The following is a 57,671-nucleotide window of genomic DNA, read 5'->3' on the forward strand; positions in this document are numbered from 1 at the left end:
GTTCCGGCGCCTCGAAGCCCTCGGCCTGACCATGTACGGGCAGATGACGGCCGGCTCCTGGATCTACATCGGCACCCAGGGCATCCTCCAGGGCACCTACGAGACCTTCGCCGCCGTCGCCGCCAAGCTGCATTCGATCGGTAAAGGAGGGGTCAACGGCACCCTCGCCGGGACGATCACCCTGACCGCCGGTCTCGGCGGCATGGGCGGCGCCCAGCCGCTCGCCGTCACCATGAACGACGGCGTCGCCATCTGCGTGGACGTGGACCCGCGCGCCATCGACCGCCGCATCGAGCACCGCTACCTCGACGTGCGCGCCGACGACCTCGACCACGCGCTGCGCCTGGCCGTCGAGGCCCGCGACGCCCGTCGTCCGCTCTCCATCGGCGTGCTCGGCAACGCCGCCGAGGTCGTTCCGCGGCTCCTCGCGATGGGCGCGCCCATCGACATCGTCACCGACCAGACCTCCGCCCACGACCCGCTGGCCTACCTGCCCGTCGGCGTGGCCTTCGAGGACATGGCCGACGCCGCCGCCAAGGACCCGGCCGGTTTCACGACCCGCGCCCGCGAGTCCATGGCCCGGCACGTGGAGGCCATGGTCGGGTTCATGGACGCCGGCGCCGAGGTCTTCGACTACGGCAACTCCATCCGCGGCGAGGCCAAGCTGGCCGGCTACGACCGCGCGTTCGCGTTCCCCGGGTTCGTGCCGGCCTACATCCGTCCCCTGTTCAGCGAGGGCAAGGGCCCGTTCCGCTGGGCCGCGCTGTCCGGCGAGGCATCCGACATCGCCAAGACCGACAAGGCGATCCTCGACCTCTTCCCCGAGAACGAGTCCCTGCACCGCTGGATCAAGCTGGCCGGGGAACGCGTCCACTTCCAGGGCCTGCCCGCCCGCATCTGCTGGCTCGGCTACGGCGAACGCGACCGGGCCGGCGAGCGCTTCAACGACATGGTGGCCTCCGGCGAACTCGCCGCGCCGCTCGCGATCGGCCGCGACCACCTGGACTGCGGCTCCGTCGCCTCCCCGTACCGCGAGACCGAGGCCATGCTCGACGGTTCGGACGCCATCGCGGACTGGCCGCTGCTGAACGCGATGGTCAACGTGGCCTCCGGCGCGTCCTGGGTGTCGCTGCACCACGGCGGCGGGGTCGGCATGGGCCGTTCCATCCACGCCGGTCAGGTCACGGTCGCCGACGGCACGAAGCTCGCCGGGGAGAAGATCCGCCGCGTGCTCACCAACGACCCGGGCATGGGCGTGATCCGGCACGTGGACGCCGGGTACGAGATCGCCGAGACCGTCGCCGCCGAGCGCGGGGTGCGCATCCCGATGCGCGAGGGCGACGACGCCGGCACGGGCACCGCGGCCGTTGGCACGGGCGGCACGGGCGGTACGGGCGTTGAGGGCGGGGCCGAGGCGTGAGCGACGGCGCCCCCCGCGCGAACCCCGCCACACCCGCACCCGCGCGCACCGCGACCGTGCACACCGCACCCGCGCACACCGCGACCGCGAGTCCGCCGTCCTTCCACAGCATGTGGAAGGAGCTGGCCCCGATCGGCCGGCACGCCGACTCCGGCGGGTACCGCCGGTTCGCGTGGGGCGGCGCCGACACCGACTGCCGGGCCTGGTTCGCCGACCAGGCCCGCACCCGGGGCCTGACCCTCGACGTGGACCGCAACGGCAACCAGTGGGCCTGGTACGGGGACCCGACCGCCGGCGACGCCGTCGTCACCGGCTCCCACCTCGACTCCGTGCCCGACGGCGGCGCCTTCGACGGGCCGCTGGGCGTGGTCTCCGCGTTCGCCGCCCTCGACGAACTGCTGCGCCGGGGCGCCCGCCCCACCCGTCCGATCGGCATCGTCAACTTCGGCGACGAGGAGGGCGCCCGCTTCGGCCTGGCCTGCGTCGGCTCCCGCCTCACCGCCGGGCGCCTCACCCGCGACCAGGCCCACGCCCTCGTGGACGGCGACGGAGTCACCCTCGCCAAGGCCATGGCCGCCGCCGGCCACGACCCCGACGCGATCGGCGCCGACCCCGAGCGGCTGTCCCGGATCGGCGCGTTCGTCGAGTTGCACGTGGAACAGGGCCGCGCCCTGGCCCTGCCCGGGACCGACGCGGCCGTCGGCATCGCCTCCGCGATCTGGCCGCACGGCCGCTGGCGCTACGACTTCCGAGGCGAGGCCAACCACGCCGGCACCACCCGGCTCGTGGACCGCCGCGACCCCATGGTCGGCTACGCCCGCACCGTGCTCGCCGCCCGCGCCGAGGCCGCCCGCACCGGCACCGTCGCCACCTTCGGCAAGATCTCGGTGGAGCCCAACGGCGTCAACGCCGTGCCCTCCCTCGTGCGCGGCTGGCTCGACGCCCGCGCCGCCGACCAGGCCGGACTGGACGCCGTCGTCGCCGGTGTGGAGGCCGCCGCCCGCGAGCACGCCACGGTGGACGGGCTGGACCTCGCGATCACCCGCGAGTCCTTCACCCCGATCGTCGAGTTCGCCCACGGCCTGCGCGACGAGATCGCCGCCATCCTCGGCGGCGGCGCGGACGCGGGCGTGGGCGCGGGGGCCGGGGCCGGGGTGCCCTCCCTCAGCGTGCCGGTGCTGGGCACCGGCGCCGGACACGACGCCGGGATCCTCTCCGACGCGATCCCGACCGCCATGCTGTTCGTGCGCAACCCCACCGGGGTCTCGCACTCCCCGGCGGAGTTCGCCGAGGAGGACGACTGTGTCGCCGGGGTCCTCGCCCTGACCGACGTCCTGGAAGGACTGGCCTGCCGGTGACCACCTCCCCCACACCTCTTGTCGGGTCGGCGCCGGAGGCGCGCGTGTGGTGGCTGGAGCACGCCTGGCTCGGCGACCACGTCGAACCCGGCGTCACCCTCACCACCGCCGGCGGCCGGATCACCGCCGTCACCACCGGCCCGGCCGGCCCCGCGGCGCCGTCCGGGCCCCCGCCCGGCGCGACCGTGCTGCGCGGCCTCACCCTGCCCGGCCTGGCCAACGCGCACAGCCATGCCTTCCACCGGGCCCTGCGCTCCACCGTGCAGATCGGCTCCGGCACGTTCTGGACCTGGCGCGACCTGATGTACCGCACCGCCCAGCACCTCACCCCCGACAACTACTTCGCCCTCGCGCGCGCCGTCTACGCCGAGATGGCGCTGGCCGGGATCACGGCCGTCGGCGAGTTCCACTACGTGCACCACCAGCGCGACGGCGTCCCCTACGCCGATCCCAACGCCATGGGCGAGGCTCTGATCGCCGCCGCCCGCGAGGCCGGCGTCCGCATCACCCTCCTCGACACCGCCTACCTCTCCGCCGGCTTCGGCGCCCCGCCCGAACCCCACCAACGGCGCTTCTCCGACGGCACCGCCGAAGCATGGGCCGAACGCGTCGACGCCCTCAAGGTCCCCGTCGGCGCCGACCCGGACGCGGTGCTGATCGGCGCGGCCGTGCACTCCGTGCGCGCCGTCCCCGCCGACCAGCTCGGCACCGTCGCCGACTGGGCCCGGGACCGGGGCGCGCCGCTGCACGTGCACCTGTCGGAGCAGACCGCCGAGAACGACGCCTGCCAGGCCGCCCACGGCCGCACCCCCACCCGGCTCCTCGCCGACCACGGGGTGCTCGGCCCGCACACCACCGGCGTCCACAACACGCACCTCACCGACGAGGACATCGCCCTCATCGGCTCCACCGGCACCGGCACCTGCATGTGCCCCACCACCGAACGCGACCTCGCCGACGGCATCGGCCCGGCCCGTGCCCTGCAACGCGCCGGCAGCCCGCTGTCCTTGGGCAGCGACAGCCACGCCGTCGTGGACCTCTTCGAGGAGGCCCGCGCGATGGAGCTGAACGAACGGCTGCGCTCGCGCACCCGGGGCCACTGGACGGCCGCCGCCCTCCTCGCCGCCGCCTCCCGCGACGGACACGCCGCGCTCGGCCGGCCGGACGCGGGCACCCTGGAGGTGGGCCGGCTCGCCGACTTCACCACCCTCGCCCTCGACACGGTCCGCACCGCCGGAGCGCTGCCGCGACTGGGCGCCGAGACGGCCGTGTTCGCGGGCAGCGCGGCGGACGTGCGGCACACGGTGGTGGGCGGCCGACACCTCGTGCGCGACGGGCTGCACACGAGCGTGCCCGACGTGGCCGCCGCCCTGACGGAGGCCATCGCGGCCCTGCGGTGAGCCGCTGAGCCGGCGGGACGGTCGGGGCGGGGTCGTGTTTCACGTGAAACGGGCTGTTTCACGTGAAACACGACCGGCCGGCGCGCGGACGGGGGCACGGGGCGGGGCAGGGGGCGGTCCGAGCGGTGTTCGAGTGGGGCCCTCCGCGCGCCGCGTACCGTCCCGGGCGTACGGCCCGCAGCACCCCGTAGCGTCCGTCCAGACGAACACACGCACGCACCGGAGCACGCACACGCGCACCACCCGTACCAGCCGCACCGCCGGCACCACCGGCACCGCGCCGCGCCCGGCCCGTGCCCCGGTCCCGCCCCCGCACCACCACCCTCACCGCCACCCTCACCACCGTCCGGCCCCGCCACGCCCGCCCTCGCCCGTACCCCCGCGACCCTCGTCACCGCGCGCCGAAGGAGACCCCGACCCCGTGCACACCCTCCACGCCCCCGTCCCGCCCCACCACGCGGGCGACCCGGGTGCCACCACCCTCATCCGTGACATCGGGCTGCTCGTCACCAACGACCCCGCCCACCCCGCCGGCGACGGCTCCCCGCTCGGGCTGATCCCCGACGCCGCCCTCGTCCTCGACGGCGAGACGGTGGCCTGGGTCGGCCGCACCGCCGACGCCCCCGACTGCGACGTGGCCGTCTCCGTCGAAGGCCGCGCCGTGATCCCCGGCTTCGTCGACTCCCACTCCCACCTCGTGTTCGCGGGCGACCGCACCGCCGAGTTCAACGCCCGCATGTCCGGGCGCGCCTACTCCGCCGGCGGCATCCGCACCACCGTGGCCGCGACCCGCGCCGCGAGCGACGAGGAACTGGAGGCCAACCTCGTCCGCCTCCTCGCCGAGGCCCGCCGCCAGGGCACCACCACGATGGAGACCAAGTCCGGCTACGGCCTCACCGTGGACGACGAGGTCCGCGCCCTGCGGATCGCCGCCGCCCACACCGAGGAGGTCACCTACCTCGGCGCGCACGTGGTCTCCCCCGACTACGCCGAGGACCCCGCCGGCTACGTCAAGCTCGTCACCGGCGAGATGCTGGAGCTGTGCGCCCCGCACGCCCGCTGGGTCGACGTGTTCTGCGAACGCGGGGCCTTCGACGGGGACCAGGCCCGCGAGATCCTCACCGCCGGCGCCGCCGCCGGCCTGATCCCGCGCGTGCACGCCAACCAGCTCGGCCCCGGGCCCGGCGTGCTGCTCGCCGTCGAACTCGGCGCGGCCTCCGCCGACCACTGCACCCACCTCACCGACGCCGACGTGGACGCCCTCGCCCAGGCCGCCGACACCACCGTGGCCACACTGCTGCCCGGCGCCGAGTTCTCGACGCGCGCCGTGTGGCCCGACGCGCGGCGGCTGCTCGACGCGGGCGCGACCGTGGCCCTGTCCAGCGACTGCAACCCCGGCTCCTCCTTCACCAGCTCCATGTCCTTCTGCGTGGCCCTGGCCGTCCGCGACATGCGGATGACCCCGGACGAGGCCCTGTGGTCGGCGACGGCGGGCGGCGCGCGGGCGCTGCGGCGGGAGGACGTGGGCGGGCTGCGGGTCGGGGGCCGGGCCGACCTGGCCGTGCTGGACGCGCCCAGCCACGTGCACCTCGCCTACCGCCCGGGCGTCCCGCTGGTCACGGCGGTCTGGCAGCGGGGCGTGCGCGTGGCCTGACGCCCGTCGCCCCACCCGCCCCGCCGTCCCGCCGTCGTGTGCCGGGGCGGTGGGGCGGTGGTGCGTCCGGGGCTCGGTCAGGGGCGGGTGTAGGTGCGGGTGATGATCTCCAGGTTGTGGCCGTCCGGGGCGTCGAAGTAGACGCCCCGGCCGCCGAAGAGACGGTTGACCGCGTCGGGTTCGGTGTGCGCCGGGTCGGCGTAGTGGGTGACGCCGAGGGCGCGGATCCGGGCCAAGGCCGCGTCGAAGGCCGCGTCCGGGATCAGGAACGCGTAGTGCTGCGGCTGGATCGGCTCGCCGCGCAGCTCGTACACGTCGAGCGTGACCCCGTCGGCCAGGCGCACGGGCAGGAAGGGGCCGAAGGGGGCCTCGACGGTCAGGCCGAGGACGTGGGCGAGGAACTCGGCGGTGACGGCGCGGTCGGAGGCGTGCACGACCGTGTGGTCCAGCCGCACCGCCGGCCCGGCCGGCTCGGGCCACGCGGGCACGGGACGGGAGACCGGCGCGGGCCGGGCGGGTCCGGGCGCGGGCTTCGGGGCGGCGGTGGACGGGCGCGGGGACGCGGGAGCCGGCTTCGGAGCGTCGGCGTCGGGGGTCGCGGGGGTGGTGGGGGTGGTGGGCTCGGGCATGGTGGGGCCGTCTTTCGCGGGGCGCGCGGGGTCCGGCGGGCGGGGGTCCGGCGCGCGGGCGGGCGTGGTCGTCCCTCGGCGGGCGAGGGGAGGCGCGGCGGCGACGGGAGGTCGCGGGCGCGGGGGAGGAACGACGGGGACGGCGGGGCGCGGGGGCGGCCGGCCCCGTCCCGCCCGGGGCTCACGCCGAGGCCGGGCGTCCGTCTCGTGCACGGCCCAAGGCCGACCCGGCAGTCATGCGCCCGAGCGTAACGAGGGGGCCGGTGATCGACAACGGAGATCGTCATCTCGCGGCGTCCGTGGGGGTCTTGGGGAGGCCCGGGGGAGGGGGCGAGCGGGCGGTGTCGGGTCTCTTCCCTCCGGTGGGTCCCGGGCGTACCTTGAGCCACCGATCTGACAAACCGTCAGTAAACATGGCGGTGCCCGCGTCCCGAGGGGAAGTCCAGACGTGTCCATCCGCAAGCACACCACCGCGCTCGCCCTGGCCGGCGCCGCGACGCTGGCGGGGCCGGCGACGCTGCTGCTCCTGGCCACTCCGGCCCACGCCCAGGTCGTCGACGTCAAGTACGACTGCAAGACCCCGATCGGCGACAAGTCCGCCGTCTCGCCCATCGACATCAAGGCGGAGAAGGACGGCGCGGGCTACAAGCTCACCATGTCCTTCCAGAAGGGCGTCTCCTCCAGCCCCATCGACCTCGGCCCCGGCGCGATGAGCCCCAGCGCCGTCATCAAGGCGGGCGGCGCGGACGACGCGAGCGTGCCCGTCGCCGGCCCCGCCAACAGCGCCGTCGTCCCGGCCAACGCGCCGATCAAGATCAGCGACCTGTCGGGCACGTACACCCCCAAGGCCAGTGGCAAGGTCACCTTCACGGCGGGCGTGCTGACCATCAAGGCCATGGGCACGACCACCACGTGCACCCCCGGCAACAGCCCGGGCCCCTCGCTCGAACTCGACGTGACCGCGGCGGGCGGCGGCGGGACGGACGGCGGGGCGACGGCCGGGGCGACCGCCGGGGCGACCGCCGGGGCCGGACAGCAGAACCTGCCGCAGACCGGACCCGCCGACTCCGCCCTCGCGCTCGGCACCCTCGGCGCGACCGTGGTCCTCGTCGGCGCGGGCGGTGTCCTCTGGCTGACCCGACGCGGCCGCACCACGCGGATCTGACCCATGACCCCGCCCCCACCGCACCCGACCCCCACCGGCCCCCCCGGCCCCGCCCCGAACCCCCGTCCGACCCCCGCCACCGCCGAACCCACCTGCACCCGGGACGACGTGCCGGTCACCGCCCCGAACCCCCGTCCGGCCCACGCCACCGCCGAGCCCACTCCCAGGCGGGGCGACGCGCCGGTCGCGTCCCCGAATCCCCGTCCGGCCCCGGCCACTGCCGAACCCACTTCCACGCGGGGCGACGTGCCGGTCGCCGCCCCGAACCCCCGTCCGGCCCCCGCCACCGCCGAACCCACTCCCACGTGGGGCGACGTGCCGGTCGCCGCCCCCGCTCCCGCTCCCGTTCCCGTTCCCGCGTCCGGGGCCGGGCCGACGGCCGGCGGTGCGCTTTTGCCGCGCGCCGGGGCGGGTCCGGACGGCGGCGCGCCCGCCGGTGCCGACGCGTCTCGCCTCGGCTTCGGGGGCGGGCACGGGGGTGCGGCCCCCGGTGGTTCGTTGGCGCGTCGGCGTCGGCGGCGGGCCGTGCGCGGTCGGGGTGGGCGGGTCGCCGGGGTGGTGGTCGGGCTCGGGACCGTGCTCGGCGCCCTCGGGCTGCTCGCCGGCCCGACCGCCCAGGCCGCGCCCACACCCTCCGCGCCCACACCGTCCGCGCCCACACCGTCCGCGCCCACACCCTCCGCACCCGCCCCGCCCGCGCCGTCCGGCGCCGCGCCGAACGGCGCCACGGGTGCGGACGGACAGGGCGCGGGCGCCGGCGCGGGCTGGACCGCCGAACCCGAGGGTGGCGCCGTCCGGCGCCCCGTCGTCCGCCTGAACGGGCCCGCCGGCACCGTCCTCGCCGACCGGCTCACCCTCACCAACCCCGCCGCCGAACCCCGCACCCTCACCCTCCGCCCGGCCGCCGCCGGCACCGCCGAGGACCCGGCCGGCTCGGCCGACGCGGTGGCCTGGGTCAGCCTGGGCGAGGCCCGCACCGTCACCGTGCCCGGCGCGACCCGCGCGGTGGTCCCGTTCACGGTCACCGTGCCCGCCGACGCCCGCCCCGGGGACCGCGCCCTGGAACTCGTCGTCACCGACGGGGTCCGGGACACCGTCGTGCCCCTCGCCCTCACCGTCACCGGGCCCGCACTCGCCGCGCTCACCGTCGAGGACGTGCGCGTCACCGGCCAGGGCGCCGGCACCCGCGTCACCTACACCCTCGCCAACCGGGGCACGGTGCCGCTGGCCCCCGAGGTCACCGTCACCGCCGACGGGCTCTTCGGCGACCCCGAGGCCGGCCCCCGCGCCCCCCGCGAACCCGCGCTCGCCCCCGGCCGCCGCGTCACCCGCACCCTCGCCTGGCCCGACGCGACCGGCCCCGACCGCGTCACCCTCACCCTCACCGCGACCGCCCCCGGCGCCCGTGCCGAGGCCCACACCCGCACCTGGCTGCTGCCGGGCACGGCGGGTTGGGGCGTGCTGCTCCTCGCCCTCGGCGTGGCGGGCGTCCCCGTCGGCATCGTCACGGCGCGCCGTCGCCGAGCCCGCGCGACCGCGTGGGACGCCGAACTCGACGCGGCCCTCGCCCCGCCCCATCCACCCGCACCCGTCCCCCGCCGCACCCCGACCGGACCGCACCGGCGCCCCGCCCCGGCCGCCGCGCCGGTACGGAACACCCCGGCCGTCACCACCGCCACGGGCGCGCCCACGCCGAACCCGACCACGCCTCGACGCCCCAACGGGAACCCCGTGCCCGTCGCGCACCCCGAACCCCAGGCCACACCGGCCCCCGCCCGCCCCCGGGCCACACAGGCCGCCACCCGGCCCCAGGCCATACCGGCCGCTGCCGCTGTCACTGTGGGGGCCGCGGACGGCGGTCCGGGGACGACGACTCGCGCGGCCGCCGACGCGTCGGCCGCTGCCGGTTCGACAGCGAGAGGCGTCGTGGCCGGTCCGCGCACAGGCGGCACGCAGGCGCCGGCTCCCGCCTGTCCGGCAGGGGCCGCCTTGGACGGCGCTCCGGGAACGGACGTCGCGAGGAGGCCGGTTCACCCGGCCGTCGACGCTTCGGCCTCCGCGCGTCCGACGGCGGGGCCCACGGCGGTGGGTCCGCGCACGGGCGGCGCGGCGATGCCGTCCCGCGCGGCGGTGGCAGGCGCGGCGCCCGCCGCTTCGACGGCTCCCGCCGCCTCGACGGCTCCCGCCGGTTCGGCCGGGGCGGTCTTGGCCGGTGGTCCGGGAACGGACGCCGCAGGGACACCGGTTCACCCGGCCGTCGACGCTTCGGCCTCCGCGCGTCCGGCGGCGGGGCTCACGGTGGCCGGTCCGCACATGGGCGGCGCGGCGATGCCGGCTCCCGCCGGTTCGGCCGGGGCGGCCTTGGCCGGTGGTCCGGGAACGGACGCCGTGAGGAGGCCGGTTCACTCGGCCGTCGACGCGGCCCTCGCTCGTCCGGCGGCGGGGCTCACGGTGGCCGGTCCGCACATGGGCGGCGCGGCGATGCCGGCTCCCGCCGGTTCGGCCGGGGCGGCCTTGGCCGGTGGTCCGGGAACGGACGCCGTGAGGACGCCGGTTCACTCGGCCGTCGACGCGGCCCTCGCTCGTCCGGCGGCGGGGCTCATGGCGGCCGGTCCGCACACGGGCGGCGCGGCGATGCCGTCCCGCGCGGCGGTGGCAGACCCGGTGGCCGCCGGGGACGGCGGCCCGGGGCCGGTACTCGCCGGGGCGGCGGCCGGGGCGGTGGCCGGGGTCGGGGATGGTGACGCGGCGACGGTGGTGTTGTTCGACGTGATCCTCACCGTCGGTGACGGGCCCGTCTTCGGCGGTCGGATCGCCCCCGCCGCCCCGCGCCTGACCACGCCCAGGGCCCTGCCCGCCGCGCCGGTCGCCGCCGACCCGCGTGCCCTCCCCGCGCTCCGCACCGCGTCCGACGCGGTCACGGCATCCGAAATGCCCGCCGCACCCACCCCGTCCGCCGAAGCCACCGCACCCGCCCCGCCCACCGCAGGGGCCGGTCCCGGTGGCAAGGAGGGGCGGGGGCGGCGGCGGTTTGGGCGGCATGCGGCGGGGCGGCATCGGCCCGGTCGGGTCGAGGCCCGCGCGGCCGATCGGTCCGGCCCACCGGCGGTCTCGGCGGGGCCGGCGTCCGGCGTCCCGGGGGTGCCGGGACGCGAGTCGGGCCCCGAGGGCCCGGCGCACCCCGACCACGAGCTGACGGGAGCCACCAGGTGAGCCGCACAGACCCGATCCGCCGGGCGTCGCGACGGGAGCGGGCCCCGCGCGGCCGGAACGGGGTCCGGGCCCCGCGGACCGGGCCCGTGCCCCCGCCCCGCGCGTCCCGGCGCACGCTCCGGGCCGGGCTGCTCGCCGTGCCGGCCGTGCTCGTCCTGCTCGTCCTGTTCGGGCCCGGCGTCCTCGCCGGGTCCGCCGCGCCCCGGGCCGCCGAGCCGCCGCCCAAGGCGGCCCTCTCGCTGCCCGAGGTCGCCAAGGGCACCGACGTGACGGTCAGCGGCAGCGGCTGGAAGGCCGGCAGCCTCGTGATGCTGCTGCTGTGCGGGCAGAACATGATCGGCGGCACCAACGCGTGCGCGAACGCCGAGGGCAACGCCGTCGTCGTCGGCGGTGACGGCACCTTCCGGGCCCCGCTGCCCGTGGGCGCCCCGCCCAAGCCCTGCCCGTGCGTGGTGAACGTGTCCTCCGTCAACGGCGGCCAGGAGGGCCTGTCGCTGCCGCTGCGGATCACCAACCACCCCACCGCCCCCCTGCCCGCCGAGGGCGGCACCCCCCGGCTCGCCGTGCTCACCGGGCTCCGGCTGGAGGGCGAGGACGGGGTGCTCACCTGGTTCGGCGCCCCGCCCGAACGCCGGGTGGTGATCACGGTCGGCAACCTCGGCACGGGCGCCGTCCGCGACCCCGTGTTCCAGGTCGGCGTCGGCGACGGGGTGCTCGCCCCCACGTGGGAGGAGCAGGAGTGGAAGGGCGAGATCAAGCCTGGCGGTAAGGCCGAGGTGGTGCTGAAGGTCGAACTGGGCGCGGGGGCGCACGGTGATCACGAGGTGTCCGTGAAGTACGGGGACACGGTGCTCGCGGGTCAGCCCTGGCGGGTGGACCGCCCGTACGGGGTGCTGTTGTTCTGGGTGCTGCTGTTCCTCGTGGTGCCCACCGCCCTGTTCCGGATCGGGATGGCCGTCGTGGACCGGGTGTCGCCGCGCGGCGGCGGGCCGGCCCGTGCGGCCGGGGTGCGGGTGGTCGGCGGCTCGCGGCGGCTGCGGCCCGCGACCCTCCCGCCCGCGACCCTCCCGCCCGCGCCCGTGCCCCCCGCGGCCCCCGGGCCCGCCTCGCCGCCGCCCGGCGGCCGGCACCGGGGCGCGGAACGCGGCGGCAGGCCCCCCGCGCCCGCGTCCGGGCACCCGGCCACGCCCGTGTCCGCCGCTCCGCCCCCGGGCTCCGAGGCCGTCACGACGCGGCTGCCCCGGATCCCGCGCGGCCGGCCCGGCCGCCGCCCGTCGGCCCCGCCGACCCCCGAGACCACCACGGCTGTCCTGCCGTGGTTCACCCCGGACAGCGACCCGAGTGCGTCATCCGAGGCTCCGGCGAGCTCCGCACCGTCCGAAGACCGTCCGACGACGAAGGGACACCAGTGAAGAACCGACGGAGGATGAGCGCGGCCGGTGCCGCGCTGATGCTCGGCGGGGCGGGAATCCTGCTTTCGGCAAGTCCCGCCATGGCCGCCGAGGTGACCTTCAAGACCGAGTGCATCCCGCCTTCGATCTCCGGTCTGCCCCCGATCCAGGGGGAGACCACCGTGTCGATCACGGCCCCGGCCACGGCCAAGGTCGGCGACACCGTCGACGTGACGTGGAAGACGACGAAGGCCGCGTCGAAGAACCCCGACGTGCTGGACCTGAACGCGAACGTGGTCCAGCCGAGCGGCACGCTGAAGGTGGGCGGGGCGCAGAGCGGCGAGGTCGCCGTGCAGGGGCCCCGGCAGAACCCGCCGATCCCCAAGGGGCAGCCGATGCAGCTGTCCGAGATGAAGGGGAAGCTGAAGATCGAGAAGGCGGGGGACATCACCCTCACGCCCGACAAGTACACGATCAACGTCAACCAGATCATGACCACCGAGACGAAGTGCGCCCCGAAGGAGGCCCCGGGGGTCGGCGCGACGATCAAGGTGGAGGGCGGGTCCGGTTCCACGGCCGGGACGACCTCCGGGACGACCTCGGGCACCACCTCCGGGACCACGTCGGGCACCACGTCCGGCACCACCTCGGGGACGACGTCCGGCACGACCAGCGGGACCACCTCCGGCACGACGTCCGGGACCACCTCCGGGACCACCGCCGGGAACGGCGGCGGGCAGACGGACTTCCCCGGCAAGGCCGTGAACGTGAAGTTCGACTGCGGTTCCGTCGTGCCCGGGGGCATCACCACCCCGGTCACGATCAACGCGAAGAAGAACTCCTCCGGCGCCTACGACCTCACGGTCAAGACGGCCAAGGACGCCATGAAGGCGCCCGTGCCGCTGCCCGCGGGGGCGTTGAAGCCCACGCTCACGATCAAACTGGGCGGCGCGGACTCGGGCACCGTGACGGTGTCCGGGCCCGGAAACTCCGCGCCGATCGGGCAGGGCGAGGGCGTCACGCTCAGCGACATGACCGGCAGCTACAAGCCGGGCAAGACCGGCAAGACCACCCTCAGCCCCGGTGACATGAAGATCGACGTCAACATGGGCGGGGCGCCGATCCCCGTGGACTGCAAGGCGAGCAGCACCGGGGTCTCCCTGGAGCTGGACACGACGGCGCAGCCCGGCGGCTCCGGTTCGACCACGAACGGGACCACCACCGGCACCACGACCGGGACCACCACCGGGACCACGACGGGCACGACCACCGGCGCCACCGGCGGCACCCTGCCCAACACGGGCGCCGAGGACGACGGCGGGATCAAGGCCCTCGGGCTCGTCGCCGGCACGGTGATCCTGCTCGGCGGCGCGGTCTTCACCTTCACCCCGTGGCGGCGACTGCGCGGCGGCGACCGGAGCTGACCCCGCACCCCGTACCACCCCGTACCACCCCGTACGCCCCGCACCATCCCGTACGGCGAGGAGGCCCCCGCACACCGTCCGGTGTGCGGGGGCCTCCTCACGTGCGCGGGGCGACGTGCGTCAGTGGACGCCACCCATGAGCGGCTGGACCTTCTTGCGGTACATGAAGATCGCGATGCCCGCGAGCGCGGCCAGCAGGCCCTGGCTGGCGAACCAGCCCTGGGAGTCCGTGGGCGCGCCCAGCAGCTGGAGCAGGGCGATCGTGGAGTCGCCGGCGGTGACGGCGAGGAAGAACACGCCCATCATCTGCGAGGCGTACTTCTGCGGCGCCAGCTTCGTGGTCAGCGACAGGCCGACCGGGGAGAGGCACAGCTCGCCGACGGTCTGGATGAAGTACACGCCGACCAGCCACATCGGGCTGACCTTGCCGTCGGCCGCGACGCCCTGCGCCATCATCATGATGCCGAAGGAGACACCGATCATGACCAGCGCGAAGGAGAACTTCACGAGGGTGCTCGGCTCCTTGCCGCGGCGCGAGAGGAACACCCAGAAGAAGGCGAACAGCGGCGCCAGGGCCATCACGTACAGCGGGTTCAGCGACTGGTACCAGCTCGCCGGGAAGTCGAACCCGAACAGCGTGGACTCGGTGCTGTCCTTCGCGAACAGGGCCAGCGTGGAGCCGGTCTGGTCGTAGATCGCCCAGAAGATCGCGGCGGCGACGAAGAACCACACGTACGCCGACATGCGGGACTGCTCGTCGGTGCTGAGGTCGCGGTCGCGCTTGATGCGGATCAGGGCCCAGGCCGGGAGGATCAGGCCCGCGATCGTCAGCGGCCACAGGGCGTAGTTGATCGTGAAGATGCCTGCGAGGCCGATGATCGCGTAGGCGGCGACGGCGACGCCCAGCCAGATCAGGCCCTTCTTGAGCACGGAGGACTTCTGCTCGGCGGTCAGCGGGTCCGGGACCTGGTTGGAGACCGGGTTCAGGTGGCGGAAGCCGAAGAAGTAGAAGACCAGGCCGAGCGCCATGCCGACACCGGCCATGGCGAAGCCGAGGTGCCAGTTGACCTTCTGGCCGACCCAGCCGACGGTCAGCGGGGCGATGAAGGCACCGAGGTTGATGCCCATGTAGAAGATCGTGAAGCCGCCGTCGCGACGCGGGTCGTTCTTGTCGCGGTAGAGCTGGCCGACCATCGTGGAGATGTTGGCCTTCAGCACGCCCGAACCGGCGGCGATGAGCGCCAGGCCGATGAAGAACGAGACGGTGGCGGGCACGGCCAGCAGGAAGTGGCCGGTCATGATCACGACACCGGCGACGGCCACGGCCTTGCGGGCGCCCCAGACGCGGTCACCGAGCCATCCGCCCGGGAGGGCGAGGAGGTAGACCATCGCGTTGTAGACGGAATAGATCGCGACGGCCGTCGCGTCGTTCATTCCGAGACCACCGTCGGCCACGTTCGTGGCCAGGTAGAGCACGAGCAGCGCGCGCATGCCGTAGAAGCTGTAGCGCTCCCACATCTCGGTCATGAAAAGAAAGGCGAGGCCGCTCGGGTGGCCCAGGAAGGTCTTCTCGGGCGCGTTGTTCGCCTTCGAATCCGCCGTCAGGCTGGAAGCCATGGTCGATCCTTGCTTGCTCGGGACGCGTCGCTTCGTGAGCGATGTGCCGCGCCCGGTCGAGGGGTGGCCGGCACCGGCCGATGAGCCCTCCACCCCACGCCCGGGGGTCACGTCGCGTTGCGGGCGACGAAGGGGAACTCACCACCGGGATCCACGCCCTGCCACGCACCATCGCGCGCAGGGCCCGGCCCACAGGTCATTCACTGTCGTTCGGCCGAACGGCCATTCCGCGGGAATGTCCGACCGACCTTCTACAGAAACGGAGACCTTTGTGATCGTTTTACGGCACAAAGATCTCCGAGGTAGTGCATCAGGCGTCTCGCCACCATACGACACGACAGGGCGGGATATGGAAGGACTTGAGAGATGGATCACAGGTCGAACGGGAACCGTTCCACGGTATTCGAAGGTCCGTAATACCCCTTGATAATAGATCCGGAGGTCCTTTGGGCGCCTGTCGCGGCACAGCCCGGGACACGCCCGCGTCGGACTACCATCACCCACATGACGCGTGTACTGCTCGCCGAGGACGACGCCTCCATCTCCGAACCACTGGCCCGCGCCCTGCGGCGCGAAGGCTACGAGGTGGAGGTCCGCGAGGACGGACCCACCGCGCTCGACGCGGGACTGCAAGGCAGCGTCGACCTGGTCGTCCTGGACCTCGGGCTGCCCGGGATGGACGGCCTGGAGGTGGCCCGCAGACTGCGGGCCGAGGGCCACGGGTTCCCCATCCTCGTGCTGACCGCCCGCGCCGACGAGGTGGACACCGTCGTCGGCCTCGACGCCGGCGCCGACGACTACGTCACCAAGCCCTTCCGGCTCGCCGAGCTGCTCGCCCGGGTCCGGGCCCTGCTGCGGCGCGGCGCCGCCGAGCAGGCCCAGGCGCCGGCCACCCACGGGGTGCGGATCGACGTGGAGTCGCACCGCGCCTGGATGGGCGACGAGGAGCTCCAGCTCACCGCGAAGGAGTTCGACCTGCTGCGCGTCCTGGTCCGTGACGCCGGCCGCGTCGTCACCCGCGACCAGCTCATGCGCGAGGTCTGGGACACCACCTGGTGGTCCTCCACCAAGACCCTCGACATGCACATCTCCTGGCTCCGCAAGAAGCTCGGCGACGACGCGGCCAACCCCCGCTACATCGCCACCGTGCGCGGGGTCGGCTTCCGCTTCGAGAAGAGCTGACCGCACCCGCGCGCCACACCCACGACACCCACCACGACCGTGCGGCCGCCGGCCGGGCCGGGACCGGACCCGGCCCGGCCGGCCGACCCGCCGCCGAGCGTGAGGAACCCCCCGCACCGCCATGCGTCGCCGCCTGATCAACTCCACGCTCGCCGTGGTCCTCGTCGTCATCGCCGTGTTCGGCGTCTCCCTGGTCATCGTGGAGACCCGCACGATCACCACCAGCGCCCAGGAGAGCGTCGAATCCGAGGCGGTCCGCCTCCTCGGCGTCGTCGAGGCCGGGATGCTCGACCAGCGTCAGGACGACGGGCCGCAGGAGCCCGCCCCGCTGCCCACCCAGATCACCACCGGCCGGCACGCCGTGATCCGCCTGCCCGGCAAACCCGCCGCCACCCTCGGCAAGCCCATCGACGGCAGCGTCATCCGCCGCACCGAGACCGGCGAGCACGGCATCAGCGTCACCGTCGAGGAGTCCCGCACGGCCGTCACCCAGGAGGTCTGGCGCACCCTCGCCGTGGTCGGCGCCGTCTCCCTGCTCGCCGTCGTGGCCGCCGTCCTCCTCGCCGTCCGGCAGGGCAACCGGCTCGCCTCCCCGCTCACCGACCTCGCCGAGACCGCCGAACGCCTCGGCTCCGGCGACCCCCGGCCCCGGCACCGCCGCTACGGGGTGCCCGAACTCGACCGGGTCGCCGACGTGCTCGACTCCAGCGCCGAACGCATCGCGCGGATGCTCACCGCCGAACGCCGACTCGCCGCCGACGCCTCCCACCAGCTCCGCACCCCGCTGACCGCCCTGTCCATGCGGCTGGAGGAGATCACCGTCACCGACGACCTCGCCACCGTCCGCGAGGAGGCCACGATCGCGCTCACGCAGGTGGAACGCCTCACCGACGTGGTCGAACGGCTGCTCACCAACTCGCGCGACCCCCGCACCGGCTCCGCCGTCCCCTTCGACCTCGACGAGGTCGTCAAACAACAGGTCGAGGAGTGGCGGCCCGCCTACCGCAGCGCCGGCCGCGCCGTGGTCCGCTCCGGCAAGCAGGGGATGCGGGCCGTCGGCACCCCCGGAGCCGTCTCCCAGGTGCTCGCCACCCTCATCGAGAACTCCCTCATGCACGGCGGCGGCACCGTCGCCATCCGCAGCCGCGTCACCGGCAACCAGGCCGTCATCGAGGTCACCGACGAGGGCGCCGGCGTCCCCGCCGACCTCGGCAACCGGATCTTCGAGCGGACCATCAGCGGCCGCAACTCCACCGGCATCGGCCTCGCCGTCGCCCGCGACCTCGCCGAGGCCGACGGCGGCCGCCTGGAACTCCTCCAGGCCAGCCCGCCGATCTTCGCCCTCTTCCTCAGCCGCACCGCCCCCGCACCGGCCCCGGAGCCGGAACCCACCGTCCGCTGAGCACGAGGACGGGGGCGAGGACGAGGCGCCGGGCTCAGCCCCGCGCCGGGGCCGGCAGCGGCGGCTGCGGGTCGGCCGGCGCGGGCACCCCCGGCGCCCCCGACACTCCCTGCGCCCCCGACACCTCCGGCGCGGGCAGCGCCTTGAACACCCAGGTCCGGTAGGACCAGAACCGGAACACCGTCGCGAGCCCGATCCCCAGGAACTTGAACAGGTTGTTCTGCCACGGGGAATCCAGGCCCAGCCCGTACACCGCCCCGTACAGCAGCCCGTTCTCGATCACGAGCCCCAGCGCGCTGAACGCCAGGAACAGCCCCAGCTCCCGTCCCCGCGCCGCCGACGAGGCCCGGTCGCGGTACGCGAAGTACCGGAACCCCAGGTAGTTGCCGACGATCGCGACCACCGTGGCTATCACGCTGGTCCGCACCACGGCCAGGTCCGTCGTGTGCCGCAGCAGGTTGAACACGCCCAGGTTCACCAGCACCCCGAGCCCGCCGACCGCGCCGAACCGGGCGACCTCACGCACCAGGCCGCGCCCGCGCGCGAGGAGTCCCTCGCCGCCCGTCTCGCCGCTCATCGGCCCTCAGCTCCCGTCGTCGTGTGTCGTGCCGCGCCCGCCCCCACGGGTGGACCCGGCCATGTTAAGTGTCCGCCCCGCCCCCCGTCCGCGCCTTCCGGGCCCGCACCCCCGGGGTCCGGGCCGCGCCCGGCCGGCCGTTACCCTGGGGCGCGTGACGTTCCCGGTAGTCGGCATGGTCGGCGGCGGACAGCTCGCCCGCATGACCCACGAGGCGGGCATCCCCCTCGGCATCAGATTCAAGATCCTCAGTGACACCCCGCAGGACTCCGCGGCGCAGGTCGTCGGCGACGTCGTCATCGGCGACTACCGCGACCTGGAGACGCTGCGCGCCTTCGCGCGCGACTGCGACGTGATCACCTTCGACCACGAGCACGTGCCCACCGAACACCTGCGGGCCCTGGAAGCGGACGGCATCCCCGTCCGCCCGGGGCCCGACGCGTTGGTGCACGCCCAGGACAAGGGGGTGATGCGGGCCCGCCTCGACGAGATCGGCGCCCCCTGCCCCCGCCACCGCATCGTCGCCGACCCGGCGGACGCCGCCGCGTTCGCCGCCGAGGGCGACGGCTTCCCGATCATCCTCAAGACCGTGCGCGGCGGCTACGACGGCAAGGGCGTCTGGTTCGTCCGCTCCGCCGACGACCCCGGCGCCGCCGACGCCTTCCGCGCCGGCGTGCCCGTCCTCGCCGAGGAACGGGTCGACTACGCGCGCGAACTCGCCGCGAACGTGGTCCGCTCCCCGCACGGGCAGGCCGTCGCCTACCCCGTCGTTGAATCCGTGCAGGTCGACGGCGTGTGCGACACGGTCATCGCCCCCGCCCCGAACCTCTCCGAGGAACTCGCGGGCGAGGCCCAGGCCCTCGCCCTGCGGATCGCCGACGAACTCGGCGTGACCGGCCACCTCGCCGTCGAGCTCTTCGAGACCCGCGACGGGCGGATCCTCGTCAACGAACTGGCCATGCGCCCCCACAACTCCGGGCACTGGACCCAGGACGGGTCCATGACCAGCCAGTTCGCCAACCACCTGCGCGCCGTCCTCGACCTCCCGCTGGGCGACCCCCGCCCGCGCGCCCCCTGGACGGTCATGGCCAACGTGCTCGGCGGGGACTACCCCGACATGTACGCCGCGTACCTCCACTGCATGGCCCACGACCCGCGCCTGAAGATCCACATGTACGGCAAGGACGTGAAACCCGGCCGCAAGGTCGGCCACGTCAACACCTACGGCGACGACCTGCACGATGTGCTGGAACGAGCACGCCACGCAGCCGGCTACCTCAGAGGAACGATCACCGAATGAGCACCACCCCCCTCGTCGGCATCGTCATGGGCTCGGACTCCGACTGGCCCGTCATGGAGGCCGCCGCCCAGGCGCTCGACGAGTTCGACATCGCCCACGAGGTCGACGTCGTCTCCGCCCACCGCATGCCGCACGAGATGATCGCCTACGGCGAGCAGGCCGCCGAGCGGGGGCTGAAGGCGATCATCGCCGGCGCCGGCGGCGCCGCCCACCTCCCCGGCATGCTCGCCTCCGTCACCCCCCTGCCCGTCATCGGCGTCCCCGTCCCGCTGAAGTACCTCGACGGCATGGACTCCCTGCTGTCCATCGTGCAGATGCCCGCCGGGGTCCCCGTCGCCACCGTCTCCATCGGCGGCGCCCGCAACGCCGGTCTGCTCGCCGCCCGGATCCTCGCCGCCCACGATCCCGAGCTGCTGGCCCGGATGCGCGAGTTCCAGACCGAACTGAACGAGCAGGCCACCGAGAAGGGCAAGCGGCTGCGCGCCAAGGCCGCCGGCGGCGACACCTTCGGATTCGGCAAGTGAGCGCCCCCGTGAACACCCCCGCCGGCACCCACCCCGACGCCGCCGCCCACCTCGACGAGGCCCGCGCCCACCTCGCCGAACACCCCGTCGTCGACGGCCACAACGACCTGCCGTGGGCGCTGCGCGAACAGGTCCGCTACGACCTCGACCGCTGCGACATCGCCCACGACCAGTCCGCGACCCTGCACACCGACATCGCCCGGCTCCGCGCCGGCGGCGTCGGCGCCCAGTTCTGGTCCGTGTACGTGCCCGGCCACATCACCGGCGGGCACGCCGTCACCGCCACCCTCGAACAGATCGACGTCGTCGACCAGCTCCTCGCCCGACACCCCGAGGACCTGGCCCGCGCGCTCACCGCCGACGACATGGAGGCGGCCCGCGCCGGCGGCCGGATCGCCTCCCTCAAGGGCGCCGAGGGCGGCCACTCCATCGACAACTCCCTCGCCACCCTGAGGTCCCTGCACCGGCTCGGCGTCCGGTACATGACCCTCACGCACAACGAGAACAACGACTGGGCCGACTCCGCCACCGACGAGCCCCGACACGGCGGACTCACGGAGTTCGGGCGCGGGGTCGTGCGCGAGATGAACCGGATCGGGATGCTCGTGGACCTCTCCCACGTGGCCCCGAGCACCATGCGCGACGCCCTCGACACCAGCACCGCCCCCGTGGTCTTCTCCCACTCCTCGGCGCGCGGGATCTGCGACCACGTCCGCAACATCCCCGACGAGATCCTCGGCCGGCTCCCCGCCAACGGCGGCGTCGCCATGGCCACCTTCGTCCCCAAGTTCATCCTCCCCGAAGCGGTGGAATGGACCCTGGCGGCCGACGAGAACCTCCGCGCCCACGGGCTGCACCACCTCGACACCACCCCCCGGGCCATGGAGCTGCACCGGGCCTTCGAGGCGGCCCGGCCCCGGCCCGTCGCCACCGTGGCCACCGTCGCCGACCACCTCGACCACATGCGCGAACTCGCGGGCGTCGACCACATCGGCATCGGCGGGGACTACGACGGCACCGCCTTCACCCCGGCCGGACTGGAGGACGTCGCCGGATACCCCAACCTGATCGCCGAACTCCTGCGCCGGCGCTGGTCCCGCGCCGACCTCGCCAAGCTCACCTGGGGCAACGCGGTCCGCGTGCTCCGCGACGCCGAGGCCGTGGCCCGCGAGGAATCAGCCCTGCGCGGCCCCTCCAACGCCGTCCTGCCGCCGGCCGAGCCCGCCGGAGCCTGATCGGACCCCGAGGCCCCGCGCCCCGACCCCCGTGCCCGCACGGAAGGGTCCGGGACGCGGGGCCCCGGCGCGTCCGGCGTCCCCCGAACGCCACGCCCACCGCGAACCCCGCCGCACCGCATGTCACGGTGGCCTCACCTTCCCCCACCGGACGCCGAGACGGAGCCGCTTCGCCATGGCCGATCTCCACGAGGAACACAGCCCCATATCCCCCGACGCCGGCCCCCTCGGCGCGAGCGCCACCCCCACCCCGCACGCCACCGCCCCGCCCTGCGGCCCCACCGCCTACGGCACCGGCGCCGGCACCGTCGCCTTCCGCGTCACCACCGTGCTGCCCGCCCCCGCCTCCCAGGCCCCCGGCCCGGGCGCCGACCCGCCCCACGTCGCGCCCGTAGCGCCCCGCACCGCCCTCGAACGGGCCGCCGCCCTGCTGGCCCGGCACCCCGTCGCCGACGGGCACAACACCCTCGCCCGGACCCTGCGCACCGGGCCCGCGCACGACATCGACACCCCCGACCCGGGCCTGGACACCGACATCCCCCGGCTGCGCGCCGGCGGCGTCGGCGCCCAGTTCCTGTCCCTCCTCGACCCCGACCACCGCACCGCCGACCCCACCCTCGGCGACGTGCTCGACCGGATCGACGCGGCCCGCGCCCTCGTGGCCCGCTACCCCGACCCGCTGCGGCTCGCGCTGACCGTCGACGACTTCGTCGACGCCCGCAACCGCGGCCGGATCGCGTGCGTGCTCGGCCCCGTGCCCGGCGCCGTCCTCACCGGCTCCCTCGGCGTGCTGCGCGCCTTCCACGCCCTCGGCGTGCGCTGCCTGGCCCCCGCCGGCGCCACCTGGGCCCGCACCGGGCTCACCGCCATCGGGCACGAGATGGTCCGCGAGGCCAACCGGCTCGGCATCGTCCTCGACCTCGCCGGCTGCGAACCCGCCGCCGTGCACGCCGTCACCGCCGCCTCCAAGAGCCCCGTCGTGCTCACCGGCGTCGGCGCCGCCGCCCTCACCCGGCACCCCGACAACGTCGGCGACGAACTGCTGCTGGCCCTGCGCGCGAGCCGGGGCCTGGTCATGGTCGGCTTCGACGCCGCGCGCACCGGGGACTCCCTGCACGCCGTCGCCGACCACCTCGACCACGTGCGCGCCGTCGCCGGCCCCCAGTCCGTCGGGCTCGCCGCCCGCTTCGGCAGCGCCCCCGGCACCCCCCGACCGCAGGGCCTCGCCGACCCCACTGGCTACCCGCGGCTGATCGCCGAACTCCTCGACCGGGGCTGGCCCGAAACCGAGGTCGCGCTGCTGACCTGGGGCAACGCCCTGCGGGTCGTCCGCGCCGTCGACTTCACCGCCCGCGCGGACCGCTGCCGGCCGCGCTGACCCACCCCGGAACCGGCGCGGCCGGGGTCGACGGGCCGAGGCAGGCGGCCCACCCGACCCCGGCCGCGCCCGCACGCCCACCCCGCTCGCCGGGGTCCGGACCCCGCGACCCGGGCCCACGACCCGAGCCCCCGCGGCTCAGACCCGCGGCCGGCCCAGGGCCCGGTACGTCCAGCCGGCGGCCCGCCACACCTCCGGGTCCAGCGCGTTGCGCCCGTCCAGCAGCACCGGCCGCTCCACCAGCCCGGCCAGCTCCGCCGGGTCCAGCTCCCGGTACTGCGACCACTCCGTCAGGTGCAGCACCACGTGCGCCCCCGCGACCGCCTCGGCGACCGTCTCGGCGTAGCCCAGGGTCGGGAACAGCCGCCGGGCGTTGGCCAGCCCCTTCGGGTCGTGCACGGTGACCTGACCGCCCTGGAGGTGGATCTGCCCGGCCACGTTCAGCGCGGGGGAGTCGCGCACGTCGTCGGAGTCCGGCTTGAACGTCGCGCCCAGCACCGCGACCCGCACGCCCAGGAAGGACCCGCCGACCGTCTCCCGGGTCAGCTCCACCATGTGCGAACGGCGCCGCATGTTCACGGAGTCCACCTCGCGCAGGAAGGTCAGCGCCTGGTCGGCGCCCAGCTCCCCGGCGCGGGCCATGAACGCGCGGATGTCCTTGGGCAGGCAGCCGCCGCCGAAGCCGATGCCGGCGCGCAGGAACTTGCGGCCGATCCGGTCGTCGTGCCCGATGGCCTCGGCCAGCCGGGCCACGTCGCCGCCGGCGGCCTCGCAGACCTCGGCCATCGCGTTGATGAAGCTGATCTTGGTGGCGAGGAAGGAGTTCGCGGCCACCTTCACCAACTCGGCCGTCGCGTGGTCGGCGACCACCATCGGGGTGCCCTCGGCCAGCGGGGTCGCGTACACCTCGCGCAGCAGCTTCTCGGCGTTCGGCGAGGTCTCCGGGTCGAAGCCGATCACGATCCGGTCCGGGTGCAGGGTGTCGTTCACGGCGAAGCCCTCGCGCAGGAACTCGGGGTTCCAGGCCAGCTCCACCGCGTCCCCGGCCGGCGCCGCCGCCCGCAGTCGGGCCGCGAGCCGGTCCGCCGAGCCCACCGGCACGGTGGACTTGCCGACCACCAGCACCGGCCGGTCCAGGTGCGGGGCCAGCGCGTCGAAGGCGCTGTCCACGAAGCTCATGTCGCACGCGTAGTCCCCGTACTTCTGCGGGGTGTTCACGCACACGAAGTGCACGTCGGCGAAGGCCGCCAGCTCCTCCCAGGAGGTGGTGAACCGCAGTCGCCCGGTGGACCCCGGCAAACCCGCCACGTGCGCGGCCAGCAGATCGTCCAGTCCCGGTTCCCACATCGGCGCGCGGCCGGTGGACAGGGTGGCGATCTTCTCGGGGACCACGTCCAGCCCGAGGACCTCGAAGCCCAACTCGGCCATGGCGGCGGCGTGCGTCGCGCCGAGATAACCGGTGCCGATCACCGAGATCTTCAGTGCCATTGCGCGTACTCCAAAAGCGTTGCGGGTGCGGCTGCCGAGCATAGTCGGGGGGTCGGGCGGGCCCGGAATCCGAGGTCACGGGGCTGTCGTGCAACTCACGCGCGGCGGGCATACCCGGGTCGGGGCGCCGCGCCCTAAGCTGAGGGTTACTTAACGGTAGTTAGCAGACACGGGCATGGGGAGTGAGCGCGTTGGCAGCATCGAAGGGTTCGTCCGCGGGGAACGGCAATCCGGAGTTCGACCTCTACCGGCCCGCCGAGGAGCACGACATGCTCCGCGAGTCGGTGCGCGCCCTGTGCGAGGCGAAGATCGCGCCGTTCGCGGCGGCCGTGGACGAGGAGGCCCGCTTCCCGCAGGAGGCCCTCGACGCCCTCGTCGCCAACGACCTGCACGCCGTGCACGTCCCGGAGACCTACGGCGGCGCCGGGGCCGACGCCCTGGCCACGGTCATCGTGATCGAGGAGGTGGCCCGCGTCTGCGCCTCGTCCTCCCTCATCCCGGCCGTCAACAAGCTGGGCTCCCTGCCGGTGATCCTGTCGGGTTCGGAGGAGCTGAAGGCCAAGTACCTCGGCCCGCTCGCCGCCGGCGACGGCATGTTCTCCTACTGCCTCTCCGAGCCCGACGCGGGCTCGGACGCGGCCGGCATGAAGACCCGCGCGGTCCGCGACGGGGACTTCTGGGTCCTCAACGGCGTCAAGCGCTGGATCACCAACGCGGGCGTCTCCGACTACTACACGGTCATGGCCGTCACCGACCCGGAGAAGCGCAGCAAGGGCATCTCCGCGTTCGTCGTGGAGAAGGGCGACGAGGGCGTGTCCTTCGGCGCGCCGGAGAAGAAGCTCGGCATCAAGGGGTCCCCGACCCGCGAGGTCTACCTCGACAACGTGCGCATCCCCGCCGACCGCATGATCGGCGCCGAGGGCACCGGCTTCGCCACCGCGATGAAGACCCTCGACCACACCCGCATCACCATCGCCGCCCAGGCCCTCGGCATCGCCCAGGGCGCCCTGGACTACGCCAAGGGCTACGTGCAGGAGCGCAAGCAGTTCGGCAAGCCGATCGGCGACTTCCAGGGCGTGCAGTTCATGCTCGCCGACATGGCCATGAAGATCGAGGCCGCCCGTCAGCTCACCTACTCGGCGGCGGCGAAGTCCGAGCGCGTCGACGGCGACCTCACCTTCTTCGGCGCCGCCGCCAAGTGCTTCGCCTCGGACGTGGCCATGGAGGTCACCACCGACGCCGTGCAGCTCCTCGGCGGCTACGGCTACACCCGCGACTACCCGGTGGAGCGCATGATGCGCGACGCGAAGATCACGCAGATCTACGAGGGCACCAACCAGGTCCAGCGCATCGTCATGGCCCGCAACCTGCCCTGACCCCGACCGCCCGAAGACGGAGGGCACGAAGACCGACCGCTTGAAGACCGAGGCCCCCGCACCGTGCGCACGGTGCGGGGGCCTCGGTCTTCAAGCGGTCGCGGGGCCGCCGTCGCCGTCAGTTCGGGGCGACGGTCACCTTCTCGTCGTTCTGGATCTGCTTGACGATCTGGGTCATCTTGTCCTTGTCCCAGACCACGTTGCTGCCGCGGCTGCCCTTGAGCGGCATGTTCATCGAGGTGCCGTCACCGCCGTTGACGCCCTTCATCGCGAAGAACATCTCGCCCAGGTCCAGCAGCGACATGTCGGTGTCCACGATCAGCGTGTCCAGGCCCGCCGACAGCGTCGGGTACAGGCGGAACGGGTTGAGGATCGTGCCCGGGGTCGCGGCCTGGTTGGCGAGAGTGGCGAGGAACTTCTGCTGGTTCTTCGTGCGCGCCAGGTCCGATTCGGCGAACGCGTACCGGGTGCGGACGAAGGCCAGGGCCTGCTCGCCGTTGAGGGTCTGCTCGCCGGCCTTGAAGTCGGCGCCGGACTTCTTGTCCTTGAAGCCCTTCTCGATGTTCATGTCCACCCCACCGAGGGCGTCCACGATGTTCGCGAAACCGGCGAAGCCGATCTCCGCGTAGTGGTCGATGCGCAGGCCCGTGTTGAACTCGACGGTGCGCACGAGCAGCTCCGGGCCGTCCTGCGCGTAGGCCGCGTTCAGCTTGATCCGCTTGCCGGTGCCCGCGAACTTCTTCCCGGACTGCGAGCCCACGAAGGAGGGCAGCTCCACGTCCGAGTCGCGCGGCAGGGAGATCATGCTGTTCCCGCCCGAGCAGGCCGCGAGGATCATCATCGAGTCGGTCCGCTTGCCGTCGGCCGAACCCGTGTGCAGCTTCTTCTTGTCCTCGTCCGACATGCCCTCGCGACTGTCCGAGCCCACGATCAGGTACGTGGTGCAGTCGTCGTCCTTCGGGCGCTCGATCACCTTGGAGAGGTCCACCTCGTCGCGCATCTTCGACGAGGCCCATGCGTAGGTGCCGATCGAGGTCACCACCAGGACCCCGACCAGCCCGATCAGCGCCACCTTGATCCGGCGGCGCCGGAACGTCGCGTCGGACGGGCGGCGCGGCGCGCCCCCGCCCGGACCGCCGCGCCCGCGCCCGCCGCGCCCGTCCCCGGGCCCGCCCGGGCCGCCGGGAGCGGCCGGGGCCCCGCCGGCGGGCGAGCCGTAGACCTGGCCGGTGTTCCAGCCGCCCTCGCGGTCCTCGCGGTACCCGCCCTGCTGGGGGACGCCGCGCGGCGGGGCCTGGGGCGGCCGCCCGTACTGGTCGTACCCCTGCTGCCCGTACTGGTCGTACTGCTGCTCTCCGTACTGCCGCTGTCCGTACTGGTCGTGGCCCTGCTGCGGGGGGAGGTTCGGCCGCTGCCCGCGCACGTGCGGCATCCGGCGCGGTCCCTCGGGGGACGCGCCGTCGTCGTAACCGCCGTACCCCTGCCCACCGCCGCCCCGGGAACGGGGGGCGTACGGGTCTCGGCCATGGGGGTCGCGGGCGTCGGGCCACTCAGTCATGTCGACCAGGATGCCCTCTGAATCGAAGGGGCGAACAGCCGGGCCGGGTTTCGTGGCCCGCCTGTAGCAGATCTGATGCATCCGCGACCGCAGCGACACCCGATTATCGTTGCCCCATGACCACCACCCCGGAAGCGGAGCTCCCCGGCAAGCCGACCTCGGCCTCCCGCACCACCCTCAGCCACATCATGACCGGCAACGACACCAACCTGCTGGGCACGGTGCACGGTGGCGTGATCATGAAGCTCGTCGACGACGCGGCGGGCGCCGTCGCCGGCCGGCACTCCGGCGGCCCGGCCGTCACCGCCTCCATGGACGAGATGGCCTTCCTCGCCCCGGTCCGCGTCGGCGACCTCGTGCACGCCCGCGCCCAGGTGAACTGGACCGGCCGCTCCTCGATGGAGATCGGCGTGCGGGTGCTGGCCGAGCGCTGGAACGAGACCACCCCGCCCACCCAGGTCGGCTCCGCCTACCTCGTGTTCGCGGCGGTGGACGCGGAGGGCAAGCCGCGCCCCGTGCCGCCCGTGCTGCCCGAGACCGACCAGGACCGGCGCCGCTACCAGGAGGCGCAGATCCGGCGCACTCACCGACTGGCCCGCCGGCGCGCCATCACCGAGCTGCGCGAGCAGCGGGCCGCCGAGGGCTTCGCCGACTGGGACTGAACCGCCGCCCGCCCGCGCGCCCGCCCGCGCGCCCTCAGGCGCGGGCCCCGCAGGAGACCTGGTCGCCCGTGACCACGCCCGCCGCGCCGGCCGTCGGCCCCTGGTAGGGGTCCTCGGCGCGGACCGGGACCACCTTCGTGAAGTCCGTGCCGGCCGTCACCACCAGGGTCCGGCCCAGCCCGCCGACCGCCCGCAGCTCACTGCCCGGCAGGGCCGTGCTCAGGGTGCGGGCCGAACGGTCCCAGCGCGGGTCGTAGGAGATGAGGGTGCGCTTCACGTCGCGGCTGGGGGCGTTGCCGGGGGCGCGGGTGGTGTTGAACCCGGTGCCGCGCAGGGCCTCGTCCACGCGCCCGCCGAGCCCGTCCATCCGGGTGCCGTTCTCGACCTGCACGCGCACCTGGTCCGGCGGCACGTCCACCGGCACCGCCGAGACGGCCGCCTTGCCGTCCCCGCCCCCGCCCTTGCGGACCGGGGCCAGCGGCCGGTCCTCGCGGATGGACTCGAAGAGCTTGGCGGCCTTGGGCTCGTCCCATTTCACGGTGGAACCGATGCCCTTGACCACGAACGAGGGGTCGCCGATCGGCACCGACGCGAACTCGGAGGAGGAGGGCGTGAAGTCCCGCATCGCCTGCCCCAGGGCAAGCATCTGCTCGGAGCCGAAGTTCTTGTCGACGCGCACCGAGCTCAGGAGGGTGGAGCTGACCTCCTTGAACTTGACGGGGTTGAGCAGCACCCCGCCCGTGGTGGCCTGCCGGATCAGCGCGGCGAGGAAACGCTGCTGGCGCTGCATCCGGCCGAGGTCGGCCGCCCCGTCCACGTGCCGGGAGCGCACGTACTGGAGGGCCTGGCCGCCGCTGAGCCGGTGGGTGCCGGGCAGCAGGTCGAGGCCGGTGTAGCTGTCGCGCATGGTCTTGGCGGTGCAGATCTCGACCCCGCCCATGGCGTCGACGGTCCGCATGAAGCTGGTGAAGTCGACCTCCAGGTAGTGGTCGATCTTCACCTTGGTGAGGTTCTCGACGGTGCGCACGGTCAGCTGGGGCCCGCCCTCGGCGTAGGCGGCGTTCAGCTTGATGGGGTGCGCCCCGTGCGGTTTGCCGCCGGCCGCGTCGGGATGGGCCTCGGTGACCTCGGCGAAGCTGTCGCGGGGCAGGCTGATCACGCTCGCGCGTTCCTTGTCGGCCGACAGGTGCACGAGCATGACGGTGTCGGTGCAGTGGCAGGGGGCGCCGCCGAGCCGGAACTCCTTGCGTTCCTCCGCGCTGATCTTGTCGCGGCCGTCGGTGCCGACGAGCAGGAAGTTCAGGCCGTGACCGGCCTGGGGCCGGTTCTTCATGTCCTTGAAGGGGTCGATGCGCTCCACGCCGATGTCGAGGCCGGTCATGACGGCGTGCCCGATCGCGCCCGAGCCGAGGACGGCCACGGCGAGCCCGCCCGCGATCCGCACCCCCCACCGGGGTCGCCGGGCCCGCCCCCGGCCGGCGGCGTGGCGCGGGGACCGGCCCCGGCCGGCGAGGGCGGGGGGCAGCGCGGGGGAGCGTCCCCCACTGCGCACGGGGTGACCGGACGAACCGGGGGGACGCTGCGGTTGGGGCACAGGGGACACCTGGGGACACCTCCGCGGGCACGAGGGGGGGCGTTGACCTCGACCGGAAGGACCGGACGACCTGGTGTGACGGTACGTCGATACGATCAGCGACATTCGGTACGCACTGTCCGACCCGCACCGGTTTCCCTCGTACGCGGTAACGTGAGCGGGATACCCGACCCCGAAGGACCTCATGCCCACGCAGCAGCCCGCAGTCTCGGTGATCATGCCGGTCCTGAACGAGGAGCGTCACCTGCGCGACTCCGTGCGCCACATCCTGGCCCAGGAGTACGACGGCGAGATGGAGGTGGTGATCGCCCTCGGACCCTCCTCGGACCGGACCGACGAGATCGCCGCCGAACTGGTGCGCGAAGATCCCCGTGTGCACACCGTGCCCAACCCCACCGGGCGCACCCCCGCCGCGCTCAACGCGGCCATCAAGGCGTCCCGGCACCCGATCGTGGTCCGCGTCGACGGCCACGGGATGCTCTCCCCGAACTACATCGCCACCGCCGTCCGCCTGCTGGAGGAGACCGGCGCGCAGAACGTCGGCGGCATCATGCACGCCGAGGGCGAGAACGCCTGGGAGCAGGCCGTCGCCGCCGCGATGACCTCCCGGATCGGCGTCGGCAACGCCGCGTTCCACACCGGCGGCGAGGCCGGCCCGGCCGACACCGTCTACCTCGGCGTGTTCCGGCGCGAGGCGCTGGAGCGGCAGGGCGGCTACAACGAGGAGTTCATCCGCGCCCAGGACTGGGAGCTGAACTACCGGATCCGCGAGTCCGGCGGGCTGATCTGGTTCTCGCCCGAGCTGCGGGTGAGCTACCGGCCCCGGCCCTCGGTGCGGGCGCTGGCCGAGCAGTACCGCAACTACGGGCGCTGGCGGCACGTCGTGGCCCGCTACCACGCCGGTTCGATCAACCCGCGCTACCTGGCCCCGCCGACCGCGCTGGTCGCGATCGCGGCGGGCACGGTGCTGGGGGCCGCGGTGACCCCGTGGGCCTTCGCCGTGCCGGTGGGCTACCTGGCGGCGATCACGGCCGGGTCGGTGCCGGCGGGCAAGGGCCTGCCGCTCGCCGCGCGGGCCCGGATCCCGGTGGCGCTGGCCACGATGCACATGTCCTGGGGCGCGGGCTTCCTGACCAGCCCGAGGTCGCTGGCGCGCAAGGTGATCGCCTCGCGCCGCCCGGCCGCGCCGGCCGCCGAACCCGCGCGGGACGCGGTCTGAGGTCGCCGGCGTCCGCGTGACGCGTGCGAGAGGGGCCCGGTGGTCGCGATGACCGCCGGGCCCCTCTCGCGTGCGTGCCGCGCGGGCCGGTTACCAGGTGAAGCCGGGCTGGACCGCCATGCACGCCTTGTCGTCGTCGCCGTTGAGCGGGCGCGCGGAGTCGGGCGCCTTGCTGGGGGCGGGCTTGCCGGCGCCGGGCGCGTCGCCCGAGCGCCAGTCGGCGCCCACGAACACGGTGATGGCGGTGACGTCGGTGGAGCGTTCCACGGCGGTCGCGGGCAGCTTCAGGGCGGCGGCCAGGGCCTTGGCGGCGGCCTCCTGGTCGGGGCTGGCCCAGCGCACCACGGTGGTGTCCTCGCCGCCGACCTGGTTGTCGCCGCGGGCCTTGGTCCAGCCGAGCTTGGCCAGGGACGCGGCGACCTCGGTGGAGCGGCCCTTGACCTGCTGCTGGTCCTGCTGCTCGCCGACGGTGGCGTTGCGCACGAGGACCGGCGTGCTGTCGGGTTTGACGTTGGCGGGCGGGGCGGTGGGCGCGGCGGAGGCCGGCTTGGAGGGCTCGCCCTTGGGCTTGGTCTTGCCGTCGCCCTTGCCGTCGAGGGCGATGTCCTCGCGGATCATGCGGAACAGGTCCTCGGCGTCGCCCGGCTTGGGTTCGACCCGGCCGGACTGCACGTTGCTGTCTACCCAGGGCATCGTGGTCATGGTGATGCGGCCGGTGGGCACCGCCTTCAGTTCGGTGCTGAGGTCGAAGAGCTTGTCGATGGAGGCCAGGCCGGGGTCGACGATCATGGCCTTGATGGCCGCCTGGGCGAGGCTGTTGAGCTTGCCGGGGTTGGCGAGGTTGGCGTTCTTGCGGAACTCGCGGGCCATGGAGTTCATGTACATGTGCTGGGCGTGGGTGCGGCCGAGGTCGCTGCCGTCCTCGAAGCCGTAGCGGGTGCGCAGCCACTGGAGGGCCTGCTCGCCCTGGATGACGTTGACGCCCTTGGGGAGCTTGAGGCCGGAGCCCTTGCCCTCGCTGGTGCGGGAGTGCACGTTCTGCTGGACGCAGACGGGGACGCCGCCGATGGCGTCGGCCATCGAGACCACGCCCTTGAAGTCGATCATCATGAAGTGGTCGATGGGGATCTTCGTGAGTTCCTGCCACGCGGCCACGGTGCAGCCCGGCCCGCCCCGGCCGAGGGACTCGTTGACCTGCACGAGTCCGGTGCTCGCGGGGTAGACCTTGCCGTCGGTGTCGGTGCACTTGGGCATCTTCACCATGGTGTCGCGGGGCATGGAGACCACGGACATGTTGGAGCGGTCGGCGGAGACGTGCAGCAGCATCTGCACGTCGGCCAGGGGCGGGCCGCCGAAGGTGTCGCGGCCCCCGCCGAGCGCCTGGTTCTCCTTGTCGTCGCGGACGTCGGAGCCGATCAGGAGGATGTTCAGGGGGGTCTGGCCGAAGGCGTTGGGGCGGGACTTGCCGAGTTTGCCGTCGCCCAGGTTCAGCGCGTCCGTGCGGATGTTGCCGTTCATGTACGAGTAGTAGAGGTAGCCGGCGCCGGCGGTGCCGAGGACCAGGCCGGCGACCCCGCCCGCGACCCAGCGCAGCACGCGGCGGCGCTTGCGGGACTTGGCGGTGGGGCCGGGGCCGGCGGGGCCCTCGGGGCCCTTGCCGCCGGGACCCTTGTCGCCGGGACCGGAGGGGTCGGCGGCGCGACGGGGGGCGGGGACGACGGGCGGCACGGCGGCGGACTTGGCGGCGGCGGTCTTCGTGGTGCCGGTCTTCGCGGCGGGCGCGGGGTCGGCACCGGGGCGGAGCTCGGTGCGGCCGGCGCGGGCGGAGGCGTCGGTGGTGACGGCCACGGCCTCCGCGAGGGCGGTCATGTCGTCGGCCGGGCGGACGGCCCCGGTGCTCTCGGGGGCCTCGGCGGGTGCCCGGTCCTCCGGTGTCGCGCGGGGCGCGGGGACGGTCGCGGTCGGGGTCCCGGCGGCGTGTTCGCGTCCGGTGCCCTCGGCCCCGGCGCTCTCGGCGGCCTTGTCGTGCCGTTCGGGGGGAGTCTTCGCGGTGGCCTTCGGCTTCTTCTCCCGTGCCGCGGCCCGGGGGCGTTCGGCGGCCCGCTCGCCGGGTATCGCGTCGGTGGGATCCGGCGCGCCCTCCCCGTGTTCCGCGTCCCGGGACGACTCCCCGCCGTCGCCGGACGCCGCGGCGGGCGCGTCCTCCCCCCGCACGCTGTTGTGCTCCACGCGTACCCCACCTCAAAGTGCCATGCGGATGATCAGATTAACCCGGTATTCTGCCGTCTTTCGCGGAGACGACGTACCCGGGGGCGGGGTTCCCGAGGTACCGAATTCGTCTCGGTGTGCGTGTCCCGTCCCACGGGACGCGGGATCACTTCACGCACGTGGCCTTGTCCGCCTCGACCCGTTGCACACCATCGGTGTTCTCGGGCTTCTCCGTCAATGGATCGCCGGGTTTGTCGAAGTCCCGTCCCAGCGACAGGCGCATGGGCGTGCGCGGGCCGGCGTTCTCCGCGGAGGGGTTCAGCGCCGAGGCCGGCAGCTTGAGCATGTCCGCCAACGCCCGTGCCTGGTCGGCCTGGTCGGCGCCGTACTCCAGGGTGGTCCGCTCCAGGCGTTCGGCGGCGTTGCCCTGGTTCGACATCAGGCGCAGGCCCTTGTTCGTGGTCAACCAGTCGAGTGTGACCTGCGCCGCACCGAGCGGGCCGCCGGCGTTGCGGATGTCCACCCGCACCGAGGCGGCGGGGGCGCGACCGCCCTGGAGGCGGGCGGCCTCCTCGGCCTCCTTCTTCGCGTCGGCCTCCGCGCGGGCCTTGGTGAGGGAGACGTCGTCCCGGATCATCTTGATCAGCGGGTCGGCGGCGTCCTTGCGGATGAGCACGGTGTTCTTGTCGGCCGGGTTGTCGTAGACCGGCAGGGTCGTGAAGGTCATGTTCTTCGGGTTCACCCCGCGCAGTTCGCCGCCGAGGGAGACGAGCTTGCCGACGCTGGCGAGTCCCTTGTCCACGGTGAGGGCCTGGGTGGCGGCCTCGGCCAGTCCGAACATCTTCTTCGGGCTGGTCAGGGTGTCGGAGGACTTCATCTCGCGCATCAGGGAGGCGAGGAATGCCTGCTGGGTCTTGATCCGGTCGAGGTCGCTCTCCAGGCCGAAGGCGTGCCGGGTGCGCACGAAGGCCAGGGCCTGTTCGCCCTCGATGCGGTGCTCGCCCTTGGTGAGCTTGAGGCCGGACTTCACGTCGTCGACGTCCTTGGCCACGCACACGGGCACCCCGCCGACCGCTGTGCTCAGCGTCTTGATGGCGTTGAAGTCGGCCATCATGAAGTTGTCGATGGGGATGCCGGTGATCTGCGTGACGGTCCGCATGGTGCAGCCGGGGTCGCGGCCGTCCTGGCCCAGGCTGGTGTTGAAGCGGACCTTCCGGGTCCCGGGGATCACCTTCGTGGAGCCGTCGGGCTGCACGGTGGGGCAGTCGGGCACGTCGGTGATCAGATCGCGGGGGATCGAGAGCACGGTGGCGTTGGTGCGGTCCTCGGAGACGTGCAGCAGCAGGGTGGTGTCGGCGTGGCCCACGCTCTCCGGGTCGCCGTAGCCCTCGTTGCCCTCGCCGGTGCGCTTGTCGGTGCCCAGGACCAGCAGGTTGATGGGGCGGCCGGACTGGAAACCGCCGGTGCCGGCGTCGCCGATGTCCTTGCCGTCGATGTTGCCGTTGAGGTGCTGCACGTAGAGGTAGGAGCCGAGGGCCCCGCCGACGACCACGAACGCGGTCACCCCGCCCGCGATGCGGCGTCGGCGGCGGCGCCGGGCGGTCGCGGCCGTGCCGACGGCCGCCTTGCGGCCCCGGCCGCGGCCCGAGGCCCCGGGGTCGGGATCGGGGGCCGCGCCCTTGCCGGCGGCGCGGCGTTCGGCCCGGGTGGCGGCCTCGGGCGCGGGGGCGCCGCCCCGGCGGGAGCGGCGGGGGCCGGGGACCGCGGGGTCCGGGGCGGGCGGTGCGTCGGCGGGCGCGGCCCCGCGTCGTCCGGCGGACCGTTTCGCCCGTCGGCCCTGCGGCGGCGGCTGCTCCTCGGCCGGTCGGCCGCGCCTGCTCCGGGGCCCCGGCACGGCCGGCGGCGCGAGCGGATCGGGGGGCGGGGCGGGGGAGCCGTGGGGCGGGAACGCGGGGACCTGTTGCTGCGCAGGGGAGTGGTCCGGTCGCAATTCGTAATTACCGGTGTCGGGGTTGCGCACCCACTGATCGGCGGGGTCGATTTCCCCTCCGCGTTCCCGGTTCTGGGCGTCCACGGTCGTTACATCCTCCGTCGGCTGCTTCCCGAACGCTTCCCCCGAGGCGCCCGTTCCGTGTCGATCCGGCTGGTCTCGCGCGGCCTTGAACTTTCCGCACTTCGAATGGCACACCATATCCGCCCTGTTCAGGTGCGAGAACCGGCGGCGAGGTCGACCAGGGTGATCAAATCGGGCAAACCGCAGCACTGTTCGGATATCGGACAACGCTTTGGCCTGTGTTTTACCGGCACTCGACCGTCCCCGCCACGGTTCCGGTGAACGGCGGCTCGGGCGAAGGGGATTCGGACGGATTCACCGAACGGGGCATGCCCGGGAAGTTCCCGAAAAATCCGTGACCGTTCTCACGAGCCCCGGACGCGACCTTCCCCGAATGCGGTTCGGCGAGGCCCTTGACGATGTTCACGAGCTCCTCGGAACCGACCGGCCAGGCTTTTACATTTCCCTTACCGAATCCGCGCGAGTCCGCTCCGGAAACGGAATTCCACCATTCGGCGAGTCCCTCCGCGTCCATCCCGCGCGCCATCGGCGAACCCGTGCCCGCCCCCGACCCGCCCTCCGACTCCGCCGGCGCGATCGGCACCGGCCGGTCCTCGCGCAACAGCTCGAACAGGCGCGAGGCATCGGGCTCGCGCAACGCGTCCCGGTTCGGATTCCCCGGGTACGACATCCTCGGCACGGTCGTGAACCGGATCTCGCCCGTGGGGATCGACCGCACCCCGCGCACGAACTCGTACAGGTCCCGCAGCGAGGCCAGCCCCGGGTCCGTGGTCAACGACGAGGTCGCCGCGTCCAACAACGGGTACAACCGGGCCGGATTGAGCAGCACCCCGTTGCTCTGCACCTTCTTCACCAACGAGCCCAGGAACTCCTGCTGCCGCGTCATCCGCTCGGTGTCGCTGCCGTCGCCCAGGGCGTGCCGGGCCCGCACGAACGCCAGCGCCTGCTCCCCGTTGAGGGTCTGCCGGCCCGCGGGCAGGTCCAACTTCGCCTGCTCGTCCACCACCGCCCGCGCCAGGCACACCTCCACCCCGCCCACCGCGTTCACGATCCGGGTGAACCCCCGGAAGTCCACCACCATGTGGTGGTCGACGCGGATCCCCGTCAACTCCTCCACCGTCCGGATCGTGCACCCCGCGCCGCCGAACTCGAAGGACCAGTTGAACTGCGCGAACTGCCGCCGCGTCGTCCCCCCGTCCACCCCCGTGCACTCGGGGATCTCCACCATCAGGTCCCGGGGGATGGACACCGCCGTCGCCGTCCGCCGGTCCGCCGGCAGGTGCAACAGGATCGTCGTGTCACTGCGCTGGGTGCCCACGTCCTGCCCGTACTCGGCGTTGCCCTCGCCGGCCCGGGTGTCCGAACCGATCAGCAGGATGTTCTGCACCCCGCGCGCCGCCTCCGAGGGGCGACTGCTCTCGAACCGGCGCAACTCGGCGGCGGCCGAGGTGTCCTCGGTGATGTTCCCGTCCAACCTCGACCACAGCCACCAGCCCACCCCCGCGCCCAGCAGCACGAGGAGCACCAGCCCCAGGCCCACCCACCGCAGCACCCGACGGCGCCGCCGCCCGCTCCCGCCGGCCCCGGACGGACCGGCGGCGGGTATGTGGGGTGTGTCGCGGTTCTCCGTCACCTGGGACCGTCCCTCACCGCTCGGTGGGCGACCGCGCGGGGGAGCGCGGCCCGTGGGGCGGGGGCCGAGGATCCGGCCCCGCCCCGCCACCGATCGTCCCCCCGCCCGACCCCCGGTGCCCCGGGCTGATGGGCCGAGTGGGTGACGACCCGCCGGGGACACGGGTGACGCGTGTGGGTGACACCCGGCACCCCGAACCCGCCCCCGATCCAGCCCGGCCCGGGGCCGGGCAGGGGCAGGGGCGGGGCCGGGCAGGGGGGGGCGTCACCGGGAGGGACCGGCGGCGTGCCGGGGAGGGATCAGAGCGTCAGGGTGACCCGCTCGCTCGCCACCCGCGCCGCCAGCGCCTCCGCGTCCAGGGACTCGGCGTTGCGGCACAACACCACCGAACCGCCCACCGCCAACGGCCCGTACACCCCGGCCAGCAGCCCCTCCCAGCCGTCGAACGGCACCCGCGACAACACCCGCGCCCCCGGTTCGACGCCCCGCGCGGCCGCGTCGGCCCGCGCCCGTTCCACCAGAGCGGCGTGCGAGAGCTCCACCCCGTCCACCACCAGCGCCGGCGCCGCCGGATCCACCGGCACCCACGGCGCGAACCGGTCGCCCTGCCCCGGCACCTCCACCGCGTAGTCCCGCCACCCCGCCGGCACCGCCGGGAACCGGCCGCCCAACGGCCGCAGCGCCAGCGCGATCCGCTCGCCCGAGCAGGCCAGCCCGGCCGCCAGGTCCGCCTCGTCCGGCCCGCTCACCACCAGGTCCGCCTTCGCCGGGTCACCGCCCCATTCGACGGTCACCCCCACGGACGCGGCGGCCAGCAGCCACACCGCGCTCTGCCAGTGCGCCGGCAGCCGTACCGCGAGCCGATCGCCGGGCTCCGCGCCCAGCTCGTCCTGGAGCAGATTGGCGGTCTTCGCCACCCAATTGGCGAAGGTCGCGACGGAGAGTTCCACGCGCTCGCCCGTGGCGTCGTCGTAGAAGGTGGTCAGCGGGCGACCCGGATCGGCGGCGAGCGCGGATCGCAGCAGGTCGGCAGGGGTGCGGTCGGTGGCGTTCACGGGCCCCAGGGTAGTGCGGCCGTCCCCCGTCCGGCCCCGCCCCGCTCACGCGTCCGGGCGAACGCCCCGCACGGCGTGTCGCGTCCCGCGAACGGACGCCCCGTCAGCTCTCCGATGGCGCTCCGTCACGACTGTGACCAGCATCGTCACCATGCGCGGATTCCTTGCCTCCTCGATCGGCGTCGCGACCGCGGCCGCACTGGCCCTCCCGCTCGCCCTGCCCTCCACCGCCCTCGCCGTCCCGGGGTCCTCGCCCGCGGCCCCGGCCGAGCCCGCCGGCACCACCCAGTCCCTCGAACTCCTCCCGCTCGGCCCCGCCCGAGGCCGGTCCCCGGGCGTCCCCGGCATGAGCGCGGGGGCCCGCGCGGCCGAGGTGCGCGGCCTGACCCCGCGCACCGTGAAGACCTTCTCCCTCGTCGGAGTGGTCTGGGACGACGCGGGCACCCAACTCCACGGTCGCGTCCAGGTCCGCACCCGTTCCGCGACGAACGCGGTGTGGACCGACTGGCAGGACCTGGAGACCCACAACGGGGAGCACGCGGCCGACCCCGACAGTGCCGAACACGGCGGCGGCCGGGTCCGCGGCAGCACCGCCCCCCTGTGGGTCGGCGCCTCCGACGGCGTCGAGGTCCGCGTCCAAGCCGAACCCGGCGCGGAAGACCACGCCCCCGACCAGGCCACCCCACCCGACCAGGCCGCAACCCCGCCGGCGCCTCCGACTCCGGCCGACCAAGCCGCCGCCCCTGCGAACCAGGCCGCAACCCCGCCGGCACCTGCCACCCCGGCGGACCAGGCCGCAGCCCCGGCCGCCCCCGCCGCCCCGGCGGACCAAGCCCCGGTCTCTCCTGCCGGTCAGGCCACCGCCCCGGTCGCTCCCGCCGGTCAGGCCGGCCAGGCCGCCGCGCGGTCCGCCGCTCGCGCGGCCCGGCTGCCGTCCGGGATGCGGATCGAACTCGTCGACCCCGGCGCCCCCGACCCCGTCACCCTCATCGACCCCGCCAAGCCGGGCGACAGCGGGGACGACAAGGGGGCCGCCGCCCCCGCCATGAGCATGGAGATGGCCGAGACCTCCTCCGCCAACCTCCCCCTCGCCCCGCTCGGCGCCAACGAGATCGTCGCCCTCAACAAGGCCGACTCCACCGCCGACGCCGTGCTCGCCGCCGGCGGCAGTCTCGACGCCGCCGTCCGCCCCTACATCGGCCCCCGACCCCGCATCGTCACGCGAAAGGGGTGGGGCGCGGACGAGTCCCTCCGCGAGAAGGGCTTCGTCTACACGAACACGGTCAAGGCCGCCTTCGTGCACCACAGCGCCTCCGGCAACAACTACGCCTGCGCGGACGCCCCCGCCGTGCTCCGCAGCCTGTACCGCTACCACGTGGTCAGCAGCGGCTGGCGGGACCTCGGTTACAACTTCGCCGTCGACAAGTGCGGCACCGTCTACGAGGGTCGAGCCGGCGGCGTCGCCAAGCCCGTCCTCGGCGCCCACACCATGGGCTTCAACACCGACAGCATGGGCATCGCCGTCCTCGGCACCTTCACCGACAGCGCCCCGCCCGCCGCCGCCGTCGACGCCGTCGCCCGCCTCACCGCCTGGAAGCTGGGCCTGTTCGGCGCCAACCCCGCCGCCAAGACCACGCTGATCTCCGCCGGCGGCAACCGGTACAAGAAGGGCACCGGGGCCAAGCTCGACGTCATCTCCGGCCACCGCGACGGCTTCGCCACCGAGTGCCCGGGCCGGCTCCTCTACGGCAAGCTCCCCGCCACCCGCACCACCTCGGCCAAGCTCCAGGGCCGCTGACAGCCCCCGCCCCGACCCGCCGCCCCCGCCCGCTCCCCGGGCCGGGGGCGCCGGCGCACCCGGCCCCCGCGCCCCGTACCCCCGAGCCCCGTACCTCCGCGTCCCGTCGTCCCGCCCGCGGACCAGGCGCCACAACACCCCGCCCCATCCCACCGTGACCACACCCCTCCCCGTTCCGTCGCTCTCCGTACAGAAGGTAACGGAGAGTGACGATCTCGGGGAGGGGGCGCGCGAAGCACGCGACCGCCAGGGGGCGCACCCCCTCAGCCCGCCCGCACCGCCACGAACCCGCCGCGCGCCGTCCCCGAGCCTGCGAGCACGGCCAGGGCCGCCGGATCGAAGGCCGCGGGCGGCTCCGACACCGACAGCACGAGCGCCCCGCCCGCCGCCGCCGCGTCCCCGCACCACTCGTCCGTCCCCGCCGGCACCGTGCCCCCGCACCGGGCGGAGATCACCGGCGCCATCGCGGTCGGCACCTCGCCCCCGACCCCCGTCGGCCCGGTCAGCCCGCACAGGGCGCTCCCGGCGCGCAGCGACCACCCCGGGCGCGGGGGCGGCGCGCCGGCGTCCGCGCCTGAGGGCAGTACCGGCAGGGCCTCGTGCAGGGCGGTGCCCATCAGGACCAGGACGGGCAGCGGCCCGCACGCGAACAGGGTGTGCTCCGGATCGATCCGCATCCGCCGATCCTGCCCCACCCGACCGGGCCCCCACCCGACCGCACCCCACCCCACCAGGGGGAATGCGGCAGAATGTCCGGACACCCGAACCCCGGACACCCGGATGCCGAACGCGCGAGGAGGCCGACGCCGGCATGGTCACCACTCTGCGGCTGCTCGCCGTCGCCGCCGCGCTCGCCCAGGCCGGACTGCTGCTGTTCGCCCGGATCCGGGCGACGTCCCGGCCGCGGGCGGCCGCGCGCGGGTCGGTGCCCGCGTCGTTGTTCCTCGTCGCCCTGGTCGCCGCCGCGATCGCCCTGGCGTTCCGGGCCCGCGTGCGGGATCCCGCCTGGGACCCGTTCCGGGACCTCGGGCTGCTGCTGCTCTTCGGGGCCGTGCTCCCGCCCATGGCCGGCCGCGTCGCGTCCCTCCTCCTCCGGCGACCCGCCCACGACGCCCCCGCGCCCGCCACCGCTCCCGTCCGCGAGCACTGGGCGGCCTACGCGATCGCGATCGCGGGCGGCGCGGCGGCCGTCGGCTGGACCACCTGACCCCTCCGTCCCGCCGCACCCCCTTCCCCACCCGCGCCCCCGACCCCGCCCCGGGTGCCAGAATCGGGGCATGGCCGGACGCGAGGACCCCCTCACCCGCGCCGGCGTCCGCGCCGGCCGCGTGGACCTGCCCGCGACGACCCCGCCCGCCGACACCACCACCCCCGACGCCGACTCCGACGCCGACGCGAGCCTGCTGTGGACCCCGCCCGGCCCCCTCGACCTCGGCCTCACCCTCGGCCCGCTCCGGCGCGGCCCCGCCGACCCCACCTTCCGCGTCACCCCCGACGGCGCCCTGTGGCGTGCCACCCGCACCCCCGCCGGCCCCGCCACCCTCCGCCTGCGTCGCGCCGCCGCACCCGCCGACGGCTCCCCGGCCCCGCTGCGCGCGGACCTGTGGGGACCCGGGGCCGCCCGGCTCGCCGCCGACCTCCCCGCCCTCCTCGGCGCCGAGGACGACCCCGGCGCCTTCGTGCCCCGCCACCGGCTGCTGCACGAGGCCCACCGCCGCCGCCCCGGACTGCGCCTGACCCGCACCGGCCTGGTCCTCGAAGCCCTCGTGCCCACCGTCCTGGAGCAGAAGGTCACCAGCGACGAGGCGTACCGTTCCTGGCGCCGTCTCGTGCGCGCCCACGGCACCCCCGCCCCCGGGCCCGGCCCCGACCTGTGGGTGCCGCCCGCCGCCGCCGACTGGCTGCGGATCCCGTCCTGGGACTGGCACCGCGCCGGGGTCGACGACAAGCGCGCGGCCACGATCCTGCGCGCCGCCCGCCTCGCCCCACGCCTCGAAGAGGCCGCCCGGATGCCCCCGGACCGGGCCCTGGCCCGGCTGCTCGCCGTGCCCGGCGTGGGCCCCTGGACCGCCGCCGAGACCCTCCAGCGCAGCAACGGCGACCCCGACGCCGTCACCACCGGCGACCTGCACCTGCCCGGACACATCGGCTGGGCCCTCGCCCGCGACCGCGACGCCGACGACGCCGCGATGCTCGCCCTCCTCGCCCCCTACGCCGGCCAGCGCCACCGCGCCGCCCGCCTCGTGCTGCTCGCCGCCCCCGCCCCGCCCCGGCGCGCCCCCCGGATGCGCCGCACCGACATCGCGCGCTGGTAGCGGCCCGCGACGACGGGAGCCCCCGCCGGGCCCCGGCGCACGGGGTCCCGCCGGGGGCTCCCGCCCCGCCGGCGCGCGCTCAGCGCACCGTCACGAACTCCTCCACCGGCCGCGCCGGCCGTTCCCGCGGCTCGGCCGCCGGATGCCCGACCGCCACCGCGCCCATCGGATCCCAGTGCGCGGGCAGCCCCAGCACCCCGCGCACCACGTCCCGGCAGAACATGGTCGAGGACACCCACGCCGACCCCAGACGCTCCCCGGCCAGGGCCACCAGCAGGTTCTGCACACCGGCGCCCGCCGCGACCACGAACATCTCGCGTTCGGCCGCGTCCCGGCGCGGATCGCCGTACGTGTGCGCGCCCTCGGTCACCAGGCACGGCACCACCAGGTACGGGGCCCGCCGCAGCACGTCGCCGCGCCGCACCCGCCGGGCCACGGACTCCTCGTCCCGCCCGTCGGCCCGCAGGTCCGCGATCCACGCGTCCCGCATCGCGTCCAGCAGCTCCACCCGCGAGCGCTCCGACTCCAGCAGCACGAACCGCCACGGGGTGGTGTGGTGCGGGGCGGGCGCGGTCAGCGCGGCGGCCACGGCCCGGCGCACCGCGCCCGGGTCCACCGGCTCGTCCGTGAACTCGCGGACCGTGCGCCGCCCGGTGACGGCCGCGCGGACCGCCTCGGAGGTGCCGAGCCGGAACATGTCGTCCCGGGTCCCGCGCACCAGCGCCCGCGCCCCGACCTCGGGCCCCTCGGTCCGCACCAGGTGCGCCAGGCCGCGCACGACGGCCACCGGCCGACCCGCCGTCTTGCCCTTGACCAGGTCGCCCGCGCCCGCCAGCTCGTCCGCGACGGCGATCACCGTGGCCTGGAGCGGGTTGCCGTGCGGGTCGGTGCCGCCGCGCAGGTCGTCGAGGACGGCGACGCCGGCCGCGCCGATCGCCACGTCCGTCAGCCCCTCCCGCCAGGGCCGTCCGAAGGTGTCGGTGACGAGCACCCCGACCCGCACCCCGAGCGCGGCCCGCAGCCCGTCCCGGATCCGCGCCGCCGAGGCGTCGGGGTCCTCGGGCAGCAGCAGCACGGTGCCGGCCGCCGTGTTCGAGGCGTCCACCCCGGCCGCGGCCATCACCAGCCCCTGCCGGTTCTCCACGATCCGCAGCGGGCCGCGCCGGGCCACCACGCGCACCGTCTCGGCGTCGATGGCGGCCTCGCGGGAGTCCGCGCGGACGATCCGGCCCTCCGCCTTCGACACGATCTTCGAGGTGACCAGCAGCAGGTCCCCGTCACGCAGCCCGGCCGGGTCGGCGCAGGCCGCCGCCGCGATCAGAGCGGGCAGGTCGTCGCCGGGACCGACCTCGGGCAGCCCGGCCGGCGCCCACACCGAGAACCGGGCCCCGGCCCCCGCGGGCTCGGGCGCGGCCCCCGAGCTCATCGGCGCACCGTCTCGGCCAGCTCCAACGCGGCCCGGGCCATCGCGGCGGTGGCCTCGGTGTCGGTCATCATCAGGGGCACGGCGCGGCACGCGATGCCGGCGGCCTCGACCTCGGCGACCGCGCCCGCGTCCCGTTCGTCCACGAGCCAGCCGTCGAGGAGTTCGGCCCCGTAGTGACGGGCGACCGCACCTGCGGTGGTCTCCACGCCGACGGCCGCGAGGACCTTGTCGGCCATGCCGCGCACGGGGGCGTCGCCGACGATGGGGGAGAGGCCGACGACGGGCGCCGGGGAGGCCGCGACGGCCTCGCGGATCCCGGGCACGGCCAGAATGGTGCCGACGGAGACCACGGGGTTGGAGGGCGGGAAGAGGATCACGTCGGCGTTCGCGAGGGCGTCGAGGACCCCGGGGGCGGGCTTGGCGGTCTCGGCCCCGACCGGGACCACCGCCTCGGCGTCCACCGAGGCCCGCATCCGCACCCAGTACTCCTGGAAGTGCACGACGCGCCGGTCGCCGCTGTCGGGGTCGGTGATCGCCACGTGCGTCTCGACCCGGTCGTCCGTCATGGGCAGCAGGCGCACGCCGGGTTTCCAGCGGTCGCACAGGGCCTCGGTGACGGCGCTCAGCGGGTAGCCGGCCGTGATCATCTGCGTGCGGACGATGTGGGTGGCGAAGTCGCGGTCGCCGAGTCCGAACCAGGAGGGGCCGACGCCGTAGGCGGCCAGCTCCTCCTTCACGGTGAAGGACTCGTCCGCGCGTCCCCAGCCCTGGTCCTCGGCGATGCCGCCGCCCAGGGTGTACATCACGGTGTCGAGGTCCGGGCAGACCTTCAGCCCGAACAGGTGGATGTCGTCACCGGTGTTGCCGATGACGGTGATCTCGGCGTCGGGCACCGCCGACAGGAGACCGCGAACGAAACGGGCGCCGCCGATGCCGCCGGCCAGAACAACAATGCGCATGCCACGCAGTCTGTCAGGCGGTGCGCCCCGCGTGAGCGGCGCCCGGGAGCACGGGGGAGCAGCCGAAGGCGGCGCGGGTCGGCGCGCTCGTGAAGCCGATGCCGGGGGCGCCGGAACCGGCGACCGTCGCGCCCCGGGGGAGCCCGGCGCGCGGGCCGTCGCCGAGGCCGTGGGTGGTGCCGGCGGCGGAGCTGACGGCGCCGGCGTGCTCGCCGCGCTCGTGCATGGGCATCTCGGTCAGGCCGGGGAAGTAGACGTGCAGGCTGACGGCGCCGTCGAGGGAGTCGTTGGCGACCTCGTGGGCGTAGCCGGGGGCGAACACGCGCTGTTCGCCGGCGCGCAGGGTGAGCGGGCCGCGTTCGGTGTACTCGGTGAGGGTGCCGTCCAGGACGGTGAGGACACCGGAGGAGGGGCCGTGGTCGTGCAGGCCGCTGCCCTGGCCGGGGACCCAGCTCAGCAGCCACACCTCGTAGCCGGGGCCGGTGCGCAGCCGGTGGTACCAGCGGGTGGTGGCGTCGTAGTCGACGAGGTGTGCCCAGGAGGCCCGGTCCTCGGCGATCTCGCGGGCGAGGCCGACGAACTCGGCGACGGTGGCCGGGTGTTCGCGGGCGGGCTGGAGGAGGTGCTGGACGGCGAGGATGTCGCCGGCGATCTGGAGGTCGCTGTCGCTGTTCATCGTGGAGGGTCCTCGACGGAAGTTCAGGGTGCGCGGGGGCGGGCGGTCGCTTCGGGGGTTCGGCCGGAACTCTGGACGGGACTCACGAAGGGTCCCGCAGGCATCAACAGCCGCGACAGCGACAGCGAAGCTGGGCAGCGCACAGGAACCCACGAATGGGGGTCCCGGGGGTGGCTGCGTTCGCTGACATGCGTACCAGAAGAACGGGTGAGGGGCCGGGATGTCAACCCATTGTCCGGTTCGGGCGAAAAAGTTCACCTCATCCGGTGCCTGTGACGGGAGAAAGGTTTGTGCATGGAGGGGCGGGATAGGTGGCGCAACAACCACGCTCGTAAACCTTCGAAGAACCCCGGATTCAGTCCGATCACACCCCCGGGCGCGACCGCGCCGTGATCGGAATGTGATCCCGGTCGCTTCTGTGGCCGAAACGCAACCCCACCACAGAGTGACACGTCGCTTACGGGTGTGGACGGGAACTACGCCGCAGGTGGTGGCATGTGTAGCGATTTTTCGCGATATGAACACTTTCTGCATACGCTTGGTTCCGCAGAGTGAACAATGGCTCCAATAGCAGATCCCGGCTTGACTGGCTCGGAGCCACACACTTGTAATTTCACTCGTGTCGTTTCGTCGTCAGAGGTCACGACACCACCACGGGGACGCCGTAGACACAAGCGAGGGGCGCGCATGACCGAGCTGTTTCAGGAACTGCTGGTCGAGGAGGCGGACGAGGAGCAGGGCTGGCAGGAACGCGCCTTGTGCGCCCAGACCGACCCCGAGTCCTTCTTTCCGGAGAAGGGCGGCTCCACCCGCGAGGCCAAGAAGGTCTGCCTCGCCTGCGAGGTCCGATCCGAATGTCTGGAGTACGCGCTCGCCAACGACGAGCGCTTCGGCATCTGGGGCGGCCTCTCCGAACGCGAACGCCGGCGCCTCAAGAAGGCCGCCGTCTGACCCCATCGAAGGATCATCCGACCTTCCGCCGCACGGAGGGTGACGGATCGTCCGACAGGCCGCCGAATCGGCCGAAACGCCGACCGGATCCGGCCGGCCCCACCCCCCCACTCCCGACCCCCCACCCCCACCCGCCCCGATCGCGCCGCGCCGGCCCGCCGACCACGGACCCGCCCCGGCGCGCACCAGGGCCCCTAATCCACCCCCACCCCCACCCCCACCCCCACCCCCCACCGACCCGTCGCGCACCGCGCCCCGGACCCCGACCCGCCCACGCCCGCCCGGCCACCCGAACGACCCCGCGTCGCACCCGTGTTCCGGTCCGGACCGCCCGCCCGTCGCCCCGACCGCGCCCCGCGCGCCCACCCGTCGCACCCGCGTTCGAATCCGACGCGCGACACAACCGAACACCCCCTCGGTCCGCCTCCCGCACCTTCCCCGCAGGAGGCGGACCGCCGCGTTCCGAGCCACTAGGGTGACGCTGTCCAGCAGCCACCGGAGGGCCAACCGCCCCCGGAATCCCGGCCGGAGGGCCCCACGCGATGACCACGCCCCGCCACTCGCCGGCGCCCTGGGGCGACCCCCAGGCAGCCGCCCCCGCCTTCCCCCGACACATCGTCACCACGGTGCTCGTGGCCCACGACGGCGCCCGCTGGCTGCCCGAGACCCTCGCCGGCCTGCTCGCCCAACACCGCCCCCCGCAGGACGTGATCGCCGCCGACACCGGCAGCGCCGACGAGTCCGCGACCCTCCTCGCCGAGGCCCTCGGCACCGACCGCGTCCTGCACCTCGCCCGCCGCACCGGCTTCGGCACCGCCGTCGAGGAGGCCGCCCGCACCGCCGGCCGGATCTCCCCCGAGGACCTGCCCCACCTCGCCTCCGCCAGCGGCTGGGACCCCGTCTCCCGCACCTGGCGCGAAGCCCCCGAGGACCAGGCCGACGGCGAACCCGTCCACTGGCTCTGGCTGCTGCACGACGACGGCGCCCCCGCCCCCGACGCCCTCGCCGAACTCCTGCGCGTGGCCGACGCGCACCCCGACGCCGCCGTCGTCGGCCCCAAACTCCGCGGCTGGTACGACACCCGTCAACTCCTCGAAGTCGGCGTCACCCTCGCCCGCGGCGGCCGCCGCTGGACCGGACTCGACCGCCGCGAACAGGACCAGGGCCAACACGACACCGTCCGCCCCGTCCTCGCCGTCTCCACCGCCGGCATGCTCCTGCGCCGCGACGTCCACGAGGCCCTCGGCGGCTTCGACCGCCGCCTGCCCCTCATGCGCGACGACGTCGACCTGTGCTGGCGCGCCAACACCGCCGGCCACACCGTCCTCGTCGCCCCCGACGCCGTCCTGCGGCACGCCGAGGCCGCCACCCGGGAACGCCGCCCCGTCGACTGCGCCGGACGGGTGATCCGCACCCCCGGACGCGACGCCGCCCCCGGCCCCCGCCGCGTGGACAAGGCCGCCGCCGCCCACACCCTCCTCGCCAACAGCACCCCCCACGCCCTGCCCTACACCACCCTGCGGCTGATCCTCGGCACCCTCCTGCGCACCCTCGCCCACCTCCTCGCCAAGGACCCCCGCCAGGCATGGGACGAGAGCGCCGGCCTGCTCGCCGTGCTCCTGCGCCCCGACCGGATCCGCGCCGCCCGCGCCGGCCGCCCCCGCCCCGCCCGCACCCCCGCCGACCTCCGCCCCCTGTTCCCCCCGCCCGGAGCCGGTACCCGCGCCGCCCTCGACCGGCTCGCCGGCCGCCTCGGCCGCACCCCCGCCGACCCCGACGCGCCCACCACCGACACCCCCGGCCGGCTCGCCCGGCTGCGCCGCCTCGTCCACAACCCCCTGCCCCTCCTCCTGGGCACCCTCGGCCTGCTCGCCCTCCTCGCCTGCCGCCACCTGCTCCTCGGCGGCCCCCCCGGCGGCCTCCTCTCCGGCGGCGCCCTGCTCCCCGCCCCCGACACCACCGCCGAACTCCGCCGCGTCCTCACCGACACCTGGCACCCCGTCGGCGCCGGCACCACCGCCGACGGACCCCCCTGGGCAGCCCTCCTCGCCCTCGCCGCCGCCCTCCTGCCCGGCACCCCCGACCTCGCCCTCACCCTCCTGTTCACCGCCGCCGTCCCCCTCGCGGCCCTCTCCGCCCACACCGCCGCCCGCCCCCTGATCGCCTCCCGCCCCCTGCGCGCCGGCGCGGCCGCCGCCTACGCCCTGCTGCCCGCGACCACCGGGGCCCTCGCCGACGGACGCGTGGGCACCGTGCTGCTCGCCGTACTCCTGCCCTGGCTGCTGCGCACCGGCCTGACCGCCCACCACGCCCACCCCGCCCCGACGTCCGCCCGCACCACCCCCGCCGGCCGCCCCCGCGCCCGCCGCACCCCCGCCGACCCGGCCCGCCGCACCGCCCTGTGGGCCCACCTCGCCCTCCTCACCCTCACCACCGCCTTCACCCCGATCGTCTGGCCCCTCGCCGTCGCCCTCGCCCTGGCCGCCCTGATCCGCCGCCGCGACCGCGCCGCCCTCCCCGGCCTCCTCCTCACCGCCCTCCTCCCGCTCCTCGCCCTCGCCCCCTGGTCCCTCGGCCCGCTCACCCACCCCGCCCGACTCCTCGGCGAAGCCGGCCTCGCCCTGCCCGCCCACCCCGGCCCCGCCCTCACCACCACCCTCGACCTGCTCACCCTCGGCACCGGCGACCCCACCGCCCCCGGCCGCTTCCTCACCACCGGCCTCCTCCTCGCCGCCCTCGCCGCCACCCTGCGCACCGACCGCCGCCCCGCGATCACCGCCGCCTGGACCTGCGCCCTGATCGGCCTCCTCGGCACCGCCCTCACGCAAACTCAGACCCGCCCCGGCCCCACCGCCCTGCTCTACGGACTCGGCCTGCTCACCGCCGCCGCCCTCGGCGCCGACGGAGCCGCCGCCCGCCTCGCCGCCCACGGCTTCGGCTGGCGCCAACCCACCGCCGCCGCCCTCGCCGTCCTCGCCGCCGCCGGCCCCCTGGCCCTGGCCGCGCTCTGGCTCTGGCACGGAGCCGACGGCCCCCTCGCCCGCCGCGACCCCGCCCAGGTCCCCGCGTTCGTCGCCGAGGAGAGCCAGACCCGCGACCGGCCCCGCACCCTCGTCCTCGCCGGCGACCCCGACACCCCCGGCGGAATCCGGCACGCCCTCGTGCGCGGCGCCGGCGCCCACCTCGGCGACGCCGACCTCACCGCCCTCAGCGGCCCCGACCCCCGCCTCGACGCCACCGTCTCCGCCCTCGTCGCCGGCACCGGCGCCGACCAGAGCGACCGCCTCGGCGCCCTCGCCGTCCGCCACGTCCTCGTCCGCGACAGCGCCCCCGCCGAACTCCGCCGCGTCCTCGACACCACCCCCGGCCTCAGCCGCCTCAGCCGCACCGGCGGCAGCTCCCTGTGGCGGGTGGACCGCCCCGTGGCCCGCGCCGTGATCCTCCCCGGCACCCCCGGCGAGGCACCGGTGCCCGTGGCCGCCGGCCCCGTCGAGATCCACACCGACCTCCCCGCCGGCGAACCCGGCCGCCGCCTGCGCCTGGCCGAGACCCCCGACCCCGGCTGGCACGCCACCCTCGCCGGCGCCCCCCTCACCCCCCGCACCCTCGACGACGGCTCCCTCGGCTTCGACCTGCCCCCCACCGGCGGACGACTCCACCTCACCCACCCCACCCCGCCCGCCGACACCGCCCGCCTCTGGGCCCAGGCCGCCCTCGTCCCCGTCCTCCTCGTCCTCGCCCTGCCCGCCCGACGCCGCCGCCTCGACGACGACCTCCCCGAGGACGGCCTGCCCGCCGTCCCCGGTCAGGCCGGCCCCGGCCGCCACCGCCACACCGGCCCCACCACCCCCACCGCCCCCGCCGACCCGCACGCGGCGGACCCCTACGCGGCCGACCCGTACGCGGCCGATCCCTACGCCGCCGACCCGTACGCCGCCACCGCCCATACCCCCGAGGCCCACGACCCCACCGCCCCCTACGAGGACCCCGCCTGGGCCCACGCCCCCTACGACCCGGCCCACGACTCCGCCTACGAACCCGGCCGCACCACCACCGACCCCCACCCCTCCTACGACAGCTACGGCCGCGCCATCCCCACCCGCCCCCACCGCGACGGAACCCCGCACCCATGAACCGCGCCCACCACCGCCCCGCAGACCGCCCCGCCCGCACCCCTCACCCCGCCCGCACCCCACGGCCCCCCGTCGCCCTCGCCGTCTGCACCCTCGCCCTCGCCGGCGCCGCCACCCTGCTCACCCTCACCCTCCCCGCCCCCACCCACGCGTCCCCCACCGCGACCCCTCCCACGACCACCCCCCGCCTCCCCGTCGAACGCGCCCACCTCCTCTGTCCCGCCCCCACCGACGAGGACCGCGGCGAAACCCTCCGCACCGCCCTCGTGCGCACACCCCCGACAACGGACGGGCCGGGACCCGGATTCCGGGACGCCGAGAGTTCACCCCCGGCGAGCCGAGAACACGACACCGCCCGCCTCACCACCGCCACCACCGGCGCCACCCCGGCCCCCGTCATCGCCCTCACCGCCCCCGGCCGCCCCGGCACCGCCCGCGCCCGAGGCGCCGAGGCCCCCGCCCTCGTCGGCACCGCCACCGGCCGCCTCGCCCCCGGATTCAGCGCCCACCAGACCACCCTCGTGCCCACCGGCAAGGCCCGCGGTCTGCTCGGCCTGGCCTGCGTCCGCCCCGGCACCGACCTGCGCCTGCCCGGCACCTCCACCGCCGCCGGCCGCCGCGACACCGTCCACCTCGTCAACCCCGACGAGACCCCGGCCGTCGTCGACCTCACCCTCACCGGCCCCGAGGGCGCCCTCGACCCCGACCCCCAGGCACCCCCCGGCACCGCACCCGGCGAGAACCTCCGCGTCCCCCCGCACGGCGCCCTCGCCGTCGCGATCGCCGACCTCACCCCCCGCGCCCTCGCCGACCTCACCCTGCGCGTCACCACCCGCGTCGGCCGCGTCGGCGCCGCCGTCCGAGTCACCGCCGACGGCGTCGGCACCGACTGGCTCACCGCCGCCGAACCCGGCCCCCGCACCGTCCTCCCCGGCATCCCCGCCGACGCCACCGCCGTCCGCCTGATCCTCCAGGCCCCCGGCACCGCCGACGCCGACCTGCGCATCCGCCTCGCCGGCCGCACCGGCACCCTCGTCCCCGCCGAGCACGAGGAGATCCGCGTGCCCGCCGGCGCCACCACCTCCGTGGACCTCGGCCCCCTCACCCGCGGCGAGACCGGCACCCTCCTCCTCGACCCCGTCGACCCCGCGAACCCCGTCCCCGTCGTCGCCGCCCTGCGCGTGGTCCGCGGCGCCGGCGCCGCCCAGGAGATCGCCTTCGTCCCCGGCACCGCCCCCCTCGGCCCCGGCGAACGCGCCACCCTCACCGACAACCGAGCCCCCACCGGCCCCGAGACCGGCACCACCCTCGCGCTGACCGCCCCCGACGCCGCAGCCACCGTCCTGATCACCCCCTACGGCCCCGACGGACCCGCGCCCGACCGCGCCAAGGAGTACACCGTCCCGGCCGGCACCACCCTGGCCGTCACCGCCCCGCCCACCCCGCCCGGCCTCGCCGCCGGAGCCCCCTACGCCCTCACCGTCACCCACCGCGCCGGCGGCCCCGTCCACGGCTCCCGCGCCCTCACCGCCCGCGAGGGCGGCGTCGACATGATCACGATCACCCCGCTCGCCGACGACCACGCCACCGTCCCCGCCCCCCGGGTCCGCCGCGACCTCGGCGTCCTCACCACCCCCGACACCGCCCCCGACCCGGAGCCCACCACCTGACCGGGCCCGCCCCACCCGGCGGGCACCGCCTCAGAAACCCTCGTCGTCGTCCTCGTCCCCGTACCGCGGATCGATGATCTCCGGGGTCTGCCCCAACAGGTCCGCGACCTGCTCCACCACCACCTCGTGCACCAACAGCGCCCGCTCCTCGCGCCCCTTCGACCGGATCTCCACCGGCCGCCGGAACACCACGATCCGCGCCGGCCTGCCCTCCACCGCCTCCGAGACCCCGCCCAACGGCACCGCCTCGTCGCTCCAGCCGTCCGGCCCCTGCGCCCCCGGCACGTCCGCCACCACGAACTCCACCTCGGCCAACTGCGGCCACCGGCGACTGAGCCGCTCCACCGAATCCCGCACCAGATCGCCGAACAACTCCGCCCGGCTGGCCGCCAACGGCACCTGCGGCGGCGCCAACGGACCGCGCATGCCCCGACCGTGCCGGTCACGACGCACGCGGGGAACGGAGGCGCCCCGGTCGGCCGGGCCGACGCCTTCGGGACGAGAGAACGAGGGACTGTCCATCACCCACGCAGGGTAGCCCCGCATCGATCTCCCGCACCTCGCCCGCGCACCGTGTCACCCCCCGGAAAGCGCCCCCACCGCACCCCCGAACCCCCCACACGGGCGGTTTCGGCCACGACACGGACGGGGCAGCGGGGGGAGAGTCGTCGCGGCCCGGTCAAGAGTGCGGTACCGTCCAACGTCGTGAGCCTTGTACGTCGCTGTTCGCGCACCGCGTGTGGCCGCCCTGCGGTCGCAACCCTGACGTACGTCTACGCCGACTCGACCGCGGTCCTCGGCCCGCTCGCCACCTACGCCGAGCCGCACTGCTACGACCTGTGCGCCGAGCACTCCGAACGCCTCACCGCCCCGCGCGGCTGGGAAGTCGTCCGCCTCGCCGACGCCTCCGCCCCCGCCCGCCCCAGCGGCGACGACCTCGAAGCCCTCGCCAACGCCGTCCGCGAGGCCGCCCGCCCCCAGGAGCGCCCCGAACCCCCGCGCACCCCCGGCGACAACGCACCCCGACGCGGCCACCTCCGCGTCCTGCGCTCCCCCGACTCCTGACCCGCGCCCCCCGAAGCCGGCCACAATCGGCCGTCCTCCCCGGAATCACGGGCCACGACCCGGGTAGCCGTGCAAGGTAGGTTCGAATCCGACCGCACGCACATCCAGGAGGCGCGAGAAGTGGCTGCCGATCTTTCGAACATCGTCAAGGCGTACGACGTGCGCGGCGTCGTGCCCGACCAGTGGGACGAGCACGTCGCGGAACTGTTCGGGGCCGCCTTCGTCGAGGTCGTGGACGGCCGGGCCATCGTCATCGGCCACGACATGCGCCCCTCCTCGCCCGGTCTCGCCGCCGCCTTCGCCCGCGGCGCCGCCGCCCGGGGCGTGGACGTCACCCTGATCGGCCTGTGCTCCACCGACCAGCTCTACTACGCCGCCGGCGCCCTCGACCTGCCCGGCGCCATGTTCACCGCCTCCCACAACCCGGCCGAGTACAACGGCATCAAGCTGTGCCGCGCCGGCGCCGCCCCCGTCGGCCAGGACACCGGCCTCGGCGAGATCCGCGCCCTGGTCGAGGGATGGCTCGACGCCGGCGCCGGCCCCGCCCCGGCCGCCGCCCCCGGCACCGTCACCGAACGCGACGTGCTGGCCGACTACGCCGCCCACCTCCGCGGCCTCGTCGCCCTCGACGCGATCCGACCGCTGAAGGTCGTCGTGGACGCCGGCAACGGCATGGGCGGCCACACCGTCCCCACCGTCTTCGCGGGCCTGCCCCTGGACCTCGTGCCGATGTACTTCGAACTCGACGGCACCTTCCCCAACCACGAGGCCAACCCCCTCGACCCCGCCAACATCGTGGACCTGCGCGCCCGGGTCCTGGCCGAGGGCGCCGACCTCGGCATCGCCTTCGACGGCGACGCCGACCGCTGCTTCATCGTCGACGAGAAGGGCGAGGGCGTCTCCCCCTCCGCGATCACCGCCCTCGTCGCCGCCCGCGAACTCGCCCGCAACGGCGGCACCGGCACCGTCATCCACAACCTCATCACCTCCTGGTCCGTGCCCGAGGTGGTCCGCGAACACGGCGGCACCCCCGTCCGCACCCGCGTCGGCCACTCCTTCATCAAGGAGGAGATGGCCCGCAGCGGCGCCATCTTCGGCGGCGAACACTCCGCCCACTACTACTTCCGCGACTTCTGGAACGCCGACACCGGCATGCTCGCCGCCCTCCACGTCCTGGCCGCCCTCGGCGGACAGTCCGGCCCGCTGTCCGGCCTCGTCGCCGAATACGACCGCTACCGGGGCTCCGGCGAGATCAACTCCAAGGTCGCCGACCAGGCCGGCCGCCTCGCCGCCCTGCGCGCCCGGCACGCCGACACCGAGGGCGTCACCCTCGACGAACTCGACGGCCTGACCGTCACCGCCGCCGACTGGTGGTTCAACGTGCGCGCCTCCAACACCGAACCCCTGCTCCGCCTCAACGTCGAGGCCCGCGACGAGGCCACCCTCGCCCGCGTACGCGACGAAACCCTCGCCCTCATCCGCGCCTGAGCCGCCCCACCCGCCGACGAGCGGGCGGTACGGGACCACGACACCCCACACCGCCCGCTCCGGCGGTACGCTGACCTGGCCCGACACAGACCCCCGAGCCCGTCTCGGCCCACCCGAAAGGACGGCCCCCATGCCGCTCGACGCCGGCCTCCTGCAGATCCTCGCCTGCCCGGCCTGCCACTCCCCGCTGGACGACCGCTCCGGCGACGAGACGGCCCCCGAGCTGGTCTGCACCGGCACCGACTGCGGCCTGGCCTACCCCGTCCGCGACGGCATCCCGGTCCTCCTGGTCGACGAGGCCCGCCGCCCCGCCTGACGCACCGAGCCCGGCCCACGAACCCGCCCCGCGCAGGAGGTCGCACCATGCTCGACGAGTCGTTGCTCGACAACCCCGAGCGCCTGGCCGGCGCCGACCGACGGGGCCTGCTGCGCGGCGCCGCCGAGGCCGGCGCCCGGGTGCGCACCGCCGTCCGCGCCGCCACCGAGGCCGGCCTCGCCGACCTCCACCCCGACGGCCGCCCCCGCTCCGTGCTCATCGCCGGACCCGGCACCGCCGCCGTCGGCGTCGCCGACCTCCTCGCCGTCCTCGCCGGCACCGCCGCCCCCGTCCTCCGCCTCGCCCCCACCGGCGTCGCACACGCCGCCGGCGCCCTGCGCTGGACCCTCCCGGGCTGGGCCGGCCCCGTGGACCTGCTCCTCCTCGTCACCACCGACGGCACCGAACCCGGCCTCGCCAACCTCGCCGAGACCGGCTACCGACGCGGCGCCACCGTCGTGGCCGTGGCCCCGCCCCGGTCCCCGCTCGGCGAGGCCGTCGCCGCCGCCCACGGACTCCTCGTCCCGCTGGCCCGCGCCCCGCACCACGACCCCGACCAGCCCTACGACGAGACGGCGTCCGCGGCCGGCCCCGGCGCCCTGTGGGCCCTCCTCGTGCCCCTCCTCGTCCTCCTCGACAAGGTCGGACTGCTCACCGCGACCCCCGACCTCCTCCACAAGGTCGCCGACCGCCTCGACCACACCGCCGAACGCTGCGGCCCGGCCATCGCCACCTACTCCAACCCGGCCAAGACCCTCGCCGTCGAACTCGCCGACTCCCTGCCCCTCATCTGGACCGAGGGCCACGGAGCCGGCGCCGCCGGCCGCCGTTTCGCCGCCACCCTCGCCGAGCTCTCCGGCCGACCCGCACTCGCCGCCGAACTCCCCGAGGCCCTCCCGGCCCACGGCTACCTCCTCGCCGGCGACCTCGCCGCCGGCGCCGATCCCGACGACTTCTTCCGTGACCGGGTCGACGAGCCCCAGGCTCTGCGCGCCCGTGTCGTCCTGCTGCGGGACCGACCGACGGGCGGCCTCAGCGCCGCCCCGGCCGCCCGCGAGCTCGCCCACGGCCACGACACGGCCGTCAGCGAGCTCGAACCAGAGGAGGGCGGCGAACTCGAACAGCTCGCCGAACTCCTCGCCGTCACGGACTTCGCCACCGCCTACCTGGCGCTGGCGTCGGGGGGACGTACCTGAGGCACGGGGCCCCCACCCCGCGCCGCCCATCTCCCAGGAAGACGACCACGTCCGATGGACCGCCTGACGAACACGATCCGCCCCTACGCCTGGGGCTCGACCACCGCCATCCCCGAACTCCTCGGTGTCGAACCCACCGGCGAACCGCAGGCCGAGATGTGGATGGGCGCCCACCCCGGCGCCCCCTCCCGCCTCGACCGGGGGCAGGGCGAGACCACCCTCGCGGCGGTCGTCGACGCCGACCCCGAACGCGAACTCGGCGCCGCCGCCGTCGCCGCCTTCGGCCCCCGCCTCCCCTTCCTCCTCAAGCTCCTCGCCGCCGGCGCCCCCCTCTCCCTCCAGGTCCACCCCGACCTCGACCAGGCCCGCGAGGGCTTCGCCGACGAGGAACGACGCGGCGTGCCCATCGACGCCGGGCACCGCAACTACAAGGACCCCAACCACAAGCCCGAGATGATCTGCGCCCTCACCCCCTTCGACGGGCTGTGCGGGTTCCGGGCCCCCGCCGAGGCCGCCGACCTCCTCGAAGGACTCGGCGTCGACAGCCTCAAGCCCTACGTGGACCTGCTCCGCGCCCGGCCCGAGGAGGCCGCCCTGCGCGAGGTCCTCACCGCCGTCCTCACCGCCGACCCCGAGGCCATGGCCGAGACCGTCACCGAGACCGCGGCCGCCGCCGCCCGCCTCGGCGGCCCCTACGCCCCGTACGCGGACCTCGTCACGGACTACCCCGGCGACCCCGGGGTCATCGCCGCCATGCTCCTCAACCACGTGCGGCTCCAGCCCGGCGAGGGCATGTTCCTCGGCGCCGGCGTCCCGCACGCCTACCTCAGCGGCCTCGGCGTCGAACTCCTCGCCAACAGCGACAACGTGCTCCGCGCGGGCCTGACCCCCAAGCACGTGGACGTCCCCGAGCTCCTCAAGGTGACGCACTTCGAGCCGACCGCCCCGGCCCTGATCCACCCCGAGGCCGACCCGGTCACCGGCGAGGAGGTCTACGAGACCCCCATCGACGAGTTCCGGCTCTCCCGCTGGGTCCTGACCCCCGAAGGCGCCCCCCGCGCCCTGCCCACCGGCACCCCGCAGATCCTGCTGGCCACCGCCGGGGCCCCGCGCGCCGGCGAGCTGACCCTGGCACCCGGCGAGTCCGTGTTCGTCCCGGCAGGCGAATCGGTGGAATTGTCCGGATCGGGCACGGTGTTCCGCGCCACGGTCCGCGTCCACCAGTCGAGCTGACGTTGCGTCCGTACCGGCTGCCGGCACAATGTGCGGCCGGTACGGACGGCAACACCAGCCCCTGGAAGGACACCCGCAACCATGAGCGCGTCAGGCGGAACCAAGGCGATCGTCGCGGCCCTCGCGGCCAACCTCGCCATCGCGGTGGCCAAATTCGTCGCCTGGTTCTTCAGCGGATCGTCCTCGATGCTCGCCGAGGGAGTCCACTCCCTCGCCGACTCCGGCAATCAGGGCCTGCTCCTCCTCGGCGGCAAGAAGGCCCGCCGCCAGGCCACCCCCGAGCACCCCTTCGGCTACGGCCGCGAACGCTACATCTACGCCTTCCTCGTCTCCATCGTCCTCTTCAGCGTCGGCGGCATGTTCGCCATCTACGAGGGCTACGAGAAGATCCACGACCCGCACCCGCTCGACGCCTGGTACTGGCCCGTCGGCGTGCTCGTCTTCGCGATCATCGCCGAGGGCTTCTCCTTCCGGACCGCCATCAAGGAGTCCAACGAGACCCGCGGCAAGCAGTCCTGGAAGGACTTCATCCGCCGCGCCAAGGCCCCCGAGCTGCCCGTCGTCCTCCTGGAGGACTTCGGCGCCCTCGTCGGCCTGGTCCTCGCCCTCGGCGGCGTCGGCCTCGCCCTCCTGACCGGCAACGGCGTCTGGGACGGCATCGGCACCCTCTGCATCGGCGTCCTGCTCATCGTGATCGCGATCGTGCTCG

43 protein-coding genes and 1 pseudogene (2 of these 44 only partly in view) are annotated in these 57,671 nt (G+C 75.0%); 29 read left to right on the top strand and 15 right to left on the bottom strand.

Going from position 1 to position 57,671, the window contains the following annotated elements; translation table 11 throughout:
• The 4 genes from hutU to hutI form a co-directional block, all read left to right on the top strand.
• Positions 1 to 1,420, top strand: partial view of a urocanate hydratase gene (hutU, locus tag ACN20G_RS15935; RefSeq protein WP_424213451.1) — the 3' portion only. Its footprint begins 335 nt before the window's first position; only the last 1,420 of its 1,755 coding nucleotides appear in the window; its start codon lies beyond the left edge, outside the window; its stop codon occupies positions 1,418 to 1,420.
• Positions 1,421 to 1,530: 110 nt separating this feature from the next.
• Complete coding sequence (locus tag ACN20G_RS15940; protein WP_424215531.1) at positions 1,531 to 2,778, top strand: allantoate amidohydrolase; 1,248 nt, start codon at positions 1,531 to 1,533, stop codon at positions 2,776 to 2,778.
• Positions 2,769 to 4,178 carry a formimidoylglutamate deiminase gene (locus tag ACN20G_RS15945; protein WP_424215532.1) on the top strand — a complete coding sequence of 470 codons (1,410 nt, stop codon included), beginning with the start codon at positions 2,769 to 2,771 and terminating at the stop codon, positions 4,176 to 4,178. The genes ACN20G_RS15940 and ACN20G_RS15945 overlap by 10 nt, the downstream gene beginning before the upstream one ends.
• 421 nt (positions 4,179 to 4,599) lie before the next feature.
• A complete protein-coding gene (hutI, locus tag ACN20G_RS15950; protein WP_424213452.1) occupies positions 4,600 to 5,832 on the top strand; it encodes an imidazolonepropionase in 1,233 nt (410 codons plus the stop codon).
• 77 nt (positions 5,833 to 5,909) lie between these two features.
• On the opposite strand, the gene ACN20G_RS15955 is transcribed toward hutI, so the two are convergent.
• Entirely contained in the window at positions 5,910 to 6,320 is a 411-nt protein-coding gene (locus tag ACN20G_RS15955) for a VOC family protein (RefSeq protein WP_424215533.1), read from the bottom strand.
• Between the two features lie 589 nt (positions 6,321 to 6,909).
• Here ACN20G_RS15955 and ACN20G_RS15960 point away from each other — a divergent pair.
• The 4 genes from ACN20G_RS15960 (at position 6,910) to ACN20G_RS15975 (ending at position 13,654) form a co-directional block, all read left to right on the top strand.
• On the top strand, positions 6,910 to 7,626 hold the full coding sequence (locus ACN20G_RS15960; protein WP_424213453.1) for an LPXTG cell wall anchor domain-containing protein: 717 nt from the start codon (positions 6,910 to 6,912) through the stop codon (positions 7,624 to 7,626).
• A gap of 525 nt (positions 7,627 to 8,151) precedes the next feature.
• Complete coding sequence (locus tag ACN20G_RS15965; protein ID WP_424213454.1) at positions 8,152 to 10,839, top strand: hypothetical protein; 2,688 nt, start codon at positions 8,152 to 8,154, stop codon at positions 10,837 to 10,839.
• 86 nt (positions 10,840 to 10,925) lie between these two features.
• Positions 10,926 to 12,251: a neocarzinostatin apoprotein domain-containing protein gene (locus ACN20G_RS15970; RefSeq protein WP_424213455.1), complete on the top strand. Its 1,326-nt coding sequence runs from the start codon at positions 10,926 to 10,928 to the stop codon at positions 12,249 to 12,251.
• A 14-nt stretch (positions 12,252 to 12,265) separates the two neighbouring features.
• Positions 12,266 to 13,654, top strand: coding sequence for a hypothetical protein (locus ACN20G_RS15975; protein ID WP_424213456.1), 1,389 nt, complete (start codon positions 12,266 to 12,268; stop codon positions 13,652 to 13,654).
• 120 nt (positions 13,655 to 13,774) lie between these two features.
• Here the strand turns inward: ACN20G_RS15975 and ACN20G_RS15980 are convergent, their stop codons facing one another.
• The gene (locus tag ACN20G_RS15980) at positions 13,775 to 15,271 is read right to left on the bottom strand and encodes a peptide MFS transporter (protein WP_424213457.1); all 1,497 of its coding nucleotides are present in this window, start codon (positions 15,269 to 15,271) and stop codon (positions 13,775 to 13,777) included.
• A 504-nt stretch (positions 15,272 to 15,775) separates the two neighbouring features.
• On the opposite strand from ACN20G_RS15980, the gene ACN20G_RS15985 reads away from it, so the two are divergent.
• Together ACN20G_RS15985 and ACN20G_RS15990 are read left to right on the top strand one after the other, a co-directional pair.
• Positions 15,776 to 16,453 carry a response regulator transcription factor gene (locus tag ACN20G_RS15985; RefSeq protein WP_424213458.1) on the top strand — a complete coding sequence of 226 codons (678 nt, stop codon included), beginning with the start codon at positions 15,776 to 15,778 and terminating at the stop codon, positions 16,451 to 16,453.
• Positions 16,454 to 16,574: 121 nt separating this feature from the next.
• Positions 16,575 to 17,855 (top strand): ATP-binding protein, encoded by a 1,281-nt coding sequence (locus tag ACN20G_RS15990; RefSeq protein ID WP_424213459.1) that lies wholly within the window; start codon positions 16,575 to 16,577, stop codon positions 17,853 to 17,855.
• 34 nt (positions 17,856 to 17,889) lie between these two features.
• On the opposite strand, the gene ACN20G_RS15995 is transcribed toward ACN20G_RS15990, so the two are convergent.
• Positions 17,890 to 18,432: a GtrA family protein gene (locus ACN20G_RS15995; protein WP_424213460.1), complete on the bottom strand. Its 543-nt coding sequence runs from the start codon at positions 18,430 to 18,432 to the stop codon at positions 17,890 to 17,892.
• A 175-nt stretch (positions 18,433 to 18,607) separates the two neighbouring features.
• Here ACN20G_RS15995 and ACN20G_RS16000 point away from each other — a divergent pair, with 175 nt between their 5' ends.
• From ACN20G_RS16000 to ACN20G_RS16015, 4 genes are all read left to right on the top strand, one after another.
• Positions 18,608 to 19,732: a 5-(carboxyamino)imidazole ribonucleotide synthase gene (locus tag ACN20G_RS16000; protein ID WP_424215534.1), complete on the top strand. Its 1,125-nt coding sequence runs from the start codon at positions 18,608 to 18,610 to the stop codon at positions 19,730 to 19,732.
• Positions 19,729 to 20,256, top strand: coding sequence for a 5-(carboxyamino)imidazole ribonucleotide mutase (gene purE, locus ACN20G_RS16005; RefSeq protein WP_424213461.1), 528 nt, complete (start codon positions 19,729 to 19,731; stop codon positions 20,254 to 20,256). The genes ACN20G_RS16000 and purE overlap by 4 nt, the downstream gene beginning before the upstream one ends.
• On the top strand, positions 20,253 to 21,491 hold the full coding sequence (locus tag ACN20G_RS16010; protein WP_424213462.1) for a dipeptidase: 1,239 nt from the start codon (positions 20,253 to 20,255) through the stop codon (positions 21,489 to 21,491). Before purE ends, ACN20G_RS16010 begins: the two co-directional genes overlap by 4 nt.
• 175 nt (positions 21,492 to 21,666) lie before the next feature.
• A complete protein-coding gene (locus tag ACN20G_RS16015; protein WP_424213463.1) occupies positions 21,667 to 22,869 on the top strand; it encodes a membrane dipeptidase in 1,203 nt (400 codons plus the stop codon).
• A gap of 138 nt (positions 22,870 to 23,007) precedes the next feature.
• On the opposite strand, the gene ACN20G_RS16020 is transcribed toward ACN20G_RS16015, so the two are convergent.
• Positions 23,008 to 24,357 (bottom strand): UDP-glucose dehydrogenase family protein, encoded by a 1,350-nt coding sequence (locus ACN20G_RS16020; protein ID WP_424213464.1) that lies wholly within the window; start codon positions 24,355 to 24,357, stop codon positions 23,008 to 23,010.
• Between the two features lie 269 nt (positions 24,358 to 24,626).
• Between ACN20G_RS16020 and ACN20G_RS16025 the strand changes: the two genes are divergently transcribed.
• Positions 24,627 to 25,733 (top strand): acyl-CoA dehydrogenase family protein, encoded by a 1,107-nt coding sequence (locus ACN20G_RS16025; RefSeq protein ID WP_424215535.1) that lies wholly within the window; start codon positions 24,627 to 24,629, stop codon positions 25,731 to 25,733.
• 118 nt (positions 25,734 to 25,851) lie between these two features.
• Here the strand turns inward: ACN20G_RS16025 and ACN20G_RS16030 are convergent, their stop codons facing one another.
• Positions 25,852 to 27,291 carry an LCP family protein gene (locus ACN20G_RS16030; protein ID WP_424213465.1) on the bottom strand — a complete coding sequence of 480 codons (1,440 nt, stop codon included), beginning with the start codon at positions 27,289 to 27,291 and terminating at the stop codon, positions 25,852 to 25,854.
• A 116-nt stretch (positions 27,292 to 27,407) separates the two neighbouring features.
• On the opposite strand from ACN20G_RS16030, the gene ACN20G_RS16035 reads away from it, so the two are divergent.
• The gene (locus ACN20G_RS16035; RefSeq protein WP_424213466.1) at positions 27,408 to 27,953 is read left to right on the top strand and encodes an acyl-CoA thioesterase; all 546 of its coding nucleotides are present in this window, start codon (positions 27,408 to 27,410) and stop codon (positions 27,951 to 27,953) included.
• Positions 27,954 to 27,987: 34 nt separating this feature from the next.
• Here the strand turns inward: ACN20G_RS16035 and ACN20G_RS16040 are convergent, their stop codons facing one another.
• The gene (locus ACN20G_RS16040; protein ID WP_424215536.1) at positions 27,988 to 29,397 is read right to left on the bottom strand and encodes an LCP family protein; all 1,410 of its coding nucleotides are present in this window, start codon (positions 29,395 to 29,397) and stop codon (positions 27,988 to 27,990) included.
• Between the two features lie 334 nt (positions 29,398 to 29,731).
• On the opposite strand from ACN20G_RS16040, the gene ACN20G_RS16045 reads away from it, so the two are divergent.
• Positions 29,732 to 30,766: a glycosyltransferase family 2 protein gene (locus ACN20G_RS16045; protein WP_424213467.1), complete on the top strand. Its 1,035-nt coding sequence runs from the start codon at positions 29,732 to 29,734 to the stop codon at positions 30,764 to 30,766.
• Positions 30,767 to 30,856: 90 nt separating this feature from the next.
• On the opposite strand, the gene ACN20G_RS16050 is transcribed toward ACN20G_RS16045, so the two are convergent.
• The 4 genes from ACN20G_RS16050 to ACN20G_RS16065 all read right to left on the bottom strand — a co-directional run bounded on the left by ACN20G_RS16050 (position 30,857) and on the right by ACN20G_RS16065 (position 37,736).
• A complete protein-coding gene (locus ACN20G_RS16050; RefSeq protein WP_424213468.1) occupies positions 30,857 to 32,995 on the bottom strand; it encodes an LCP family protein in 2,139 nt (712 codons plus the stop codon).
• A 145-nt stretch (positions 32,996 to 33,140) separates the two neighbouring features.
• The gene (locus tag ACN20G_RS16055; protein ID WP_424213469.1) at positions 33,141 to 35,048 is read right to left on the bottom strand and encodes an LCP family protein; all 1,908 of its coding nucleotides are present in this window, start codon (positions 35,046 to 35,048) and stop codon (positions 33,141 to 33,143) included.
• Between the two features lie 223 nt (positions 35,049 to 35,271).
• Entirely contained in the window at positions 35,272 to 36,681 is a 1,410-nt protein-coding gene (locus ACN20G_RS16060; protein ID WP_424213470.1) for an LCP family protein, read from the bottom strand.
• Positions 36,682 to 36,980: 299 nt separating this feature from the next.
• On the bottom strand, positions 36,981 to 37,736 hold the full coding sequence (locus ACN20G_RS16065) for a TIGR03089 family protein (protein ID WP_424213471.1): 756 nt from the start codon (positions 37,734 to 37,736) through the stop codon (positions 36,981 to 36,983).
• A 151-nt stretch (positions 37,737 to 37,887) separates the two neighbouring features.
• On the opposite strand from ACN20G_RS16065, the gene ACN20G_RS16070 reads away from it, so the two are divergent.
• Entirely contained in the window at positions 37,888 to 39,534 is a 1,647-nt protein-coding gene (locus ACN20G_RS16070; RefSeq protein WP_424213472.1) for a peptidoglycan recognition protein family protein, read from the top strand.
• Positions 39,535 to 39,797: 263 nt separating this feature from the next.
• Here ACN20G_RS16070 and ACN20G_RS16075 read toward each other — a convergent pair whose 3' ends face one another.
• The gene (locus tag ACN20G_RS16075) at positions 39,798 to 40,211 is read right to left on the bottom strand and encodes a hypothetical protein (protein ID WP_424213473.1); all 414 of its coding nucleotides are present in this window, start codon (positions 40,209 to 40,211) and stop codon (positions 39,798 to 39,800) included.
• A gap of 134 nt (positions 40,212 to 40,345) precedes the next feature.
• Here ACN20G_RS16075 and ACN20G_RS16080 point away from each other — a divergent pair, with 134 nt between their 5' ends.
• A complete protein-coding gene (locus ACN20G_RS16080; protein ID WP_424213474.1) occupies positions 40,346 to 40,741 on the top strand; it encodes a hypothetical protein in 396 nt (131 codons plus the stop codon).
• 70 nt (positions 40,742 to 40,811) lie between these two features.
• Positions 40,812 to 41,849 (top strand): DNA-3-methyladenine glycosylase family protein, encoded by a 1,038-nt coding sequence (locus ACN20G_RS16085; RefSeq protein WP_424213475.1) that lies wholly within the window; start codon positions 40,812 to 40,814, stop codon positions 41,847 to 41,849.
• A 79-nt stretch (positions 41,850 to 41,928) separates the two neighbouring features.
• Here the strand turns inward: ACN20G_RS16085 and ACN20G_RS16090 are convergent, their stop codons facing one another.
• From ACN20G_RS16090 to ACN20G_RS16100, 3 genes and pseudogenes are all read right to left on the bottom strand, one after another.
• On the bottom strand, positions 41,929 to 43,275 hold the full coding sequence (locus ACN20G_RS16090; RefSeq protein WP_424213476.1) for a coenzyme F420-0:L-glutamate ligase: 1,347 nt from the start codon (positions 43,273 to 43,275) through the stop codon (positions 41,929 to 41,931).
• Positions 43,272 to 44,234, bottom strand: coding sequence for a 2-phospho-L-lactate transferase (gene cofD / locus ACN20G_RS16095; protein WP_424213477.1), 963 nt, complete (start codon positions 44,232 to 44,234; stop codon positions 43,272 to 43,274). The genes ACN20G_RS16090 and cofD overlap by 4 nt, the downstream gene beginning before the upstream one ends.
• A 220-nt stretch (positions 44,235 to 44,454) precedes the next feature.
• Positions 44,455 to 44,910, bottom strand: a pseudogene (locus tag ACN20G_RS16100) (cysteine dioxygenase); the annotation flags it as partial.
• A gap of 687 nt (positions 44,911 to 45,597) precedes the next feature.
• Between ACN20G_RS16100 and ACN20G_RS16105 the strand changes: the two are divergent.
• From ACN20G_RS16105 to ACN20G_RS16115, 3 genes are all read left to right on the top strand, one after another.
• On the top strand, positions 45,598 to 45,861 hold the full coding sequence (locus tag ACN20G_RS16105; RefSeq protein ID WP_424213478.1) for a WhiB family transcriptional regulator: 264 nt from the start codon (positions 45,598 to 45,600) through the stop codon (positions 45,859 to 45,861).
• 542 nt (positions 45,862 to 46,403) lie between these two features.
• On the top strand, positions 46,404 to 49,994 hold the full coding sequence (locus ACN20G_RS16110) for a glycosyltransferase (RefSeq protein ID WP_424213479.1): 3,591 nt from the start codon (positions 46,404 to 46,406) through the stop codon (positions 49,992 to 49,994).
• A complete protein-coding gene (locus ACN20G_RS16115; protein WP_424213480.1) occupies positions 49,991 to 51,664 on the top strand; it encodes a DUF5719 family protein in 1,674 nt (557 codons plus the stop codon). Before ACN20G_RS16110 ends, ACN20G_RS16115 begins: the two co-directional genes overlap by 4 nt.
• Before the next feature lie 30 nt (positions 51,665 to 51,694).
• On the opposite strand, the gene ACN20G_RS16120 is transcribed toward ACN20G_RS16115, so the two are convergent.
• Positions 51,695 to 52,186, bottom strand: coding sequence for a metallopeptidase family protein (locus ACN20G_RS16120; RefSeq protein WP_424215537.1), 492 nt, complete (start codon positions 52,184 to 52,186; stop codon positions 51,695 to 51,697).
• A gap of 183 nt (positions 52,187 to 52,369) precedes the next feature.
• On the opposite strand from ACN20G_RS16120, the gene ACN20G_RS16125 reads away from it, so the two are divergent.
• From ACN20G_RS16125 to ACN20G_RS16150, 6 genes are all read left to right on the top strand, one after another.
• Positions 52,370 to 52,729, top strand: a complete 360-nt coding sequence (locus tag ACN20G_RS16125; RefSeq protein WP_424213481.1) for a DUF3499 domain-containing protein — start codon at positions 52,370 to 52,372, stop codon at positions 52,727 to 52,729.
• Between the two features lie 120 nt (positions 52,730 to 52,849).
• Positions 52,850 to 54,217, top strand: a complete 1,368-nt coding sequence (locus tag ACN20G_RS16130) for a phosphomannomutase/phosphoglucomutase (RefSeq protein ID WP_424213482.1) — start codon at positions 52,850 to 52,852, stop codon at positions 54,215 to 54,217.
• 130 nt (positions 54,218 to 54,347) lie between these two features.
• Positions 54,348 to 54,533, top strand: a complete 186-nt coding sequence (locus tag ACN20G_RS16135) for a Trm112 family protein (protein ID WP_424213483.1) — start codon at positions 54,348 to 54,350, stop codon at positions 54,531 to 54,533.
• A gap of 47 nt (positions 54,534 to 54,580) precedes the next feature.
• Positions 54,581 to 55,729, top strand: a complete 1,149-nt coding sequence (locus ACN20G_RS16140) for an SIS domain-containing protein (RefSeq protein WP_424213484.1) — start codon at positions 54,581 to 54,583, stop codon at positions 55,727 to 55,729.
• A gap of 54 nt (positions 55,730 to 55,783) precedes the next feature.
• The gene (gene manA, locus ACN20G_RS16145; protein WP_424213485.1) at positions 55,784 to 56,962 is read left to right on the top strand and encodes a mannose-6-phosphate isomerase, class I; all 1,179 of its coding nucleotides are present in this window, start codon (positions 55,784 to 55,786) and stop codon (positions 56,960 to 56,962) included.
• Positions 56,963 to 57,043: 81 nt separating this feature from the next.
• Positions 57,044 to 57,671: the 5' portion of a cation diffusion facilitator family transporter gene (locus tag ACN20G_RS16150; protein WP_424213486.1), read on the top strand. Its footprint extends 338 nt past the window's final position; 628 of the gene's 966 nt are visible here — the first part of the coding sequence; its start codon is at positions 57,044 to 57,046; the stop codon falls past the right edge of the window.

The sequence above is a fragment of the Streptomyces dryopteridis genome, from assembly GCF_049606955.1.
GTDB lineage: Bacteria > Actinomycetota > Actinomycetes > Streptomycetales > Streptomycetaceae > Streptomyces.

Excerpts from the sequence above, each read along its gene's own strand:
- ACN20G_RS16025 (WP_424215535.1), top strand. The coding sequence starts at position 24,627 with ATGCTCCGCGAGTCGGTGCGCGCCCTGTGCGAGGCGAAGATCGCGCCG.
- ACN20G_RS16115 (WP_424213480.1), top strand. The coding sequence starts at position 49,991 with ATGAACCGCGCCCACCACCGCCCCGCAGACCGCCCCGCCCGCACCCCT.
- ACN20G_RS16105 (WP_424213478.1), top strand. The coding sequence starts at position 45,598 with ATGACCGAGCTGTTTCAGGAACTGCTGGTCGAGGAGGCGGACGAGGAG.
- ACN20G_RS16045 (WP_424213467.1), top strand. The coding sequence starts at position 29,732 with ATGCCCACGCAGCAGCCCGCAGTCTCGGTGATCATGCCGGTCCTGAAC.
- ACN20G_RS15985 (WP_424213458.1), top strand. The coding sequence starts at position 15,776 with ATGACGCGTGTACTGCTCGCCGAGGACGACGCCTCCATCTCCGAACCA.
- ACN20G_RS16080 (WP_424213474.1), top strand. The coding sequence starts at position 40,346 with ATGGTCACCACTCTGCGGCTGCTCGCCGTCGCCGCCGCGCTCGCCCAG.
- ACN20G_RS15990 (WP_424213459.1), top strand. The coding sequence starts at position 16,575 with ATGCGTCGCCGCCTGATCAACTCCACGCTCGCCGTGGTCCTCGTCGTC.
- ACN20G_RS15940 (WP_424215531.1), top strand. The coding sequence starts at position 1,531 with ATGTGGAAGGAGCTGGCCCCGATCGGCCGGCACGCCGACTCCGGCGGG.
- ACN20G_RS15980 (WP_424213457.1), bottom strand. The coding sequence starts at position 15,271 with ATGGCTTCCAGCCTGACGGCGGATTCGAAGGCGAACAACGCGCCCGAG.
- ACN20G_RS16015 (WP_424213463.1), top strand. The coding sequence starts at position 21,667 with ATGGCCGATCTCCACGAGGAACACAGCCCCATATCCCCCGACGCCGGC.
- ACN20G_RS16085 (WP_424213475.1), top strand. The coding sequence starts at position 40,812 with ATGGCCGGACGCGAGGACCCCCTCACCCGCGCCGGCGTCCGCGCCGGC.
- ACN20G_RS16020 (WP_424213464.1), bottom strand. The coding sequence starts at position 24,357 with ATGGCACTGAAGATCTCGGTGATCGGCACCGGTTATCTCGGCGCGACG.
- ACN20G_RS16075 (WP_424213473.1), bottom strand. The coding sequence starts at position 40,211 with ATGCGGATCGATCCGGAGCACACCCTGTTCGCGTGCGGGCCGCTGCCC.
- ACN20G_RS16110 (WP_424213479.1), top strand. The coding sequence starts at position 46,404 with ATGACCACGCCCCGCCACTCGCCGGCGCCCTGGGGCGACCCCCAGGCA.
- ACN20G_RS16030 (WP_424213465.1), bottom strand. The coding sequence starts at position 27,291 with ATGACTGAGTGGCCCGACGCCCGCGACCCCCATGGCCGAGACCCGTAC.
- ACN20G_RS16135 (WP_424213483.1), top strand. The coding sequence starts at position 54,348 with ATGCCGCTCGACGCCGGCCTCCTGCAGATCCTCGCCTGCCCGGCCTGC.
- ACN20G_RS16070 (WP_424213472.1), top strand. The coding sequence starts at position 37,888 with ATGCGCGGATTCCTTGCCTCCTCGATCGGCGTCGCGACCGCGGCCGCA.
- ACN20G_RS16120 (WP_424215537.1), bottom strand. The coding sequence starts at position 52,186 with ATGGACAGTCCCTCGTTCTCTCGTCCCGAAGGCGTCGGCCCGGCCGAC.
- ACN20G_RS16035 (WP_424213466.1), top strand. The coding sequence starts at position 27,408 with ATGACCACCACCCCGGAAGCGGAGCTCCCCGGCAAGCCGACCTCGGCC.
- ACN20G_RS16140 (WP_424213484.1), top strand. The coding sequence starts at position 54,581 with ATGCTCGACGAGTCGTTGCTCGACAACCCCGAGCGCCTGGCCGGCGCC.
- purE (WP_424213461.1), top strand. The coding sequence starts at position 19,729 with ATGAGCACCACCCCCCTCGTCGGCATCGTCATGGGCTCGGACTCCGAC.
- ACN20G_RS15975 (WP_424213456.1), top strand. The coding sequence starts at position 12,266 with ATGAGCGCGGCCGGTGCCGCGCTGATGCTCGGCGGGGCGGGAATCCTG.
- ACN20G_RS16000 (WP_424215534.1), top strand. The coding sequence starts at position 18,608 with ATGGTCGGCGGCGGACAGCTCGCCCGCATGACCCACGAGGCGGGCATC.
- cofD (WP_424213477.1), bottom strand. The coding sequence starts at position 44,234 with ATGCGCATTGTTGTTCTGGCCGGCGGCATCGGCGGCGCCCGTTTCGTT.
- ACN20G_RS16090 (WP_424213476.1), bottom strand. The coding sequence starts at position 43,275 with ATGAGCTCGGGGGCCGCGCCCGAGCCCGCGGGGGCCGGGGCCCGGTTC.
- manA (WP_424213485.1), top strand. The coding sequence starts at position 55,784 with ATGGACCGCCTGACGAACACGATCCGCCCCTACGCCTGGGGCTCGACC.
- ACN20G_RS15995 (WP_424213460.1), bottom strand. The coding sequence starts at position 18,432 with ATGAGCGGCGAGACGGGCGGCGAGGGACTCCTCGCGCGCGGGCGCGGC.